62 protein-coding genes are annotated in these 54,396 nt (G+C 61.1%); 49 read left to right on the top strand and 13 right to left on the bottom strand.

Going from position 1 to position 54,396, the window contains the following annotated elements; genetic code table 11:
* Window positions 1-60: 60 nt before the first annotated feature.
* The 3 genes from ROS217_RS14400 to ROS217_RS14390 are packed head-to-tail and all read left to right on the top strand — an operon-like array spanning window position 61 to window position 2,035.
* Window positions 61-1,263, top strand: a complete 1,203-nt coding sequence (locus ROS217_RS14400) for a pyridoxal phosphate-dependent aminotransferase (RefSeq protein ID WP_009818507.1) — start codon at window positions 61-63, stop codon at window positions 1,261-1,263.
* Complete coding sequence (locus ROS217_RS14395) at window positions 1,260-1,628, top strand: bleomycin resistance protein (RefSeq protein ID WP_009818506.1); 369 nt, start codon at window positions 1,260-1,262, stop codon at window positions 1,626-1,628. Before ROS217_RS14400 ends, ROS217_RS14395 begins: the two co-directional genes overlap by 4 nt.
* 2 nt (window positions 1,629-1,630) lie before the next feature.
* Window positions 1,631-2,035 carry a hypothetical protein gene (locus tag ROS217_RS14390; protein ID WP_009818505.1) on the top strand — a complete coding sequence of 135 codons (405 nt, stop codon included), beginning with the start codon at window positions 1,631-1,633 and terminating at the stop codon, window positions 2,033-2,035.
* Between the two features lie 111 nt (window positions 2,036-2,146).
* Here ROS217_RS14390 and ROS217_RS14385 read toward each other — a convergent pair whose 3' ends face one another.
* The gene (locus ROS217_RS14385; protein WP_009818504.1) at window positions 2,147-3,100 is read right to left on the bottom strand and encodes a radical SAM protein; all 954 of its coding nucleotides are present in this window, start codon (window positions 3,098-3,100) and stop codon (window positions 2,147-2,149) included.
* 159 nt (window positions 3,101-3,259) lie between these two features.
* On the opposite strand from ROS217_RS14385, the gene zwf reads away from it, so the two are divergent.
* From zwf to ROS217_RS14340, 9 genes are all read left to right on the top strand, one after another.
* Window positions 3,260-4,714 carry a glucose-6-phosphate dehydrogenase gene (zwf, locus tag ROS217_RS14380; protein ID WP_009818503.1) on the top strand — a complete coding sequence of 485 codons (1,455 nt, stop codon included), beginning with the start codon at window positions 3,260-3,262 and terminating at the stop codon, window positions 4,712-4,714.
* Window positions 4,711-5,382, top strand: a complete 672-nt coding sequence (pgl, locus tag ROS217_RS14375) for a 6-phosphogluconolactonase (RefSeq protein ID WP_009818502.1) — start codon at window positions 4,711-4,713, stop codon at window positions 5,380-5,382. Before zwf ends, pgl begins: the two co-directional genes overlap by 4 nt.
* A gap of 11 nt (window positions 5,383-5,393) precedes the next feature.
* Window positions 5,394-6,974 (top strand): glucose-6-phosphate isomerase, encoded by a 1,581-nt coding sequence (gene pgi / locus ROS217_RS14370; protein WP_009818501.1) that lies wholly within the window; start codon window positions 5,394-5,396, stop codon window positions 6,972-6,974.
* Window positions 6,975-7,091: 117 nt separating this feature from the next.
* Window positions 7,092-8,099: a polyphosphate kinase 2 gene (gene ppk2 / locus ROS217_RS14365; protein ID WP_040650602.1), complete on the top strand. Its 1,008-nt coding sequence runs from the start codon at window positions 7,092-7,094 to the stop codon at window positions 8,097-8,099.
* A gap of 77 nt (window positions 8,100-8,176) precedes the next feature.
* Window positions 8,177-8,935 (top strand): TylF/MycF/NovP-related O-methyltransferase, encoded by a 759-nt coding sequence (locus ROS217_RS14360; protein ID WP_040651516.1) that lies wholly within the window; start codon window positions 8,177-8,179, stop codon window positions 8,933-8,935.
* Window positions 8,936-9,013: 78 nt separating this feature from the next.
* Window positions 9,014-9,658: a DUF1007 family protein gene (locus ROS217_RS14355; RefSeq protein WP_009818497.1), complete on the top strand. Its 645-nt coding sequence runs from the start codon at window positions 9,014-9,016 to the stop codon at window positions 9,656-9,658.
* A complete protein-coding gene (locus ROS217_RS14350) occupies window positions 9,640-10,548 on the top strand; it encodes a nickel/cobalt transporter (protein WP_009818496.1) in 909 nt (302 codons plus the stop codon). The genes ROS217_RS14355 and ROS217_RS14350 overlap by 19 nt, the downstream gene beginning before the upstream one ends.
* 42 nt (window positions 10,549-10,590) lie before the next feature.
* A complete protein-coding gene (locus ROS217_RS14345) occupies window positions 10,591-11,973 on the top strand; it encodes an MATE family efflux transporter (RefSeq protein ID WP_009818495.1) in 1,383 nt (460 codons plus the stop codon).
* Between the two features lie 54 nt (window positions 11,974-12,027).
* Window positions 12,028-13,194, top strand: a complete 1,167-nt coding sequence (locus tag ROS217_RS14340; protein ID WP_009818494.1) for an alpha-hydroxy acid oxidase — start codon at window positions 12,028-12,030, stop codon at window positions 13,192-13,194.
* 6 nt (window positions 13,195-13,200) lie between these two features.
* Here the strand turns inward: ROS217_RS14340 and ROS217_RS14335 are convergent, their stop codons facing one another.
* Window positions 13,201-14,229, bottom strand: coding sequence for a hypothetical protein (locus tag ROS217_RS14335; protein WP_040650601.1), 1,029 nt, complete (start codon window positions 14,227-14,229; stop codon window positions 13,201-13,203).
* Window positions 14,230-14,393: 164 nt separating this feature from the next.
* Between ROS217_RS14335 and ROS217_RS14330 the strand changes: the two genes are divergently transcribed.
* Window positions 14,394-15,020, top strand: a complete 627-nt coding sequence (locus tag ROS217_RS14330) for a 50S ribosomal protein L25/general stress protein Ctc (protein ID WP_009818492.1) — start codon at window positions 14,394-14,396, stop codon at window positions 15,018-15,020.
* Window positions 15,021-15,082: 62 nt separating this feature from the next.
* Here ROS217_RS14330 and ROS217_RS14325 read toward each other — a convergent pair whose 3' ends face one another.
* Complete coding sequence (locus tag ROS217_RS14325) at window positions 15,083-15,763, bottom strand: FkbM family methyltransferase (RefSeq protein WP_009818491.1); 681 nt, start codon at window positions 15,761-15,763, stop codon at window positions 15,083-15,085.
* A 74-nt stretch (window positions 15,764-15,837) separates the two neighbouring features.
* Here ROS217_RS14325 and pth point away from each other — a divergent pair, with 74 nt between their 5' ends.
* Window positions 15,838-16,524: an aminoacyl-tRNA hydrolase gene (pth, locus tag ROS217_RS14320; RefSeq protein ID WP_009818490.1), complete on the top strand. Its 687-nt coding sequence runs from the start codon at window positions 15,838-15,840 to the stop codon at window positions 16,522-16,524.
* Window positions 16,525-16,538: 14 nt separating this feature from the next.
* Here the strand turns inward: pth and ileS are convergent, their stop codons facing one another.
* Window positions 16,539-19,523: an isoleucine--tRNA ligase gene (gene ileS / locus ROS217_RS14315; RefSeq protein WP_009818489.1), complete on the bottom strand. Its 2,985-nt coding sequence runs from the start codon at window positions 19,521-19,523 to the stop codon at window positions 16,539-16,541.
* A 282-nt stretch (window positions 19,524-19,805) separates the two neighbouring features.
* On the opposite strand from ileS, the gene ROS217_RS14310 reads away from it, so the two are divergent.
* Together ROS217_RS14310 and ROS217_RS14305 are read left to right on the top strand one after the other, a co-directional pair.
* The gene (locus ROS217_RS14310; RefSeq protein WP_009818488.1) at window positions 19,806-20,216 is read left to right on the top strand and encodes a group III truncated hemoglobin; all 411 of its coding nucleotides are present in this window, start codon (window positions 19,806-19,808) and stop codon (window positions 20,214-20,216) included.
* 183 nt (window positions 20,217-20,399) lie between these two features.
* Window positions 20,400-20,666: a hypothetical protein gene (locus ROS217_RS14305; protein WP_009818487.1), complete on the top strand. Its 267-nt coding sequence runs from the start codon at window positions 20,400-20,402 to the stop codon at window positions 20,664-20,666.
* Between the two features lie 82 nt (window positions 20,667-20,748).
* Here ROS217_RS14305 and ROS217_RS14300 read toward each other — a convergent pair whose 3' ends face one another.
* On the bottom strand, window positions 20,749-21,372 hold the full coding sequence (locus ROS217_RS14300) for a helix-turn-helix domain-containing protein (protein ID WP_009818486.1): 624 nt from the start codon (window positions 21,370-21,372) through the stop codon (window positions 20,749-20,751).
* Window positions 21,373-21,439: 67 nt separating this feature from the next.
* On the opposite strand from ROS217_RS14300, the gene ROS217_RS14295 reads away from it, so the two are divergent.
* Both ROS217_RS14295 and ROS217_RS14290 read left to right on the top strand, forming a co-directional pair.
* On the top strand, window positions 21,440-22,966 hold the full coding sequence (locus tag ROS217_RS14295; protein ID WP_009818485.1) for a class I adenylate-forming enzyme family protein: 1,527 nt from the start codon (window positions 21,440-21,442) through the stop codon (window positions 22,964-22,966).
* Entirely contained in the window at window positions 22,953-23,588 is a 636-nt protein-coding gene (locus tag ROS217_RS14290; RefSeq protein ID WP_009818484.1) for a DsbA family oxidoreductase, read from the top strand. The genes ROS217_RS14295 and ROS217_RS14290 overlap by 14 nt, the downstream gene beginning before the upstream one ends.
* A 3-nt stretch (window positions 23,589-23,591) precedes the next feature.
* On the opposite strand, the gene ROS217_RS14285 is transcribed toward ROS217_RS14290, so the two are convergent.
* The 4 genes from ROS217_RS14285 to ROS217_RS14270 all read right to left on the bottom strand — a co-directional run bounded on the left by ROS217_RS14285 (window position 23,592) and on the right by ROS217_RS14270 (window position 26,278).
* Complete coding sequence (locus ROS217_RS14285) at window positions 23,592-24,467, bottom strand: DMT family transporter (RefSeq protein WP_009818483.1); 876 nt, start codon at window positions 24,465-24,467, stop codon at window positions 23,592-23,594.
* A gap of 65 nt (window positions 24,468-24,532) precedes the next feature.
* Window positions 24,533-25,417, bottom strand: coding sequence for a cation diffusion facilitator family transporter (locus tag ROS217_RS14280; RefSeq protein ID WP_040651514.1), 885 nt, complete (start codon window positions 25,415-25,417; stop codon window positions 24,533-24,535).
* A gap of 22 nt (window positions 25,418-25,439) precedes the next feature.
* Window positions 25,440-25,856 (bottom strand): Fur family transcriptional regulator, encoded by a 417-nt coding sequence (locus ROS217_RS14275; protein WP_009818481.1) that lies wholly within the window; start codon window positions 25,854-25,856, stop codon window positions 25,440-25,442.
* An 83-nt stretch (window positions 25,857-25,939) separates the two neighbouring features.
* On the bottom strand, window positions 25,940-26,278 hold the full coding sequence (locus tag ROS217_RS14270) for an SMR family transporter (protein WP_083781547.1): 339 nt from the start codon (window positions 26,276-26,278) through the stop codon (window positions 25,940-25,942).
* 358 nt (window positions 26,279-26,636) lie between these two features.
* Here ROS217_RS14270 and ROS217_RS14265 point away from each other — a divergent pair, with 358 nt between their 5' ends.
* From ROS217_RS14265 to ROS217_RS14240, 6 genes are all read left to right on the top strand, one after another.
* Window positions 26,637-27,329, top strand: coding sequence for a M48 family metallopeptidase (locus tag ROS217_RS14265; RefSeq protein ID WP_009818479.1), 693 nt, complete (start codon window positions 26,637-26,639; stop codon window positions 27,327-27,329).
* A gap of 232 nt (window positions 27,330-27,561) precedes the next feature.
* On the top strand, window positions 27,562-28,878 hold the full coding sequence (locus ROS217_RS14260) for a glutamine synthetase family protein (protein ID WP_009818478.1): 1,317 nt from the start codon (window positions 27,562-27,564) through the stop codon (window positions 28,876-28,878).
* Between the two features lie 47 nt (window positions 28,879-28,925).
* Window positions 28,926-29,621 (top strand): type 1 glutamine amidotransferase, encoded by a 696-nt coding sequence (locus ROS217_RS14255; RefSeq protein ID WP_009818477.1) that lies wholly within the window; start codon window positions 28,926-28,928, stop codon window positions 29,619-29,621.
* The gene (locus tag ROS217_RS14250; protein WP_009818476.1) at window positions 29,605-30,972 is read left to right on the top strand and encodes a glutamine synthetase family protein; all 1,368 of its coding nucleotides are present in this window, start codon (window positions 29,605-29,607) and stop codon (window positions 30,970-30,972) included. Before ROS217_RS14255 ends, ROS217_RS14250 begins: the two co-directional genes overlap by 17 nt.
* 47 nt (window positions 30,973-31,019) lie before the next feature.
* Entirely contained in the window at window positions 31,020-32,324 is a 1,305-nt protein-coding gene (locus ROS217_RS14245; RefSeq protein ID WP_009818475.1) for an NAD(P)/FAD-dependent oxidoreductase, read from the top strand.
* 125 nt (window positions 32,325-32,449) lie between these two features.
* A complete protein-coding gene (locus ROS217_RS14240; protein WP_009818474.1) occupies window positions 32,450-33,658 on the top strand; it encodes a DegT/DnrJ/EryC1/StrS family aminotransferase in 1,209 nt (402 codons plus the stop codon).
* Window positions 33,659-33,721: 63 nt separating this feature from the next.
* Here ROS217_RS14240 and ROS217_RS14235 read toward each other — a convergent pair whose 3' ends face one another.
* Both ROS217_RS14235 and ROS217_RS14230 read right to left on the bottom strand, forming a co-directional pair.
* On the bottom strand, window positions 33,722-34,297 hold the full coding sequence (locus tag ROS217_RS14235; protein ID WP_009818473.1) for a YceI family protein: 576 nt from the start codon (window positions 34,295-34,297) through the stop codon (window positions 33,722-33,724).
* Window positions 34,298-34,422: 125 nt separating this feature from the next.
* Window positions 34,423-34,938, bottom strand: coding sequence for a hypothetical protein (locus ROS217_RS14230; protein ID WP_009818472.1), 516 nt, complete (start codon window positions 34,936-34,938; stop codon window positions 34,423-34,425).
* A 240-nt stretch (window positions 34,939-35,178) separates the two neighbouring features.
* Between ROS217_RS14230 and rpsF the strand changes: the two genes are divergently transcribed.
* The 5 genes from rpsF to ROS217_RS14205 all read left to right on the top strand — a co-directional run bounded on the left by rpsF (window position 35,179) and on the right by ROS217_RS14205 (window position 38,553).
* A complete protein-coding gene (rpsF, locus tag ROS217_RS14225; protein ID WP_009818471.1) occupies window positions 35,179-35,631 on the top strand; it encodes a 30S ribosomal protein S6 in 453 nt (150 codons plus the stop codon).
* Between the two features lie 29 nt (window positions 35,632-35,660).
* Window positions 35,661-35,888, top strand: coding sequence for a 30S ribosomal protein S18 (rpsR, locus tag ROS217_RS14220; protein WP_008282293.1), 228 nt, complete (start codon window positions 35,661-35,663; stop codon window positions 35,886-35,888).
* 11 nt (window positions 35,889-35,899) lie between these two features.
* Window positions 35,900-36,511 carry a 50S ribosomal protein L9 gene (rplI, locus tag ROS217_RS14215; protein ID WP_009818470.1) on the top strand — a complete coding sequence of 204 codons (612 nt, stop codon included), beginning with the start codon at window positions 35,900-35,902 and terminating at the stop codon, window positions 36,509-36,511.
* A gap of 385 nt (window positions 36,512-36,896) precedes the next feature.
* Window positions 36,897-37,571, top strand: coding sequence for an autoinducer binding domain-containing protein (locus ROS217_RS14210; RefSeq protein ID WP_009818469.1), 675 nt, complete (start codon window positions 36,897-36,899; stop codon window positions 37,569-37,571).
* 187 nt (window positions 37,572-37,758) lie between these two features.
* Window positions 37,759-38,553, top strand: a complete 795-nt coding sequence (locus tag ROS217_RS14205) for an acyl-homoserine-lactone synthase (RefSeq protein ID WP_009818468.1) — start codon at window positions 37,759-37,761, stop codon at window positions 38,551-38,553.
* Between the two features lie 126 nt (window positions 38,554-38,679).
* Here the strand turns inward: ROS217_RS14205 and tig are convergent, their stop codons facing one another.
* Window positions 38,680-40,011 carry a trigger factor gene (tig, locus tag ROS217_RS14200; RefSeq protein ID WP_009818467.1) on the bottom strand — a complete coding sequence of 444 codons (1,332 nt, stop codon included), beginning with the start codon at window positions 40,009-40,011 and terminating at the stop codon, window positions 38,680-38,682.
* 408 nt (window positions 40,012-40,419) lie between these two features.
* Here tig and ROS217_RS14195 point away from each other — a divergent pair, with 408 nt between their 5' ends.
* The 20 genes from ROS217_RS14195 (at window position 40,420) to ROS217_RS14100 (ending at window position 53,935) form a co-directional block, all read left to right on the top strand.
* Entirely contained in the window at window positions 40,420-41,352 is a 933-nt protein-coding gene (locus tag ROS217_RS14195) for a hypothetical protein (protein ID WP_254656427.1), read from the top strand.
* On the top strand, window positions 41,352-41,843 hold the full coding sequence (locus tag ROS217_RS14190; RefSeq protein ID WP_009818465.1) for a hypothetical protein: 492 nt from the start codon (window positions 41,352-41,354) through the stop codon (window positions 41,841-41,843). The genes ROS217_RS14195 and ROS217_RS14190 overlap by 1 nt, the downstream gene beginning before the upstream one ends.
* 161 nt (window positions 41,844-42,004) lie before the next feature.
* Entirely contained in the window at window positions 42,005-42,229 is a 225-nt protein-coding gene (locus ROS217_RS14185) for a hypothetical protein (RefSeq protein WP_040651508.1), read from the top strand.
* Window positions 42,226-42,507, top strand: coding sequence for a hypothetical protein (locus ROS217_RS14180; RefSeq protein WP_157046607.1), 282 nt, complete (start codon window positions 42,226-42,228; stop codon window positions 42,505-42,507). The genes ROS217_RS14185 and ROS217_RS14180 overlap by 4 nt, the downstream gene beginning before the upstream one ends.
* A 184-nt stretch (window positions 42,508-42,691) precedes the next feature.
* Window positions 42,692-43,888 carry a phage portal protein gene (locus ROS217_RS14175; RefSeq protein WP_009818462.1) on the top strand — a complete coding sequence of 399 codons (1,197 nt, stop codon included), beginning with the start codon at window positions 42,692-42,694 and terminating at the stop codon, window positions 43,886-43,888.
* On the top strand, window positions 43,875-44,264 hold the full coding sequence (locus tag ROS217_RS14170; RefSeq protein ID WP_009818461.1) for a hypothetical protein: 390 nt from the start codon (window positions 43,875-43,877) through the stop codon (window positions 44,262-44,264). Before ROS217_RS14175 ends, ROS217_RS14170 begins: the two co-directional genes overlap by 14 nt.
* A complete protein-coding gene (locus tag ROS217_RS14165; RefSeq protein WP_009818460.1) occupies window positions 44,261-44,770 on the top strand; it encodes an HK97 family phage prohead protease in 510 nt (169 codons plus the stop codon). Before ROS217_RS14170 ends, ROS217_RS14165 begins: the two co-directional genes overlap by 4 nt.
* Window position 44,771: 1 nt before the next feature.
* Entirely contained in the window at window positions 44,772-45,941 is a 1,170-nt protein-coding gene (locus ROS217_RS14160; RefSeq protein WP_009818459.1) for a phage major capsid protein, read from the top strand.
* 11 nt (window positions 45,942-45,952) lie between these two features.
* Window positions 45,953-46,339: a hypothetical protein gene (locus ROS217_RS14155; RefSeq protein WP_040651506.1), complete on the top strand. Its 387-nt coding sequence runs from the start codon at window positions 45,953-45,955 to the stop codon at window positions 46,337-46,339.
* Window positions 46,340-46,358: 19 nt separating this feature from the next.
* Window positions 46,359-46,709 (top strand): HNH endonuclease, encoded by a 351-nt coding sequence (locus ROS217_RS23590; protein WP_009818457.1) that lies wholly within the window; start codon window positions 46,359-46,361, stop codon window positions 46,707-46,709.
* A gap of 5 nt (window positions 46,710-46,714) precedes the next feature.
* Window positions 46,715-47,197: a hypothetical protein gene (locus ROS217_RS14145; RefSeq protein ID WP_009818456.1), complete on the top strand. Its 483-nt coding sequence runs from the start codon at window positions 46,715-46,717 to the stop codon at window positions 47,195-47,197.
* 9 nt (window positions 47,198-47,206) lie between these two features.
* A complete protein-coding gene (locus ROS217_RS14140; protein WP_009818455.1) occupies window positions 47,207-47,524 on the top strand; it encodes a head-tail connector protein in 318 nt (105 codons plus the stop codon).
* Window positions 47,524-47,931: an HK97-gp10 family putative phage morphogenesis protein gene (locus ROS217_RS14135; protein ID WP_009818454.1), complete on the top strand. Its 408-nt coding sequence runs from the start codon at window positions 47,524-47,526 to the stop codon at window positions 47,929-47,931. Before ROS217_RS14140 ends, ROS217_RS14135 begins: the two co-directional genes overlap by 1 nt.
* Complete coding sequence (locus ROS217_RS14130; RefSeq protein WP_009818453.1) at window positions 47,928-48,344, top strand: DUF3168 domain-containing protein; 417 nt, start codon at window positions 47,928-47,930, stop codon at window positions 48,342-48,344. Before ROS217_RS14135 ends, ROS217_RS14130 begins: the two co-directional genes overlap by 4 nt.
* On the top strand, window positions 48,341-48,670 hold the full coding sequence (locus ROS217_RS14125) for a phage head closure protein (RefSeq protein WP_009818452.1): 330 nt from the start codon (window positions 48,341-48,343) through the stop codon (window positions 48,668-48,670). The genes ROS217_RS14130 and ROS217_RS14125 overlap by 4 nt, the downstream gene beginning before the upstream one ends.
* A complete protein-coding gene (locus ROS217_RS14120; RefSeq protein ID WP_009818451.1) occupies window positions 48,667-49,065 on the top strand; it encodes a phage terminase small subunit P27 family in 399 nt (132 codons plus the stop codon). The genes ROS217_RS14125 and ROS217_RS14120 overlap by 4 nt, the downstream gene beginning before the upstream one ends.
* Window positions 49,043-50,650, top strand: coding sequence for a terminase large subunit (locus ROS217_RS14115; RefSeq protein ID WP_083781584.1), 1,608 nt, complete (start codon window positions 49,043-49,045; stop codon window positions 50,648-50,650). Before ROS217_RS14120 ends, ROS217_RS14115 begins: the two co-directional genes overlap by 23 nt.
* A 9-nt stretch (window positions 50,651-50,659) precedes the next feature.
* Window positions 50,660-52,882 (top strand): hypothetical protein, encoded by a 2,223-nt coding sequence (locus ROS217_RS14110; RefSeq protein WP_009818449.1) that lies wholly within the window; start codon window positions 50,660-50,662, stop codon window positions 52,880-52,882.
* Window positions 52,827-53,588, top strand: a complete 762-nt coding sequence (locus ROS217_RS14105) for a hypothetical protein (RefSeq protein ID WP_157046606.1) — start codon at window positions 52,827-52,829, stop codon at window positions 53,586-53,588. The genes ROS217_RS14110 and ROS217_RS14105 overlap by 56 nt, the downstream gene beginning before the upstream one ends.
* Window positions 53,585-53,935: a phage tail assembly chaperone gene (locus tag ROS217_RS14100; RefSeq protein ID WP_009818447.1), complete on the top strand. Its 351-nt coding sequence runs from the start codon at window positions 53,585-53,587 to the stop codon at window positions 53,933-53,935. The genes ROS217_RS14105 and ROS217_RS14100 overlap by 4 nt, the downstream gene beginning before the upstream one ends.
* A 43-nt stretch (window positions 53,936-53,978) precedes the next feature.
* Here ROS217_RS14100 and ROS217_RS23585 read toward each other — a convergent pair whose 3' ends face one another.
* Window positions 53,979-54,245: a hypothetical protein gene (locus tag ROS217_RS23585; RefSeq protein WP_009818446.1), complete on the bottom strand. Its 267-nt coding sequence runs from the start codon at window positions 54,243-54,245 to the stop codon at window positions 53,979-53,981.
* Window positions 54,246-54,396: the final 151 nt, after the last annotated feature.

The following is a 54,396-nucleotide window of genomic DNA, read 5'->3' as shown; positions in this document are numbered from 1 at the left end:
TGATCAAGCTCTGAGCGCACCCTAAGACATTCCCGGAGTGAATTCAAACCGGAGCCGGCCATGTCCCGTCTGTCTGCGACATTGTCGCGCGTCAAACCCTCGCCTACCATCGCCGTGACCACCAAGGCGCAGGAACTCAAGGCCGCCGGGCGCGACGTGATCGGCCTCGGGGCCGGAGAGCCGGATTTCGCCACGCCCGCGCATATCCGCGCCGCAGGCATCCGCGCCATCGAAGAGGGCAAGACCAAATACACCGCCGTCGATGGTATCCCCGAGTTGAAGGCCGCAATCTGCGCCAAGTTCAAGCGGGACAACGGGTTGGACTATGTGCCTGCACAGGTCAGCGTCGCCTCGGGCGGCAAGCAGATCCTCTATAATGCCCTCATGGCCACGCTCAATCCCGGCGACGAGGTGCTGATCCCCGCGCCCTATTGGGTGAGCTATCCCGATATGGTGCTGCTTGCGGGGGGCGAGCCGGTGATTGCGCCTGCGGGGATCGAGACCGGGTTCAAACTGACGCCTGCGGCGCTGGAGGCCGCGATCACGCCGAAAACCCGCTGGTTCATCTTCAATTCGCCCAGCAATCCCACCGGGGCAGGCTATACATGGGACGAATTGAAGGGGCTGACCGACGTTTTGATGCGGCATCCCCATGTCTGGATCATGACCGACGACATGTATGAGCATCTGGCCTATGACGGGTTTGAATTCTGCACCCCCGCACAGGTGGAACCGGCGCTCTATGACCGCACCCTGACCTGCAATGGCGTCTCCAAGGCCTATTGCATGACCGGCTGGCGGATTGGCTATGCGGCGGGTCCGCAAGACCTCATCGCCGCGATGCGCAAGATCCAGTCGCAGAGCACGTCGAACCCCTGCACCATCAGCCAATGGGCGGCGGTCGAGGCGCTGAACGGCAGCCATGATTTCATCGCCGAGAACAACGCCGTCTTTGCCCGCCGTCGCGATCTGGTGGTGGCGATGCTCAATGAGATCGAGGGCATGGAATGCCCCACGCCCAATGGCGCGTTCTATGTCTACCCGTCGATTGCAGGGTTGATCGGCAAGACCAGCGCAGGCGGCGCGGTGATCGCGCATGACGAGGCTTTTGCCACGGCGCTTCTGGAGGAAACCGGCGTGGCGGTGGTCTTTGGCGCGGCCTTTGGCCTGTCGCCGAATTTCCGGATCAGCTATGCGACATCGGATGACGCGCTGAAAGAGGCATGCACGCGGATTCAGACGTTCTGTAAAGGGCTGACATGACCACAGGCAAGATAACCGCAAACCTGCCCAGCCGGGATTTCGATGCAACCGAGCGCTTTTACGCGATGCTCGGCTTTCAGACTGAATTCCGCAATGCAGGCTGGATGATCCTGAGCCGGGAGGGCATGACGGTCGAGTTTTTCCCGCATCCCGATCTGGACCCCGGCACCAGTTGCTTTTCCGCCTGCCTGCGTCTGCCCGAGATTGACAGCCTGCATGCCGAATGGCGCGGCGCCACGGATCTGCCCGACACGCGCAACGCCATCCCGCGATTGACCGATCCTTTCACCCTTGCGAACGCGCCCCGAATGTTTGCGCTGGTCGATCCCGACGGTTCGCTCTGGCGCGTTCTGGAAAGTGCCTGACCATGGCGGGTGATCTGCCGGAATATTACTTCAGGGTCCGTGAAAACGGTGCCTTCGTGTTCCGGGTCGATACCGAGAACCGACAGCGCCGGATCGAGATGGAACAGATCGCCACCGTTAATATCCGCAAATTCGAGATCAAGCCGCAGGGCGAACGCGCCCTGACCGACGCCGACACTGCCGCCATCACCGAATGGATGGAAGAGCGGCTGAAACTGGTCGAATACCGCGACATCGACGATATCCTGCGCGCGGTGGATTATCTCAACACCACAACGCATTGGGTCCAGTCCAAGGCCACCGATGGACAACTCGAACAGGTAACGGATGCGCTTCTCTTGGCGATGCACGACCTGCGCACGGTGCTGGTGCGCAAAAAGGCGGATCGGCTGCTCAAGGACGAGTGAGGCGGCGTGAGGGGCTAGAGGGGACGTTTGCCCCGATCTCCAATGCGCGGAATCAAGGCGCGGCACTCGCCGCCGCTTGGGGTCAAGGTCAGCAACAGGCCCCGCCGCCCCTCACCGCGAACAGCTTGCCCCGCCCAGCACGCAGAACTTGGCGCAATGGGGATGGTTCAGCGCCACGTCGCGCTCGGCCTCGGCCAGCGTTTCGCCCAACTCGAACTCGGGCGCATAAGGCAGCAGCGTGCAGGCCACCACCGCAGGCCGTGCCGCGCCTTTGCGTTTCACCACCATGCGCGACGAGGCGCACATGATGTCCTCGGGCCGCTTGCCCAGAATATCCCAACAGGCCGTGGTGATCTCGGGCACGTCGGCCGCCTCGTCCATCTCGGGGAAGAGCACGGTTGCGGCTGGATCATAGGCGTAAATCTCAAACCCATGCTCGGCATAAAACGCCGCATAGCCTGCGCGCGATTGCGCCTCGCTCTCACCCCAGACGGTGCGCCCGGCCACGGTCATGCGAACCCCATGATCCCGCAACCAGCACATGCCCTCCAGCGTCTTGGCAAAGGCCCCTGCCCCGCGCTCTTCGTCATGCAGCGCCTCGGACCAGTGATCGACGGAAATCCGCAGGGTCAGCTTGTCGCCCCATGTCGTGACCAGTTCAAGCAGGCCCGCGCGCATCGTCTTGCGCATCATCGGGCGCATGGCATTCGTGAGAATCAGAACCTCGTAACCGCCGTCAAGGGCCGCGCGTGCCATGCCGATCATTTCGGGGTTCAAGAACGGCTCACCGCCGGTAAAGGCGATCTCGCGCAGCGGCCAGGCCCGCGCGCGCGCCTGCTCGAGATAGTCGCGCACCTCTGATTCGCTGATATAGACCAGCGCATCGTTGCTGGGCGAGCTGAGGATATAGCAGTTGCGGCATTCGATATTGCAGAGCGTGCCGGTGTTGAACCACAGCGTCTCGGGATGGCTCAATGGCACAGAGGCGCGCGCTTCGCCCTTGGCGGTGCGCTCCGGGTTCTGAAACTTGCCCCGATTGGCAGGGACGACGACGTTATCTTTCATAGGGCGATCCACAGTCTGTTTGTCTTTTCTCACCTATCGCCCGAGGTCTGGCAAGGGAAGCATTCTGACGCCATTGTGAAGACGCTCCAACATGTTAGAGTTGCCGCGACACGCGGCGCGCCCGAAAACCGGGCTGACGACGAGCAAAGGAGATGGGCCATGGCCTCTCGGGTGATCCCGGTCGATCCGTTTGATCTGGTGATTTTTGGCGGCACCGGTGATCTAGCGCGGCGCAAGATATTGCCGGCGCTCTTTCGCCGCTTTGTCGCGGGTCAGATCGAGGGCGATGTGCGCCTGATCGGGGCTGCGCGCAGCGAGATGGACACCAAAGCGTATCGCGCCATGGTGCGAGAGGCGATTGTCGAGTTCGGCGGCGAGGAATCGGCCCGCAAAAAGGACCTGACGGCCTTTCTCGATATGCTGGATTATGTCACGCTCGATGCCCGTGGCACGGATGGCTGGGAGGCTCTGGCCGCGCTCATGCGGCCCGAGCGCATTCGGGCGTTCTATTTCTCGGTGGCGCCGTCGCTCTTTGGCGATCTGGCCAAGCGGCTGCACAAACATGGCATGGCCGATGAGCAGAGCCGGATCGTGGTGGAAAAGCCCTTTGGCCGCGATCTGGAAACGGCGCGTGACCTCAACCGGGTCTTGGCGCGGCATTTCACCGAAGGCCAGATCTACCGGATCGACCATTATCTCGGCAAGGAAACCGTGCAGAACCTGATGGCGATCCGCTTTGGCAACGTTTTGTTTGAACCGCTCTGGAACAGCCAATATGTCGATCACATCCAGATCACCGTGGCGGAATCCGTGGGTGTCGGCGGGCGTGGCGATTACTATGACAAATCCGGCGCGATGCGCGACATGGTGCAAAACCACATGATGCAGCTCTTGTGCCTCATCGCGATGGAGCCGCCCGCGAAATTCGAGCCGGACGCGGTGCGCGACGAAAAGCTCAAGGTCATCCGCGCGCTTGATCCGGTGGCGCGGGGCAATGTGGTGCGCGGCCAATATGAGGGCGATGGCACACAACCCGGATACCGCAATCAGGTGGGCAACCGCGACAGCACGACCGAAAGTTTCGTGGCATTGAAGGCGCATATCAGCAACTGGCGGTGGGCGGGCACGCCGTTCTATCTGCGCACCGGCAAGCGGCTCAAGGATCGCGCCAGCGAAATCGCGGTGGTGTTCAAGGATGCGCCGCATTCGATCTTTGGCGCGGATGCCGGGCGGCACCGCAATATCCTGACGATCCGCCTGCAACCGAATGAGGGAATCGAATTGGGCGTGACGATCAAGGAACCGGGACCGGGGGGCATGCGTTTGATCGACGTGCCGCTCGACATGACCTTTGCCGAGGCGTTGGGACCGGAAGAGGCGGATTTCCCCGATGCCTATGAGCGGCTGATCATGGATGTGATACGCGGCAATCAGACCCTCTTCATGCGCGGCGACGAGGTCGAGGCCGCCTGGGCCTGGACCGATCCGATCATCGCGGAATGGGAGGAAGACACAAGCGATCCCCTACCCTATGCAACGGGATCCTCAGGGCCAGACGACGCGTTGATGCTGATGCATCGGGACGGGCGACGCTGGCGGGAGATACGACCATGAGCTTTGTCGAATATGCCGATGACGAAATGCTGGCGATGGGGCTGGTGGGTGTGCTGGCCGGAGATCTGCGCAAGGCGTTGCGCAATCAGGACCGGGTTTTGTTCGTCGTGCCGGGAGGGACCACGCCGGGGCCGATTTTTGACGGGCTCTGCGCGGTCGATCTGGACTGGGACCGGGTCGATATCCTGTTGAGCGATGAACGCTGGCGGCCCGAGGTGCATGTCCGCTCCAACACACGGTTGATCCGCGAACACTTGCTCAAGGACCGGGCGGCGGCGGCGCGGTATCTGCCGCTCTATGCCAAGGCCGAAGAGCCGGAATCGGTGCTGGCGGAACTGGAGGCCAATATCGCGCCCGCCCTGCCGATTGATGTCTGCCTCTTGGGCATGGGCGCGGATATGCACACCGCCTCGCTCTTTCCCGGTGCCGACCGGCTGGAAGAGGCGCTGGAGCGCAACGCGCCCATTCTCGTGCCGATGCGCGCGCCGGGTCTGGACGAGCCGCGCGTCACCCTCTCGGCGCGGGTGCTGGATGGCGCGCTCAGCAAGCACGTCGTGATCACCGGCGCACAAAAACGCGCGGCGTTCGAGCGCGCACAACACATGCGCCCTCTTGAGGCACCGATTGCCGCCGTGCTAGCCGGTACAACAATCCATTGGAGCCCGTGAAAGGACAGAGAATGTGGTCTGAGGTCGAGCGCTTCGCGCAGGCAGCGCGGAAATGTGATATTGTCGGATTGTTTGACGAGCCAAACCGCGCCGGGGGGTTTTCGACCCGGTTCGACGGCATGCTGCTGGATTACTCCAAGACCGCCTTGACCGCCCCTGCCCGCAGCGCTCTGATCGGTCTTGCAGAGGCGTCCGGCGTTGCCGCACGCCGCGCCGCCATGTTCCAAGGCGCGCCGATCAACGAGACCGAGGGGCGGCCTGTGCTGCACAGCGCGCTGCGCAATCTGTCGGGCGGAGCGGTGATGGTCGAGGGCGCGGACATCATGCCGGAAATCACCGCCACGCGCACACGCATGGCAGAGTTTGCCACTCACATCCGGCAGGGGTCGGTCACCGATGTCGTCAACATCGGCATCGGCGGCTCGCATCTGGGCCCCGAGATGGCCGTGCGGGCGCTGCGCCCCTATCACGACGGGCCGCGCTGTCATTTCGTGTCGAACGTTGACGGGGCCGATATCGCCGACACGTTGACGGGGCTGAACCCGGCGACGACGCTTGTGATCGTCGCCTCCAAGACCTTTACCACCATCGAGACCATGACCAATGCCACCACCGCCCGCGACTGGATGGCCGCTGCCGGGGTCGAGCCCGGCCCACATTTCGCCGCTGTCTCATCTGCCACTGAGAAGACCGCAGACTGGGGCATTGATCCGGCCCGCGTCTTTGGCTTTGGCGATTACGTTGGCGGGCGCTATTCGGTCTGGGGGCCGATCGGTCTGTCACTGATGATCGCCATCGGGCCGGAGCGGTTCCACGAATTCCTCGCCGGGGCCGAGGCGATGGACCACCATTTTCAAGACGCCGCACCGCTGGAGAATATGCCAATGATGCTGGCGCTCATCGGTCTCTGGCACCATCAGGGGATGGGCTATGGCACCCGCGCGGTCCTGCCCTACGATCAGCGTCTGGCCCGCCTGCCCGCCTATCTGCAACAGTTGGAGATGGAGAGCAACGGCAAGCGCGTGAGCATGTCCGGTGCCCTGCTGGAGCGTCCGTCCGGCCCTGTGGTCTGGGGCGAACCGGGCACCAACGGCCAACATGCCTTTTACCAGCTGATCCATCAGGGCACCGCTGTGATCCCCTGCGAATTCCTCGTGGCAGCCACCGGGCATGAACCCGAGCTTGCGCATCATCACCGCCTGCTGGTGGCCAATTGCCTCGCGCAATCCAAGGCGCTCTTGCGCGGTCGCTCGCTGGATGAGGCGCGCGCGCTGATGCGCGATGCGGGCTACACCGGCGCAGAGCTCGAGCGGCAGGCCGCACACCGGGTCTTTCCCGGCAACCGCCCCTCGACCACGCTGATCTATGACCGGCTGACCCCGCGCCGTCTGGGCCAGATCATCGCGCTTTATGAGCATCGGGTGTTCGTTGAGGGTGTGATCCTCGGCCTCAATTCGTTTGACCAATGGGGGGTGGAACTGGGCAAGGTGCTGGCGGTCGATGTGGACGCTATGCTGACGGGCGACACCACCCTGACGCGTGACGGATCAACCGCTGCCCTCGTGGCCTTTGCCCGCGCAGCCGGAGTCTGAGGCGCGGACAACGGATCAAGCCCGCATGCTTCGCGACATTTGATTTAGCGCAAAGTGTGACACAAAAAAATCATATATCATTCTGGGAGTAATCAGTCATCCAACGCGGAGTGCCGTATGGCCGAGTCGCCCCTGTCCCAGACGTCCACCTCAGACTCCACGGCCATTCCCGCCTCCCAGCCTGACCAACCGGCCCTTGACACCATCCCGGCCCCGGTGCCGGAAAAGCCTGCCATCACGGCCTCCCAGACCAGTCCCAATTTCATAGGCCAAGCCTTTGAAAACGGCGATTATCCCTACGAGACCCGTATGGGACGCCGCAGCTATGAAGCGCAAAAGGCGCATCTTCAGGCCGAATTGCTCAAGGTGCAGCTTTGGGCGCAAGAAACCGGGCAGAAATTCGTGCTGATCTTCGAAGGGCGCGATGCAGCGGGCAAGGGCGGCACGATCAAACGCTTTACCGAGCATCTCAACCCCCGCAGCGCGCGGGTCGTGGCCCTTAACAAACCTACCGATCAGGAACGCGGCCTGTGGTATTTTCAACGCTATGTCCAACACCTGCCCACCTCGGGCGAAATGGTGCTCTATGACCGCTCATGGTACAACCGCGCCGGCGTCGAGCGGGTGATGGGCTTTTGCCAGCCGGATGACTACCTCGAATTCATGCGCGAGACGCCCGAATTGGAGCGTATGCTGGTGCGTTCGGGCATCCGGCTCTACAAATACTGGTTTTCCGTGACCCAAGGCGAACAGCGCGCCCGCTTTGCCAGTCGTGAAACCGATCCGCTCAAACTCTGGAAACTCAGCCCCATTGACAAGGCCAGCCTTGATAAATGGGAGGATTACACTGAGGCGAAAGAGGCGATGTTCTTTTACACCGACACCGCCGACGCGCCCTGGACCGTAATAAAGTCGAATGACAAGAAGCGCGCCCGCCTCAATTGCATGCGGCATTTTCTCGATTCGCTCGATTACCCCGGCAAGGATCACCACATCGCCCATGCGCCCGATCCGCTGATCGTGTCGACCGCACAGCATGTGCTGCACAAGAGCGATCATATTCTGGGCAAGTCCCTGCATCCCGAGGATCGCAAGACCGCTAGGGTGGTGCGATGCGCCTCGTGACGCGGCGCCCCGGTCTGGGCCAAGAACCCGCAGGCGTAGCCATCAGGTCCGCCTGCGGCGTCATTAAGGTGCAAACCGTGATCATTAAGGCTCTCGACTCTCTCGGCGGGCTTCTTCTGGGGCGTGAAAAATACCGGCGCAGCTACTACAAGCTGGCCAAGCGTCTGGCCGCGCGGCAGCGCTACGGGGTCTACAAACCGCATCTGATCTGGCTGACCGATCCCGAATTCATCGCCGCCCGCGACATGGCCGAGGCGCGCGGCATCGAGGGCATCCCCTATGACCGCTGCTTCACGCTGCTCACCTCCGCCCGCATGGTGCGCGGGATCGAGGGCAATTTCGCCGAATGCGGCGCGCGCTATGGCAAATCCTCGCTCTTTTTGCTGACCGGCGCAGGGATGCAGAGCACCAAGCGCCTGCACATCTTCGACTCCTTCCAAGGCCTGTCAGAGCCCAGCGACGCCGATGTGCAATCGGGCGGCAAGTCGGAATGGTCCAAGGGCGATCTGGCCGTGCCAGAGGATATCGTGCACCAGAACCTCAGCGCCTTTGGCGACCGCGTGGACCTGCACAAGGGCTGGATTCCCGACCGTTTCAACGATGTCGCGGATCAGCAATTCTCGCTCGTCCATGTCGATGTCGACCTCTATGAGCCAACTCTGGCCTCGGTCGAATTCTTCTATCCGCGGGTCAAACCGGGCGGCGTCATCCTCTGCGACGATTACGGCTCTGGCGACTGCCCCGGCGCGAAAAAGGCGATTGACGAGTTTTTCGCCGACAAGCCCGAAAACGTCATGTCCCTGACCAGTGGGCAATCCTTGGTGATCAAGGCCTGAGCGCGCTTTCGCGCGGGGCCGCTTGTCCGCAGCAAACGCGCCTTGCAGCAGGCGCGCCCTGCGCCTAAGTCTGGTAGCATGAAGCCGCTCATCCCCATGGCCCTTGCCGCATCGCTCTGCCTGCCCGTCGCCCCCTTGGGCGCGCATCCGCATGTCTTTGTCGATGTGGCCCTGCGGTTCACCGCCGATGATCAGGGGCGCCTGACCGAGGTCGAGGTGACATGGAGCTATGACGATTTCTTTTCCCTCCTGATCCTCACCGATATGGGGCTTGACCCCGACGGCGACGGCACCCTGACCGAGGCGGAATTGGCACAGCTCAAGGGCTTTGATCTGATCGAATGGCCCGACGGCTTTGAGGGTGATCTCTATATGTATCTGGGCGAGACCAAGATTGCGCTCGATCACCCCATCCCCACCGGCATCGCCCTCACCAATGGCCGCATCATTGCCACCCATACCCGCACCTTTGGCCCTGTCAAAGCCGAGGGTCTGCGCGTCGAGGCTTATGATCCGACCTACTATGTCGCCCATAGCCTTGCGGGGCCCATCACCCTGCCCAAGGGCTGCGTCTATACGATCACCAAGCCGGACCTTGACCAGAGCCAGGAACAATTCCGCCAGATGCTCGGCGAAATGACCGCCGAGGAACAATATACCGGCGTCGAAATCGGCAACCTCTTTTCCGAGAGCCTTTCGGTCACATGCGCCGCCCCGTCCTGAGCCTTGCAGCCCTCGCGCTCGCTGTCCTCGTGATCTGGCTCTGGGGCTTTGGCGGCGCGGCACAAGTCTCCGACTGGGCGCGCACCGGACAGGCCGAAACGCAACAGGCGATGGCCCGCCTCTTGCGCGCGCTGCGCGCCGGCGAACCGGGGGCGCTGGCCGGGTTGCTGGGCCTCTGCTTTGCCTACGGCTTCTTTCACGCGGCAGGGCCGGGCCATGGCAAGATCCTGATCGGTGGCTACGGCATGGCCGCGCGCGTCAGCGCACTCCGGCTGTCACTCTTGGCGCTCGCCTCCAGCTTTGCGCAGGCCGCAGCGGCGGTGCTGCTGGTCTATGCCGGTGTCTTTGTCTTTGACCTCACCCGCCAGCACATGACCGATCTGGCCGAGGACATCATGGCCCCCGCCAGTTTTGCCGCCATCGCGCTCGTCGGTCTCTGGCTGGCGTTTCGCGGCCTGCGCCGCTGGCGCAAAACCCGCGCCACCCACGATCATCATCATCATCATCACGACCATGACGCCCCCTGCCCCTCCTGCGGGCACAAACACGGGCCAACCCTGGCCGAGGCCGAGGCCGTCACCGGCTGGCGCGACGCCGCTGCCCTGATTGGGGCCGTGGCGATCCGCCCCTGCACCGGCGCGCTTTTCCTGCTGATCCTCACATGGCGCATGGGGCTGGATCTGGCGGGCATCATGGGCGCCTTTGCCATGGGCCTTGGCACCGCCAGCGTCACCCTTGCCGTGGCCCTCGCCTCTGTCACCCTGCGCGAAGGGGCCTTGGCGCGGCTGGCCACCACCGGCGGCGCGGCCCGCGCCCTGCCCCTCTTTGAAATCGCGGCAGGCGTGATCATTGCGGCACTCTCGACGCATCTGATGCTGGGCACGCTCTGACGAGGGTTGCGCAAACTTCGGCGCACGTCTAACGCCAGACCCATGCAACCTCGCCTCACATATCGCCAGCATGCCCGCGCCGTGCTGGGCCTTGGCCTGCCCCTCATCGGCAGCCATGTGGCGCAGTTTGCCATCACCTTCACCGATGCGCTCATGCTGGGCTGGTATTCGGTCGAGGCCCTGGCCGCCGAAGTGCTGGGCGGCACCATGTTCTTTGTCCTCTTCATCATGGGCTCCGGCTTTGCCTGGGCGGTGATGCCGATGGTGGCCTCTGCTCAAGCCTCGGGCGCGACTACCCAAGTGCGCCGCGTCACGCGCATGGGCCTCTGGGCCTCGATCCTGTTTGGGCTGGCAACGCTGCCCCTGATGCTGGGCTCCGGCGCGCTCTTCGACCGCATGGGCCAAGAGCCCGCCACCGCCGCCCTCGCCGCCGATTACCTCGAAATCGCCGGGCTCGGCATCCTGCCCGCGCTGATGGTGATGGTGCTCAAATCCTATCTCGCCGCCCTTGAACGCACGGCCGTGGTGCTCTGGGTGACGCTGGGTGCGGTGGTGCTCAATGCCGGCGTGAACTACCTGCTCATCTTCGGGCATTTCGGCTTTCCAGAACTCGGCGTGCAGGGCGCGGCCATAGCCTCGCTCGGGGTCAATACAGCCTCTTTCGTAGTGCTTGGCGCCTATGTCCACCACTCCGCCCCAGACCACGCGCTCTTTCAACGCTTCTGGCGTCCCGACCCCGAGGCGCTGGGCCGTGTCTTTCGCCTGGGCTGGCCCATCGGCCTTACCAATCTGGCCGAGGTCGGCCTCTTCGCCGCCGCGTCCATCATGATGGGCTGGCTGGGCACGCTGCCTCTGGCGGCGCATGGCATCGCCCTCCAGATCACCTCGGTGATTTTCATGATCCACCTCGGGCTGTCCAACGTCGCCACCGTGCGCGCGGGACAGGCGCATGGGCGCGGCGATGGCGCGGGGCTGCGCGACGGTGCGCGCGTGGTCCTCGGCCTCTCCGCCGCTGTGGCGCTGGCGACCATGGCGCTGCTCCTGCTCCTGCCGGACCCGCTGGTGGGCCTCTTTCTCGCGCCCGACGATCCCGACCGGGCACAGGTGATCGCCATCGGGCGGCAACTCCTTGCTGCCGCCGCCCTCTTTCAACTGGTCGATGCAGCCCAAGTGCAGGCGTTGGGCCTCTTGCGCGGGGTGCAGGATACCCGCGTGCCGATGGTCATTGCGGCCCTCAGCTATTGGGTGGTGGGCGTGCCGGTCAGCTACCTTCTCGGATTCACACTTGGATTTGGCGGGCCGGGTATCTGGCTCGGCCTCGCAGCCGGGCTCGCGCTGGCGGGCGTGTTCATGCTGGTTCGGTTCTGGGGCTGGTCGGTGCGCCGTATTCCGGCACCGGCCCCCGTCCTGCGGCAACAGGGGTGATTGCGCGGCCCCGCTTCCGTTGGTAAAGGAAACTAACCAATTTCGGAGGACGCCATGCCCGTGATCACCAATATCGCCGATCTCAAACAGATCTACCGCCGCCGCGTCCCCAAGATGTTCTACGACTACGCCGAATCCGGCAGCTGGACCGAACAGACCTTTCGCGAAAACACCACCGATTTTGACAAAATCTACCTGCGCCAGCGTGTTGCCATCGACATGACCGGGCGCAGCACCGCGAGCCAGATGATCGGGCAGGATGTAGCGATGCCCGTGGGCCTTGCCCCGGTGGGCCTGACGGGCATGCAACACGCGGATGGCGAGATCAAGGCGGCGCGCGCCGCCGAGAAATTCGGCGTGCCCTTCACCCTCTCGACCATGTCGATCTGCTCGATCGAGGATGTGGCCGAGAACACCACCAAGCCGTTCTGGATGCAGGTCTATACCCTCAAGGACGACGATTTCATGCAGCGGCTGTTTGACCGGGCGCGCGATGCCAAATGTTCGGCGGCGATGATCACCGTTGATCTGCAACTGCTGGGGCAACGCCACAAGGATTTGAAAAACGGCCTTTCTGCCCCGCCCAAGCTGACCCCCAAAAGCGTCGCCAACATGATGACCAAGGTGCAGTGGGGGCTTGGCATGCTGGGCACCAAACGGCGCTTTTTTGGCAATATCGTGGGTCATGCCAAGGGCGTCACCGATCCCTCCTCGCTCAGCACTTGGACCTCAGAGGCGTTCGATCAGGCGCTTGACTGGGACCGCATCCGCCAGTTCCGCAAGATGTGGGACGGCCCGCTGATCATCAAGGGCATCATGGACCCTCGCGATGCCCGTGAAGCGCTGAACGTCGGTGCCGATGCGATCATCGTCTCCAACCACGGCGGGCGACAGCTTGACGGCGCGCTCTCGGCCATCCGGGCCCTGCCCGCCATCATGGACGCAGTAGGCGACAAGATCGAGGTGCATCTCGACAGCGGCATCCGCTCGGGTCAGGATGTGCTCAAGGCGCTCTCGCTCGGGGCCAAGGGCACCTATATCGGGCGCGCCTTTGTCTATGGGCTGGGGTCGATGGGCGAGGCGGGTGTCACCCGCGCGCTCGAGGTGATCCACAAAGAACTCGATAGCAGCATGGGCCTCTGCGGGCGACGCGCCGTCAAGGATCTGGACCGCGACATTCTGATGGTGCCCGAGGATTTCACCGGCCGCTGGATGGTCTGAGGCGCCTCACCGCCCCAAGAGCCGCCGCAACAAGCCGCGCCGCGCCCGCACCTCTGGTGTGGGTGCTGGCCCCTTCGCGGCCTTCCACGCGGCCAGAATGGCGCGCGCCTCGTCCTCGAGCGGTATCTCGGACGCCGGATCGTGGGCCACCTCGACATCGAACGCCAGATGATGCCCCGCCCGCCGCTCCAGATCGCGATTGCTCCCCTTCCACCGCTCAACGAGTTGCTGACGGTCCGTGAAAGGCATCAAAAACCGCCGCTTTGGCACCTCGACCACTCCCGGCGCTTCGGCAAAGAACCGATCCAGCGCCACATCCATCTGCGCCAGAGAACACCCAGCCGCCTGCATCTCGCGCTTGAGCAGGCGCGCAGGTTCGATCAGACCCGTGGGCGGGCTGACATTCGACATCGGCACCGCCGCGTCATCGCCGTAGCACAGGCTGGAAGCACCGATCTGCTCCAGCACGAAATTGACCGGATACCGCCGATCACTGCCCGGCAGGATCACGGTGCTGAACACCCTGTCCCGGCCGACATATTTTCCCCAGTAGAGCGTGAAGAGCGCATAGTTCAGCACATCTTGCTCTGTGCGCTTTTCCAGCAACTCCGCGATGCTGCCGCTCCATTTCTGACCGCCCTTGACATGCTGTTTGAAATCGGATTCGAGCCAGTGATCCTGCCTGCGCAAGACCGCAAGCACAGTGACCTCAAATCCCCGCGCGCGCAGCGCCTCGACCAGCCTAATGGCCACCGCCGATTTATAGAGACCCGACAGGCTTTCGGCGCTCAGCACCACATCCCCGTCACCGCGCGTGAAGAACTCCAGTGCCTCCGCGACGGCCTGTGATCTTTCCCGATAGGCCGCAATGGCCAGATCTGCCGCATTGCCCTGCCCCTGCGCCGACTGGACCTCGGGCATGTCATAGGCGATGCCAAGATGCCGCAGACGGTCTTGCTGTTGCACCAAGGCGGCCTGTATGGTTGAGGTCGCGCATTTGGGCATGCCAACATGCAGGAAAACGCGGCGTGGCATTTCGGGCGGGCTCCTCTTGCGTCACGGGACCGACGGATAGGCCACGCGCCCCAGCCCGGCAACAAGATTCCGCTTTTCAAACCGGCAAAACCCGGCTATTGGCGCAGCTTCATGCGGGGTCTACAGCCTTGGAGGAGCCCCGCCCTAACCAATGGAGAAATCAAATGGCTGGAGAAATTCCTGATCTTCAGGCCCAGGAACGTGCGGGGACAGGCAAGGGCGCCGCTCGCGCAGCTCGTCGTGAGGGCATGGTTCCGGGTATCGTATTCGGTGGCGACAAAGAGCCGCTGCCGATCAACATTCCGTTCAACGCGCTGCTCAAGCGCCTGAAGAAGGGCCGTTTCAAATCGACCCTGTTCAATCTTCAGGTCGAGGGCCAAGACGATGTGCGCGTGATCTGCCGTGACGTTCAGCGCGATGTGGTCAAGGATCTTCCGACTCATGTCGACCTTATGCGTCTGCGTCGCACCACCCGGATCAACCTGTTCATTCACGTTGACTTCATCAACCACGAGAATTGCCCGGCCCTGCGCAAAGGCGGCGTTCTGACCGTCGTGCGCAACGAGGTCGAGCTGACCGTGACTGCGGGCGACATCCCCGATCACCTGACCGTGGACCTGTCCAAGATCTCCAAGATCGGCGACGTGGTTACGATTTCGATGATTGATCTGCCAGAAGGCAGTGAGCCGGTGATCAAGGACCGCGATTTCGTGATCTGCAACATCTCGGCCCCCTCGGCGCTGCGCTCGCAGGGCGAGGAAGAAGAAGAGGACGAGGGCGACGAGGAATAATCCTCATCTCTCACGCCCAACCCAAAGAGCGCGGCCCCCAATCGGGGGTCGCGTTTTTTCTATCACCGGTCCCGCACCCGGCGAAAGCACAGGATGCGCCCGCGCGACGGGCCGGGATCATAGGTTAGGCCCGAGACCGACATGCAATCAACGATCCGTTGGATGACTGTGTCAGGATAGCGCGTCGGATGCAGTTCCATCATCACGCTGCGCACATGGTCAGGCCAGGGGTGATCGAAAAGATGCTGCTCCGCCCCCTCGATATCCATGATCACCACATGCGGACGCGCCTGCGTCATCAGATCATTCAGCCCCAGATATGGCACCTCGACCATGCGGTCGAGCGCGGTGGTCTCGTCCGCGATCCGCGCCGCCCAGAAACTCTGGGCCGCGTCAAAGGCCAAGGGCTCGGACTCGCGCGCCATGCCACCCACCGCACCATGCAGGAGGGTCACCGCCCCAAATCCGTTGCGCTCCAGATTAGCCCGGATCACCGGCAACATGCCGGGATTGGCCTCGACGCTCGTCACATTCTGCGGCCCGGTGATACGGGCGCAAATCGAGGCGATGTATCCAATCCCCGCCCCCAGTTCCAGCACCCGTTGCCCCGGTCGCAGTCGCATGGCCGCCGCCCGCGCCTCATCGGCCTCATAGCCACCCGAGGCCAGCTTGGCCGCGATCCGGTCGTTCAGGATGCTGTCGGGCACCGACAGATTTAGCCCCTCCACCTCGTATTCGGCCATCCGGCACCCTGCCCCCGTTGATTCCGCGGCACCAAGGCCCTAGACCATCCTCAACCAAGATAGGGGCATCGGCAATGCAGCTCTTTGTGGGTCTCGGCAATCCGGGCGCAAAATATGAGAATAATCGACATAACATCGGCTTCATGGCATTGGACAGGATCGCCGATGAGCATGGCTTTGGCCCATGGCGGTCCAAGTTTCAGGGCATGGTCTCTGAGGGGGATTTGGGCGACGACAAGGTCATCTTGCTCAAACCCATGACCTTCATGAACCTCAGCGGGCAATCGGTGGGCGAGGCGCTGCGCTTCTACAAACTGACCCCCGCCGATGTCACGGTCTTTCACGACGAATTGGACCTCGCCCCCGGCAAGCTGCGCTGCAAGACGGGTGGCGGCCATGCGGGTCACAACGGGTTGCGCTCTCTCCATCAACACATCGGCGAGACTTATGGCCGCGTGCGCCTTGGCATCGGCCATCCCGGACACAAGGACCGCGTGGCGCACTATGTCTTGCAGGATTTCGCGAAATCCGAGACCGACTGGCTCGACGATCTGCTGCGCGGCGTCGCCAAAGGTGCGCCGTGGCTCGCCTTGGGCAAGCCCGACCGCTTTCAGAACGCCGTGGCACAGGCGATCACGCCCCCCGCGCCCAAACCCGCCCGCCCCGAGAGCATGCAGACCGAAAGGCCGCCCAAACCCGCAGAAGAGGCGCCGGACGAGACGCGCTCACCCCTTCAAAAACTGGTCGACCGGTTCCGCTGACGCGCCTTGACCCCTTAGCCCAGTGCCGCGTCACAGCGCGCGCAGGTGCCGGGATGCTTGTGACGCCCCACATCAGGCAGGATCTTCCAGCAGCGCTGGCATTTCTCGCCCTCTGCCCGCTCAAAGACCACGCCAACGGTATCAACCTCAGGCAAGCGGAACGCCTCATCGGGGCGCGGATCGCCGGTCAGCATCAGGTCAGAGGTGATACAGATATCCGCAAAATCCACTGATTTCAGCGCCCTGAGCATCTCTGCATCGCGGATGTGCACCACGGGTGCCGCCTCCAGACTTGCGCCGATCACCTTGTCGGTGCGCTGCACCTCCAACGCCGCCGTCACGACGCGCCGCGCCTGCCGCACCATGGCCCATTTCGCCGCCAGCGGTTCATTGAGCCAGTCAGCGGGCGTGTCTGGAATATCCGTGAGGTGAATCGAACTGTCCTCGCCGGGGAAGCGCGACAGCCACACCTCCTCCATGGTGAAGACCAACACCGGGGCCAGCCATGTGGTCAGCCGGTGAAACAGCAGATCGAGCACGGTGCGCGCCGCACGACGCCGCGCGGTGTCGCCATCGCAATAGAGCGCGTCCTTGCGGATGTCGAAATAGAACGCGCTCAGATCGAGCGTGCAAAAGTTGAAAATCTGCTGGAAAACCCCTTGGAAATCATAGGTTTCATAGCCTTTCTTCACCTTGTGATCCAGCTCGGCCAGACGGTGCAGCACCCAACGCTCCAACTCGGGCATATCGGCGGGATCAACCCGGTCCGCCTCGCTGAACGGGGCCAGCGCCCCCAGCATGAACCGCAGCGTGTTGCGCAGACGGCGATAGCCATCGGCCACGCCCTTGAGGATTTCCGGCCCGATCCGCAGGTCGGCGGTGTAATCGGCCTGCGCCACCCAGAGCCGCAGGATATCCGCGCCATATTGCTTGACCACTTCCTCGGGGGCCACGGTGTTGCCCAAGGATTTGGACATCTTGTTGCCCTTCTCATCAAGGGTAAAGCCATGCGTCAGCACCCCCCGATAGGGCGCGCGCCCGCGCGTGCCGCAGGACTGCAACATCGACGAATGGAACCAGCCGCGATGCTGATCCGTGCCCTCTAGATAGAGATCGGCCAGACCATCCTCGGACCCATCCGCGCGGTCGCGCAGCACAAAGGCATGGGTCGAGCCAGAATCGAACCACACATCGAGAATGTCATCGACCTTGCGCCAGTCGTCCGGGTTGACGATACCGCTCAGGAACCGCGCCTTGGCCCCGTCCTTGTACCACGCATCCGCGCCCTCTTCCTCAAAGGCCGCGAGGATGCGTGCGTTGACTTCTTCGTTCCGCAAAAGGTATTCAGAATCCGTCGGTTGCGCGCCATTCTTCACAAAACAGGTGAGCGGCACGCCCCAAGCGCGTTGACGGCTCAGCACCCAATCGGGCCGCGCCTCGATCATCGAATAGAGCCGGTTGCGTCCGGTCTTGGGCGTCCACGTCACCAACTCGTCGATGGAGCGCAACGCGCGTTCGCGAATGGTGGTGCCATAATCGTCCTGCCCGTCACCCACGGCGCGGTCAATCGCGGCGAACCATTGCGGGGTGTTGCGATAGATGACGGGGGCTTTGGAGCGCCAGCTGTGCGGATAGGAATGCTTGATCTTGCCGCGCGCGAGCAACCCGCCCACCTCGGCCAGTTTATCAATCACCGCCTTGTTGGCATTGCCCTCTTTGCCCTTGCGATCAAGGATGAAGGTGCCGCCAAAGAACGGCAGGTCAGGCCGGAAAGAACCGTCTTCCAGCACGTTATAGGTGATCACCTGCTCCAACATGCCCAGATCACGGTAGAGTTCAAACTCCTCCATCCCGTGCGAGGGCGCGCAATGGACAAACCCGGTGCCCTCCTCGTCAGTGACGAAATCCGCAGCGCGGAAATCGCGCAGGTCGTCCCATTCGCCGTTGCCACCTTCGGCCCCGGCGAGAGGATGCGCGAGACCGGTGATAACTTGGGGATCTACGTCACGCACACGGCGATACATGCTGTCATCCAAACGTGCACGAGACATCACCTCAGCAGCAAGTTTGTCGGCCAGAATGAACTTCTCCCCGACATTGGCCCAGCACTCTTGGGGGGTGCCGGTAACCTGATAAAGACCGTATGAGATTTCGTCACCGTAAACGACGGCCTTGTTCGACGGGATGGTCCAAGGCGTGGTCGTCCAGATTACAACCTTTGCACCACTCATGTCGGAAGCTAGCTGCTTCAGTTCCCGCTCAACTTCGGCTTCGTCGCCTTGGCTTACAACCATTTTCGACCCAAGTGCCTCGATGCCGACAACCCGAAACTTCACCCAAACCGTAAAGCTTTCCTTGTCGTGATACTCCACCTCCGCCTCGGCCAGCGCGGTTTTCTCAACCGGCGACCACATCACCGGCTTGGAGCCCTGATACAGCACGCCGGTCATCAAGAACTTCTGAAACTCCTCCGCGATGATCCGCTCGGCGCGAAAATCCATGGTCAGATACGGGCGATCCCAACAGCCGGTGATCCCCAACCGCTTGAACTCCTCGCGCTGGATGTCGATCCAGCCTTCGGCGAACTTGCGGCATTCCTGACGGAAATCGACCACATCCACCTTGTCTTTATCCAGCCCCTTGGCCCGGTATTGCTCCTCGATCTTCCATTCGATCGGCAGGCCGTGACAATCCCAGCCGGGGATATAGCGCGCATCGCGGCCCATCATCTGCTGGCTGCGCACCACCATATCCTTGAGGATTTTATTCAGCGCGTGACCGATATGCAGATGGCCGTTGGCGTAGGGCGGGCCGTCATGCAGGGTAAAGGGCGCACGCCCCGCCGCATTCTCCCGCAGCTTCTCATACACTCCGATCCGCGCCCAGCGCGCCAGCCACTCAGGCTCGCGCGCGGGCAGTCCCGCACGCATCGGGAAATCGGTTTCCGGCAGGTTCAAAGTATCTTTGTAATCAGGCGTCTGGGTCGTGTCGGCGCACATGGTTTGCGTCCTTGTCACTGGTCTGGGAATTGGGGGGTGCAGCGGCGCGATTGCTCATACGCCTTGTCCCGGCAGCTCGATTGTCTCAGAGCGCCGGGCATGTAATTCGAATAATGATCGCTCTGCGTCTCATCATGGCCCGCCTTATAGGCGCGCACCCGGCAGGCGTCCAGAGGGCGCGGCGTGCGCGTGTCTGAAAAGAGAGCGCCCAGAAATCTTTTCAAGATTTCTCGCCCACCATGAGGGATTGCCTCTCACCACATCCCGCGCCACATAAGACACATGAGCACCGCCTTGCCCCCGCGTTTCAACATCACCCGCCCCGAGATCGAGCGGGTCGTCACCGAATTCTACGCGGCGGTGCGCGCGCATCCCGGCCTTGGGCCGATCTTTGCGGTGCATGTCACCGACTGGCCCGCACACGAGGCCAAGGTCGCGGATTTCTGGGCCAATTCCATCCTGCATGAACGCGTCTATGACGGCAGCCCGATGGCGGCACATGTCAACGCCCGCAATGTGCAGCCGGGTATGTTCTCGACCTGGCTGGCGCTCTTTGATGCGGTGCTCTTGCGCGAACTTTCCCCCGATCAGGCCGCCGCATGGTCGGCGCTGGCGCATCGCATCGGACGGTCCTTGCGCGCCGGCGTCGTGGACCGAAGCACCCATGCCGGCGGCATCCCCAAACTGCGCTGACCTCGGCAAAGCCTTGCCGAAACTCCCCGTTCGCGACGGATGCCATAGACCGACGGCGGGAACCCGCCCTGCGACTCACGCGATACTGGCAGAAAGACGCCCGAAACGGCGTCCATCCGTTTAGCGCTCAGGCAGAGGCATCACTTTGAGGTAAACTTGAAGACAGCGCGAAAGGAGACCGCTATGTACACCCCCAATGACGACATTCAACGCCAAGCCAATCGAGATCGCAACCGATACGGCCCTTCCGGCTATGATGCTGGGGCCTCGACGCGCGGCGGGCTGATTGGCCTTCTGGTCATCGTTGTCCTGATGGGCGGCTTGATCGCCTTCAGCATGCTGTCCCCCTCCCCAACAAGCAACAGCACGAACCCAGATGCCGAAACTGCCCCAGCAAGCGTGATCGACGGCTCTGCTGCGGAGCAAACCCCTGCCGCCCCGGCCGAGTAACGGCCAAACTCACACTCGCGGCGCAGAAGGCCCGGTCCCGCGATTGCGTGGCCGGGCCACTTTCCCTTACGAGCAGTTGGGGTCACCCGAGCGATGTCACCCACAGGATCGTCGCATCCTCGGGACTGACCGAGATCACGTTATGCCCCATGGTGGCATCGTAATAGGCGCTGTCGCCGCGACGCATCTCGATCGGCTCGTAAAACTCGGTATAGAGCCGCACCACCCCGGTCAGCACATAGAGAAATTCTTCGCCGTCATGGCGCACCCAACCGCCGAATTCCTCCATCGCGCGGGCACGGATGCGCGCTCGGTAGGGCATCATGCGTTTTTGGCTCAGCGTATCGGCCAAGAGATCATGTTCGTAGGTTGCCGTGGCCTTGGGCGTCCCTTCACCCACCCGCGTCACGGCCATGCGCCCGTTGATCCGGTCGCGCGACGGCGGCGTAAAGAGCTGTGGAACAGAGATTTCCAACCCCTGCGCCAGTTTCTTCAGGGCGTCATAGGTCGGCGACATCTGACCATTCTCGATCTTTGACAGGGTCGAGCGCGCCAGCCCCGCCTGCTTTGCCGCCTGTTCCAACGTCCAGCCCCGCGCCTTGCGCAGCCCACGCACCCGCACGCCCAGATCGAGCGGCTCGGGGCCAGTTTCAGCGCCGGTTTCGCGCGTGACGCGCAGCAGGGGGGACAAGGCTTGATCAGTCATTGCACAAAGCTATAGGCCAAGCGCAGAGCCACTTGCAACCGCCGCGCAGGCCCCCTAAGCGAGAGACATGAGCGCCATATTCGATCAGGGGCCAAGCGCCCCCTGCCCCAGCCCCTTCAACCTCGCGGCCCATGTTCTGGGCCGGGCCGAGGCGCATCCGGACAAGATCGCACTGGCGGTTCTCGGTCTCGGCACCGCCGAACGCTGGAGCTATGGACGCCTGTTGGCCGCCGTGCGCGGCACCGGCACCGGCCTCTTGCGCACCGGCCTCAAACCCGGCGACCGGGTGCTGATGCGGCTGGGCAATACGGTCGAATTTCCGATTGCCTATCTGGGCGCTATCGCCGTGGGCCTTGTGCCCATTCCCACCTCTAGCCAACTGACAGCGCCCGAGGTGGCGGGCATCGTCAAGACCACGCAACCCGCACTGATCCTGCGCGCGGCGGGCGTGGCCTGCCCCGAGACAGACATTCCCTCTCTCGACGAACCCGCTCTTGAGGCGATGCGCGATCTGCCGCCCGCTGACTGGGAGATGGGCGATCCAGACCGCCCCGCCTATATCATCTATACCTCCGGCACCTCAGGCATTCCGCGCGCTGTGGTGCATGCCCACCGCGCCATCTGGGCACGGCGGATGATGTTTGACGGCTGGTATGGGCTGCGCGGCGACGACAGGCTCTGCCATGCCGGTGCGTTTAACTGGACCTTCACCCTTGGCACCGGCCTGATGGACCCCTGGACTGTGGGGGCAACCGCGCTCATCCCCGCGCCGGGTATAGCGCCCGAGCACTTGCCCGCGCTGCTCGAACGCCATGACGCGACCATCTTTGCCGCAGCACCGGGCGTGTATCGCAAACTCGTCCGGCCCGGTCAGCCCCTTGCCCTGCCACACTTGCGGCACGGGCTGGCAGCGGGCGAAAAACTCTCGGACACGATCCGCCAGCACTGGCGGGATGCCACCGGGACGCCGATGTATGAGGCCTACGGCATGTCCGAATGCTCGACCTTCATCTCCGGCAGCCCCGCTCACCCCGCAGCCCCCGGCACGCTGGGCCGTCCCCAGACCGGCCGCCGCGTCGCGATCATCGGCAACGGCAGCCCCGCGCCCCATGGCACCGAGGGCACCATCGCCGTCCACCGCTCCGATCCCGGTCTCATGCTGGGCTATCTTGGCGCGCCCGAAGCCACGGCAGAGAAATTCACTGGCGACTGGTTCCTGACCGGCGATCAGGGGATGATGGATGCCGAGGGCCAGATCACCTATCTGGGCCGCGCCGACGACATGATGAACGCAGGCGGCTACCGCGTCTCTCCGATGGAGGTCGAGGCGGCGCTGAGCGCCCATCCCGGCATCACCACGGTGGCTGTCACCGATATTGAGGTGAAAGAGGATGCACGCGTGATCATGGCCTTCTATACTGGTCCCGCGCAGCTTGATCCTGTCGCACTCGATGCCTTTGCCGCTGAACGGCTTGCGGGTTACAAATGCCCGCGCGGCTTTTACCACGTCGAGGCCCTTCCCACCGGGGCCAATGGCAAAATCCTGCGCCGCGCGCTGCGGCCGATTTATGAGGGCCTTCATGGTCAAGCTTGATATCATCTCCGACCCGATCTGCCCTTGGTGCTACATCGGCAAGACGCTGCTGGATCAGGCCTTGGCCCTGCGCCCCGATCACCCATTCGAGATCGAATGGCACCCATTCCAGCTCAACCCCGACATGCCCGCCGAAGGCATGGACCGCCGCGCCTATCTGGAGACAAAATTTGGTGGCAAAGAGGGCGCCATCCGCGCCTATGCCCCGGTGCTGGAGCGCGCCGAGGCCGCCGGTCTCACCATTGATTTTGCCGCCATCCAACGGACGCCCAACACGCTTGACGCACATCGCCTGCTGCATTGGGCCGGGATCGAGGGCTGTCAGGACCGCATGGCCATGGCGCTTTTCCAGGCCTATTTCAACGAGGGTCGCGATATTGGTGATGCAGAGGTTCTGGCCGATCTCGCCGACAGCCTCAGCCTTGATGGGGCGATGATCCAGCGCCTCTTGGGAACAGAAGCCGACCGCGAGGACATCCGCGCCCGCGACGCACAGTTCCGCCAGATGGGGATTTCAGGCGTGCCCACGTTCATCGTCGGGGGTCAACATGCCGTGCCCGGCTGTCAGCCCGCCGAGATGTGGGTCAAGGTGATCGACGACCTGACCGCCGCCGCGAGCTGAAACTCAGACCAAGGCCATCCGCCGCGCCAACCGCCGCTCGCGCCAAAAGGTATAGATGCCCGAGGCGATGATGATCCCCGCCCCCGCCAGCGTCCAGACATCGGGCCGCTCGTCAAACAGCGTGACCCCGATGATCAGCGCGAACACCAGCCTGGAGTAGCGAAACGGTGTGATCACCGCCACATCGCCCAACCGCATCGCCGCGACAATGGCGTAGTAGGCCGACACGCCACACAAGAGCGCCAGCACCAGATCACGCCAGTTCACCGCCGTGGGCCACGCGGGCGTGCCGTGAAACGCCAAGAGGATCACGCCCGTCGGCACCAACGTGGCAAAGGCATAGGTCGACAGCTGCATCGACGAGATCGTGCGCGGCACCCGGCGCGTCGCCAGATCCCGCGCCGCCAATCCAAAGACCGCCAGCACCGCAAAGAGCGACGCCGGTTCAAACCCCGCCATCCCCGGCCGGATCACCATCAGCACGCCGCAAAACCCCACGAGGATCGCCGCCCAACGCCGCCAGCCCACCGCCTCACCCAAGAAGAGCGCGGCCCCCAAAGTGACCGCAAGCGGCGTCGCCTGCAAAATGGCCGAGGCCGAGGAAAGAGGCGTCAGCGCAATCGCCATGACAAACCCCAGCGTGCCGAGCAATTCGCCGAAATTGCGCAGGATCACCGGCCGTGACACCAGATCCCGCGACCAGAGCCGCCCGCCCTGCGCCCGCGTGATCGAGCCAAAAATCAACGCGCCCCCGATCCCGATCAGCAGAATGATCTGCCCCACCGGCAAGGTATCGGCCAAACGCTTGATGAACATATCCTCCAGCGCGAAGCCGCCCATCGAGAGGACCATCAGAATACTGCCGCGCAGGTTTTCCATCTCAGACTTTCTTATCCGTGAGCGCCCGTGATAGCCCGGATCATCCGCCTAAAAAAGCGGCAGAGCTATGACAGCACAACATGACCGCTATGCTTGGCCTTGTGTTCGGGCTCGACATGGATCGTCACCCGCGCGCCCGGCAGCGCAGCCATCAGCGCCGCCTCGATCCGGTCGCAGAGCGCATGTGCAACTTCAACCGAGATCGCGCCCGGCACCACCAGATGAAAATCTATGAACGTCACCGGCCCGGCATGGCGCGTGCGCAGATCATGGGCCTCCAACGCGGCGTCATCGCTTGCCGCCTCGGCGATCACCCGGCGGATCGTGGCCAGTTCCTCTTCGGACACGGCCTCGTCCATCAACCCGCTGAGCGACGCCTTGATCACCACCGATCCCGACCACAGGATATTGAACGCCACCAGCACCGCCATCGCCGGATCAAGCCAGAGCCACCCGGTCGCCAGCGCCAGCGCCACGCCAAAGAGCACGCCCACCGACGACACCACATCGGTCATCAGATGCTTGCCATCTGCAACCAAGGCAGGCGAGCGATAGCGACGTCCATTGCGGATCAGGATCACCGCCCAGACCGCATTGATCAGGCTCGCCCCGGTGTTGATCGCCATCCCGAGCAAGGGCTGTGCAATGGCCTGCGGTGCCAGAAACCCCGCATAGGCCTCGCGCAGGATAAAGAGGGCCGCAATCACGATCAGCACGCCCTCCAGCACCGCCGAAAAGAACTCCGCCTTGTCATGGCCATAGGGGTGATTGTCATCCGCTGGCCGCCGCGCGACCCGAAGCGCCACGATCACCGCCAGCGCGGCTGCCACATTCACAAGGCTTTCCAGCGCATCCGACATCAGCGCAAGCGATCCCGTCAGACCCCAAGCCAAAGCCTTGAGCGCCAGAACACCGAGACCCACGATGACGCTGCCGATGGCCAGCCGCATCACCCGCGCCTTGGCCCCCGCATCACTCACTGGATTTGATCGGCACGCCATAAAGTTCGAGCCGATGCCCGATCAGGCGATACCCCAGCTTTTCCGCGATCTTCTCTTGCAACACCTCGATCTCGGGATCGACAAATTCGATCACCGCGCCCGAATTCATGTCGATCAGATGATCGTGATGGTCACGCTCGGCATCTTCATAGCGTGCGCGCCCATCGCCAAACTCCAGTTTGTCGAGAATCCCCGCCTCTTCAAACAGTTTGACCGTACGATAGACCGTCGCAATCGAGATCCGCGGATCGCGCCCCGAGGCGCGCGCGTAGAGTTCTTCGACATCCGGATGATCGTCCGACCCTTCCAGAACCGACGCAATGGTGCGGCGCTGATCGGTCATGCGCAGCCCCTTGGCCTCGCAACGCTCGGTGATGGTCTCAGTCATGGGCGGCCTCGTCTTGTCTTGCGGCGGTGCCTTACCCGCAAGGGGCGGTTCTGACCAGCCCCTTTGCCGCCCTGTCTGCACGTTCAATGCGGTGCTGTTCGCGAGAATAGCTGAATGACTACGATCCCCGCAAGGATCATCCCCGTCCCGATGATCGCGGGCAAGTCCAGTTTCTGCCCAAAGATCACATAACCGATACAGGCGATGAACACGATACCTAGCCCTGACCAGATCGCATAGACCACGCCCACCGGCATCACCTTGAGCGTCTGCGCCAACAGATAGAAACTGATCGCATAGGCGATGACTACCAGAACCGAGGGCCAGAACCGGGTGAACTGCTGGCTGGCCTGCAATGCCGTGGTGCCGGCTGTTTCGGCGAGAATGGCAAGGAAGAGGATGAGATAGACCTGTGGGATCATGGCGCGCGCTCCGGTCTTGGGCAATTGGCCCAGACTTATGCGAGGGGGCAAGCGGCGTCCACCGGGAAAGGGGCGGCTTTCGCCTGTCCCCTGCACCAAAGACCACGCGCGGAACAAGGCGCGGTACGCGCCGCCGCGCGGATCGCTGGGCCGTCCCGCGGCCTAGCGATTCTGAGAGCGAGCGCCTCTCGTTTAGGTCACACGGTCTTTGCTGGCATAAAGTGGCAGCCACAGACCTTGCATCGCTAGTCCCCGGCCCAACGATCCGCGCGGCTCATCGCTTGATGGTGAAGTCTGCGAACACCCAATCCCTCATACGTCGCTTGCCAGCCGCCCCACCCCGCCCCATATTCCTCTCATGTTGAAATTCACCCCGATCCTGCTTGCCCTGCTCTATGCGCTCGCCATGTACCGCTTCTCGGTCTGGCGCACGACGCGCGAGCTTGACGCGCAATCGACCGAATTGGCTGATCCAAGGCTCAAGGCCATGACCGACCGCCTCGCCCGCGCCCTCGACCTGCCCCGCGTTCGCGTTCACATCTACGAGATTGACCCGGTAAACGGCCTTGCCGCCCCCGATGGGCGCATTTTCATCACGCGCGGCTTTTATCGCAAGTTTCAAACCGATGAGGTCACCGCCGAGGAAATGGCCTCGGTCATCGCGCATGAGTTGGGTCATGTCGCCTTGGGTCATTCCCGCCGCCGGATGATCGACTTTTCCGGGCAGAACGCCCTGCGCACGGCACTTGCGATGATCTTGTCGCGCTTCATACCCGGTCTCGGCGTCTGGATCGCCAATGGCATCACCACCCTTCTCGCCGCCCGTCTCTCCCGCGGCGACGAATACGAGGCCGACGCCTATGCCGCCGCCCTGCTGACCAAGGCGGGCATCGGCACCGGCCCGCAAAAATCGCTCTTCGAAAAACTCGAGGCGCTGACCACCGGCGCAGGCGGCAAGATGCCCGCGTGGCTGCTCAGCCACCCCAAGACCGCCGAGCGCATCGCCGCCATCGAAAAGCTCGAAAGTCGCTGGCACCAGAGCCTCCCCTGATCCCCCGTCATCCTCGGGCCTGACCCGAGGACCTCTCACCCCCACACCAACCTTCATCCTCGGGCCTGACCCGAGGACTTCTCAGAATAGCTCCCAAGAGCTTACAAAATCACCTGACAAACCTTACAGAGCTTACCATTCATCATTCAGCGAATTTTTTGATCAAATTATCTTGGCAAGCCCCCCAAGGCCGGGCTAGGCTGTTACAAATCACGATCAGGACTTTCTTCAAATGGACCTTACACAGTTCCAGACCTTCCGCGTGGCTGCCTGCGACCTGAATGGCCGGATGCGCGGCAAGCGGCTTCCTGCCGCCCATGCCGACAAACTCCGCAGCGGGAGCGTGCGCATGCCGCTGTCTTCGCTGAACCTGGATATTTTCGGCGCAGATATCGAAAACTCGCCGCTGGTGTTCGACTCCGGGGATGTCGATGGCGTGCTCTATCCCACCGACCGTGGCCCTGTTCCCCTGCCATGGCTCGAGGTGCCACAGGGGCTTGTGCCCATGGTCATGCACCATGAGGATGGCACCCCCTTCGCCGGCGACCCGCGTCACGCCTTGGTGAGCGTGCTCGACCGCTACGCCGCCTGTGGCTGGCATGTCGACGCCGCGACCGAGCTGGAATTCACATTGGTTGACGGAAAAGGCAACGAACTCAAGACGGTACGTGATCCGCGCAATGGCCGCCGGATGAAGGCTCCGGGCATTCTATCGCTCGGTCAGATGGATGCCTTCGACGGTTTTCTGAGCGCGCTTTACGTTGCTGGCTTGGAAATGGGTCTGCCCGTCGAAACCGCTGTCAGCGAGGCTGGCGTCGGTCAGTTCGAATTGACCCTGCACCATCAGAACGCTCTGCGCGCCGCCGATGACACATGGCTTTTCAAAACATTGATCAAAGGATTGGCGCGGCAGCACGGCTATGTTGCCACGTTCATGGCCAAGCCCTTTGAGGATGACACCGGCAACGGCATGCATATGCATTTTTCGGTGATGGACGAGAAAGGCACCAATGTTTTCAACGATGGAACCGCGGCGGGCACGGATATTCTGCGTGCCGCTGTGGCTGGCTGTCTTGCAGCAATGCCGCCCTCAACACTGATTTTCGCCCCCCATGCCAACAGTTATGCAAGGCTGGTGCCCGGCGCTCATGCCCCGACCGGCGCGGGCTGGGGCTATGAGAACCGCACCACAGCGGTGCGCATCCCCGGCGGCCCCCCCTCGGCGCGCCGGATCGAACACCGCGTCGCGGGCGGCGATATCAACCCGTACCTCAGCTTTGCCGCCATCCTCGGCGCCGCCATCACCGGAATCGAAGAGAGCATGACCCCGCCGCCGCCCATCAACGGCAATGCCTACGAGGTCCAGATGCCGCAGCTTGCCCCGGACTGGGGCGCGGCCATCGACATTTTCGAAAGCGATCCGATGATTGCCAAGATTTTTCATGCGGACCTGATCCGCAATCTGGTAATGACCAAACGTCAGGAGCTGGCGTATATGGCACCGATCCCCAAAGAAGACCACTGGAAGACCTATCTCGAAACGGTGTAGCCTGAAGCAGCAACCCCGCCCCAATTTGATCAAATCAAGAGAGCGCCATGAAAATCGGCATCCTGAAAACCGGCCACGCCCCCGACATCGTTCTGAACGAGCTGGGAGATTACGAGGTGATGTTCGCGCAGTTGCTGGACGGGCACGGCTTTGAGTTCGACCATTACAACGTGGTGGATGAAGAATTTCCTACCGGACCGGACGCTGCCGACGGATGGCTCATCACCGGCTCGAAACACGGGGCCTATGAGGACCACCCGTGGATACCCCCGCTGGAACAGTTGATCCGTGACATTGCCGCCGCCGGGCGACCGCTTGTCGGCGTCTGCTTTGGCCATCAGATCATCGCGCAGGCCATGGGGGGCAAGGTGGAGAAATTCAAAGGTGGCTGGCAAGTAGGGGTCACCGACTACGACATCGAAGGTCAGCGCGTGCCGCTCAACGCGTGGCATCAGGATCAGGTGACCCAACTGCCGGAGGGAGCCGATGTCGTCGGCACAAGCGATTTTTGTGAGAATGCCGCTCTGCTTTACGGCGACAATATCTATACAATCCAACCCCATCCAGAGTTCACCGCGACCATGGTGGACCGTCTCATCCATCACCGCGCCCCCGGCGTGGTGCCTGACAATCTGCTGAAAGAGGCGGTGGCAAAACTCGACCAGCCCACCGCCAATGCCACAATCGCCGCCCGCATGGCGGAGTTTTTCAAACGAGGTGCCAGCCATGGCCGATCTGAGTGACCTGACCAATTCCCTGCCTGCCTCTGCGCAGGCCTATCTTGAGAACCGCCGCCTTGACGAGGTCGAGTGCATCATTTCCGACCTGCCCGGCATCGCACGCGGCAAGGCGGTTCCGGCTACGAAATTCGCTCGGCAAAAGTATTTTCACCTGCCGGATTCGATCTTTTTCCAGACCATCACCGGCGACTGGGGCGAGGCTGCAGGCGAAGGTGGGTTCATCGAACGCGACATGATCCTGCGCCCCGACATGTCCACCGCAACCGCGGCACCTTGGACCGCCGATTGGACGCTGCAAGTGATCCACGACGCCTTTGACCGCGAAGGCGCGCCCATCCCTTTTTCCCCGCGCAACGTTTTGCGTCGGGTGGTGGACATGTATCACGCCCATGGCATGAAGCCTGTCGTTGCCCCGGAAATGGAATTCTTCCTCGTGGCGCGCAATCTCGACCCGGCGCATGAGATCAAGCCGATGATGGGCCGCTCTGGTCGACCGGCGGCCGCACGTCAGGCCTATTCGATGACAGCCGTGGATGAATTCGGTCCGGTGATCGACGATATCTACGACTTCGCCGAAGCACAGGGGTTCGAGATCGACGGGATCACTCAGGAAGGCGGGGCCGGGCAGCTTGAAATCAACCTGCGCCACGGCGATCCGATCAAGCTGGCCGATGAGGTGTTTTACTTCAAGCGGCTCATTCGCGAGGCAGCGCTGCGCCACGACTGCTTTGCCACCTTCATGGCCAAGCCGATTGCCGACGAGCCGGGCAGCGCCATGCATATTCACCACTCGATCCTAGACATGGAGACAGGCCGCAACATCTTTTCCGGGCCACAGGGCGGCGAGACCGATGCTTTCTTTCACTTCATCGGCGGCTTGCAGAAACACCTGCCTTCGGCCATCGCGGTGCTGGCACCCTATGTCAATTCCTACCGCCGCTATGTCAAGGATCACGCCGCCCCGATAAACCTCGCTTGGGGCCGCGACAACCGCACCACCGGCATTCGCGTGCCGCTCTCTGGCCCCGAGGCGCGGCGGGTCGAGAACCGCATGGCGGGCATGGATTGCAACCCCTATCTCGGCATTGCGGCGAGCCTCGCCTGTGGTCTCTTGGGTATCCTCAACGAGGAGTGGCCCGACAAGCAGTTCAAGGGCGACGCCTATTCAGGCGAGCCGGACATTCCAAACGTCATGGGCGACGCGCTTGATATGTTTGAAGAGGCCAAGGCCCTGCACGAGATCCTCGGACCGGAATTCGCCCGCGTCTATGCCATCGTGAAACGCACCGAGTACGAGGAATTCCTCCAGGTGATCAGCCCATGGGAGCGTGAGCATCTCCTCCTCAACGTCTGAGCCACGCGTCACGGGCGTGCCGACGAGTATTTGCACCAAGAAAAACCATGAACCTGCTTTATTCCAACGACAGGCGCGGCACCTATCCACCAAGCTGGTACGCGGCCACCACAGCGCCGCTGCCGGAATTCGCACCCCTGCGCGGGCGCACGCGGGCCGAGGTCTGTGTGGTGGGCGCAGGCTATACCGGGCTTTCGGCGGCGCTCCACCTGGCAGAAGCAGGATTGGATGTGGTGCTGCTCGAGGCGCAGCGTGTGGGCTTTGGTGCATCGGGGCGCAATGGCGGGCAATTGGGCAGCGGACAGCGGATGGAGCAAACCGCGCTCGAACGTCTGGTGGGCGCGGATGATGCCGTGCATCTTTGGCACTTGGCCGAAGAGGCCAAGGACCTGGTCAAATCGCTGGTCGCGCGACATGGCATCGACTGCCACCTGAAACCCGGCGTGGCGCATGCCTGTTTCTCGGCCCGCGAAATGACGGCAGAGCATGACTATGCCGATCATTTGGCCACGCGCTACGGGTACGATCAGATCGAAAAGCTGGATGCAGAGGCGTTGACCGCGCTCTGCCCCTCGCCGGCCTATCATGGTGGCTCGCTGGATAGAGGGGCGGCGCATCTGCACCCCCTGTCCTTTGCGCTTGGCCTTGCGCGCGCGGCGGCGGCGGCGGGCGTGCGTATCCACGAAGGATCGGCAGTACACAATATCACACGCGGCGCAACGGTTCGTGTGGCCACGGATGCCGGCGCAGTTGAGGCGGATCACCTCATCCTCGCCTGCAACGGCTATCTCGGCGGGCTCGAACGCAAGGTCGCCGCGCGCGTCATGCCGATCAATAATTTCATCGTGGCCACGGAGCCCTTGGGGGATAACGCAGCCCGCGTTTTGACGCAGGATGTCGCGGTCGCAGATACGAAATTCGTGGTGAACTATTTTCGCCTCAGCCATGACAAGCGCCTGCTCTTTGGCGGCGGCGAGAGCTATGGCTACCGCTTTCCTAAGGATATCCGCGCCACGGTGCGCAAGCCGATGCTCGGGATATTCCCGCATTTGCACGATGTTAGGCTTGATTATGCCTGGGGTGGCACGCTGGCGATCACAATGCGGCGCATGCCTTATCTGGTGCGGCTTGCGCCCAATATCCTGTCGGCCTCTGGCTATTCGGGGCATGGGGTGGGTACGGCCACCCACGCCGGACGATTGATGGCAGAGGCGGTGCGCGGTCAGGCGGCGGGCTTTGAGTGCATGGCGCGGGTGCCAGCCCCAGCCTTTCCCGGCGGCACCGCTCTGCGTAATCCGCTTCTGGTATTGGCGATGACTTGGTTTTCGCTGCGTGACCGGCTGGGCCTCTGACCTTCAGACGATGCGCGGGATTTCACCCACTGCCGTAAAACAACCCGGTTTTCTTTGACAAATTGTCACAATTCAGGCCTATGTGTTCTGAAAAGCCGAAACATAACTTCAGGAAATCCGAAAACATGGCACTTGCACCCAATGTCTATGATGCGGAACCCATCCCCGAGGCCGCCCGTGCCGAAATCGACCGGATGCTGCAATCAGGCGATCTGTTTCGTTATACCGCGCCGGACAACGCCCCTGTGACGCTGCTCGAGCGTGAGTTCGCGGACTTACTCGGCTCGAAATACGCGCTTGCCGTTTCCTCGTGCTCTGCTGCGCTTTTTCTGTCGCTCAAGGCGCTTGGCCTGCCGCGCGATGCAAGGGTGCTGATCCCCGGCTTTACCTTTGCCGCCGTGCCCTCGTCGGTCCTGCATGCCGATTGTGTGCCCGTCCTCTGTGAGGTGGGCGAGAATTACCGGATTGATCTGGCGGATTTCGAGAAGTGGCTGGACACGGTGCAAGCGGTCATCATCAGCCATATGCGCGGCCATACATCGGATATGGATGCCATCATGGCGCTCTGCATGCCGCGCGGCATTCCGGTGATCGAGGATGCCGCGCATTCTCTTGGCACCACTTGGGCCGGGCGAAATATCGGCACCATTGGGCAAATCGGCTGTTTCAGCTTTCAGTCTTACAAGCTGGTCAATGCCGGTGAAGGCGGTATCATGGTCAGCGACGACGCCGATCTGATTGCCCGCGCGGTGATCATGTCCGGTGCCTATGAACACAACTGGGCCAAACATCTGACAGCCCCCGATGCCGCCCTTGAGGCGGCGTTTGCCCGCGCGCAGAACCAACTGCCGCTATACAATCTGCGGCTCAACAACCTGTCGGCGGCGATCATCCGCCCGCAACTGCCCGAAGTGGCGCGGCGGGTGCGCGACGGACGCGCCAACCATGATTATGTCGCGGCGCGGCTCGATGCCTCGCCGTGGATGAGCGTTCCGGCCAAGCTGCCCCCCGAAGAGCGTGCCCCGGATTCGATCCAGTTCAATCTGGTGGGGATGACCGAAAACGAGACCCGCGCCTTTGCCCAAGCGGCGGCAGGGCGCGGCGTCAAGGTGCAGGTGTTTGGCCTGAGTACCGACAATGCGCGCGCCTTTTGGAATTGGCAATTCCTGCCGGGTGAGGCACCTGTCCTGCCGAAAACGCGGGCGATGCTGATGCGTGCCTGCGACACCCGCCTGCCCGCGCGCCTGACCCGGTCCGATCTTGACCTGATCACCGATGCGCTGGTGTTGGCCGCCGAGGATGTGATGGGCCACAATCGCGCCTACGGCACCTGATCCAAGAGTCAACAAGGGCCGCCTGCCACCGGAAGACGGCCCTCATTCGTTTCTGCTTGCGGCTTATTCGGCCTTGCCCGCCTCAACCGAAATCCGAACCTCAACCTCGTCGCTGACGAAGGGCGTGAACTTGTCCACCCCGAAATCCGAGCGCAACAGGGTTGTGGTGGCGTCGAACCCGAGCCACGGCTTGTTGTTCATCGGGTGCAACTCGGCCTTTTGATTGAGGTTTGTATCCAGCACCACGGACTTCGTGACACCGTTCATGGTCAGATCACCGGTGATCTTGGCGGTGGTGTCGCCCGTGACCTCGATGCCGGTCGAGGTAAAGGTGACCATGTCCCCCTCGCTCGCGCCAAAGAAATCCTCGGACATGAAATGCTCTTCGCGCTTTTCCCAACCAGTCAGCATGGACATCACAGGCATCGACACGCTGACCGAAGAGGCGGCGGGATCTTCGGCGTCAAACATGATCTCGCCTTCAAACCCAGAGAACATGCCGTGGGTGGTGGAAAAACCAAGGTGGTTATAGGAGAACAAAACTTGGCTGTGGCTGGGGTCCAGCTCGTATTTCTCGGGCGCGGCAACGGCACCTGTTGCAGTGACGGCAAGTGCCGCAGCGAGCAGGATATTCTTCATTGGAAACCTCCAGAGGGTGAAATGTGACTTACCTGTTCACATTTGGCGCTCTGGGTTCAAATCACAATCCCGTAGTTTCAAACAGCGTCTGTGGATTGGCGAACACCTGCCGGCGACACCTTTGGTCAGGCGGCAAATCCCAAGGCACGGCGCAGCGCACGTGCGGTTGCCCGATCCTCGATTTTCATTGCGACAATCTGTCGACCCGTGGCATCGCGGGCCGTCAAAACCCGATCACGCATCGAGAGTTCGCTCAGAGTGTCCAGATCATGCACCGCGACCCGCGCCGCACGTCCGCCCGCAAGCGGGGCAATCACATGCAGCCGCCGGTTCATGACATCAACCTGAATATCTGGCTCTGTTTGTTCGGGATGCCCCCGGCTGAGGCACATCAGACCTGCAAAGAGGAGGGTCACTGAAAACAGCAGCTTGATCATCATCATCGCCGCGTCCTGTGCGCCCATCGACACAAGCCAGAGTCCCAGGGAAGAGCAGACCAAGGCGCTGCCGCAGAGCACCTGTGTTGCCCGGCCAAGATCAAAGGCCGACGCCTCTACCTGTTGGGCAGACGCCGTCTCGAGGTAGTCGAGCGGCGCATGGGTGAACTCACGCTCAAAATCCGGCAAGGCAACCATCGTCATACTCCCTATTTCCTCGAACACCTCAAACCTGCCTGAAACTTGCCTGCCAAAAACGCCCAGATTGCGGCAGACCAAAGGCAATCTGCGGGCCGGATCAATGCGGCTTGCGCCGCTCTCTGGGGCGATGTATACGCACCCAATCTTTCGCAATCGTTATGAACCGCGCAGTCTCTCGTGGATGGGACGCGAAAGATCCAAAGCCCGTCCTATGAAATGCGCCTTGATAGAAATGGAGTGAACATGCCGCTTTATGAGCATGTGATGATCGCGCGTCAGGACCTGTCCAGCGCGCAGGCTGAAGGCCTTATCGAACATTTTGGGGCCGTGCTGACCGACAATGGCGGCACACTCGTCGAGCACGAGTATTGGGGCGTCAAGACGATGGCCTACAAGATCAACAAGAACCGTAAAGGCCATTATGCCTTTCTCAAGACCGATGCACCCTCGAGTGCGGTCCAGGAGATGGAACGCCTGATGCGTCTGCATGACGATGTTATGCGTGTCCTCACCATCAAGGTGGATGCCCATGAAGAGGGTCCGTCCGTCCAGATGCAAAAGCGCGATGAGCGCAGTGATCGTGGCGACCGCGGAGATCGTGGTGACCGGGGCGACCGCGGAGATCGTGGTGACCGCGGCGACCGGGGTGATCGTGGGGATCGGGCTGACCGCGGCGAACGCCGCGAGCGTCGCTGATCCGTCACCTGAGCAAAGGAATATAAATCATGGCTACCAAACCGTTTTTCCGCCGTCGCAAGGTTTGTCCGTTCTCGGGCGATAGCGCGCCCAAGATCGACTACAAGGACACGCGCCTGCTGCAACGCTACATTTCCGAACGCGGCAAGATCGTCCCGTCGCGCATCACCGCCGTTTCGGCCAAGAAGCAGCGTGAGCTGGCCCGTGCAATCAAGCGCGCCCGCTTTCTCGCCCTTCTGCCCTATGCCGTGAAATAAGGAGACCTCAGATGCAAGTGATCCTTCTTGAACGCGTAGCCAAGCTTGGCCAGATGGGCGACGTCGTCGACGTCAAGCCCGGCTTTGCCCGCAACTACCTGCTGCCGCAGGGCAAGGCGCTGTCGGCGTCGGAAAAGAACATTTCCGATTTCGCAAGCCGCAAGGCCCAGCTTGAGGCGCAAAACCTCGAGACCCGCAAAGAAGCCGAAGCAATGGCGGACAAGCTGAATGGTCAGCAGTTCATCGTCATCCGCCAGGCCTCTGACAGCGGTGCGCTCTACGGCTCGGTCAGCACCCGCGATGCGGCTGAGGCCGCAACCGAGAACGGCTTTACCGTCGAACGCAAGCAGGTTGCCCTGACCCGTCCGATCAAAGACCTCGGTCTGCATGACGTGCTTGTCACGCTGCACCCCGAAGTCGTGGCGACGATCCAGTTGAACGTCGCCCGCTCGGTCGAGGAAGCGGCCCTGCAAGCCTCCGGCAAGAGCATCCAGGATGCCGCCGCCGAGGCCGATCAGGCTGCCGACTTCGAGATTGCCGAGTTGTTCGATGACATCGGGGGCGCGGCTGGCGACGAAGACGATTATTCGAATCGTCGCAACGACGACGACAATAACGCCTGAAATCAGCGTTTGTTTCCAAAGCAATGCCGCACAGCCTGCTGTGCGGCATACGCTATTGACAAGACTGTCGACAAAACGCGCCACTCAATGATAGTCTCGCGTCTAGTGTTATTTTTTCTTTAGTCCGTGTGGTTCAAACGCCGTAAACGCCCCGCCGGGTCGTCTCTGCAATGTGCGGGATAGTCGGCATTACTGCCACGATAGCACTTGGGCCTGCCTTGACATGGAAAACACACATTTCATTTCGACGACGAACATCCGGTTGGCTCGGGCAAATGTCGCTTGTCTGACTCGTCGCCAATCTACGGTTCGCTCAGGGGACACGGCATTTCTATCCATTGAACTTGCGACACGCCCTTCGAAGATGATCGAAGAGGCGCGCTAGATGGCCCAGACGAATCCTTTCCGACAGTTTCTCGACGATTTGCGTGACCGATTTGAACTCGATCATGTCGCCTACGCAGGTATGAATCCGATCAGTGGTGCGTCTCACGGCCATATGACCTATGGCGAGGATTGGACGGCCCATTACCTTCAGAACAAGTATTATGAGATTGATCCGACCTTGCTCAAGGCGCGGCACAGCATAGCGCCCGTGGATTGGCACCGACTGGAACGCGGGGCAGAGTTCCAGACGATCTTTCGGGACGCGCGCGATTTCGGAATTAGCGACCGAGGCCTGACGATTCCAATACATGGTCCCTACGGCGATGTCGGCGGCCTGAGCATCAACCGCGATTGTTCCGACCGCGAATGGCATCTCCTTATTTCCGAGATCATCGGGGATCTACAATCGGCCGCAGTGCATATGCATGACATGGTGATCCAAGCCGATCCCCTGACCCGCATGCTCAACTCTCCGTCCCTGTCGACCCGCGAGATCGAGATCCTGCAATGGACGGCTGCAGGGAAATCCCAACAGGACATCGGCGACATCCTGTCGATCTCTCACCGCACGGTCGAAGTGCACCTGCGCTCTGCCCGACAAAAACTGAATGCGCTGACGACTCCGCAGGCCATTGGCCGCGCCATCAACCTTGGGTTGATTTATCCGCGCTGACTTCGTGCAGGTTATGGTCGAACTCCAGAAATTTTTAACTTTTCCAAGACGATAATCACGCTTTGGTGTGTGAACGTGCACGGCAGTACGGGATTTCCCCAATGGTATAGCGCGTGGATTTTACTAACCTTGGAATTGCGAAAGCCACCACTCACACGGAACACGCATCTTTTGGGGAGAAACAAAGATGATCTTGGTAATTGACGCTATAAACAAAGACCGATTCGGTCATGTGCTGGATGAGATGTTCAAACTGCGCGCACGGGTATTTGGGGACCGTCTGGGCTGGCAGGTCGACGTCAAAGACGGACGTGAACGCGACCTCTTCGACGATCTCAATCCGGCCTATGCCGTTGGCCTTGACGACGAGGGGAACGTAGTTTCTTGCGTGCGCGCCCTTCAGACAACCGGGCCACATATGCTCTCGGATGTGTTTTCCGATATTCTCAATGGCGAGCCACCGCTGCGAAGTGCGACCCTGTGGGAATCCACCCGGTTTTGCGTCGACACCCGCCGTTTGGGGCGCGGGCGTGACCGCAACTCGGTGTCCTACGCCACCTGCGAACTGATGATTGCCTCGCTCGAGGCAGCCAAGCGTGCCGGTGTCAGTGACATCGTGACGGTGATCGACCCCGTCATGGACCGTGTCCTGAAACGTTCGGGCAATGCACCTTATGACTATGTTGGCAAGATTGCCGATATGGGTAAAGTGCCCGCCCTCGCCGCCCTGCTGGATTGCACCGATGAACGCATCAACCGCATCCGCGAGTTTGGCGGAGTTGAAGGGGATGTTTTTATCACCGATGACGCAGCGCTTGCCCTGCCGGCAGTCGCTGCGCATGTGAAACCGAAATCACCGCTCGAAGACTATTGCGACGAGCAGATTTCAGCAGCCACCACCGACAAGGAGCGGCTCGCCGCTCTGCGCCTCAAGGCAGCCCTTGAGGATAAGATTCGTTCGCGCATGGACATGCGAGCCTGACCCCCAGGGGCACGCTTTCCTGACCGGCGATTGGCACTATCGCCGCATCACTTGCGCTCGAACGAAAAGGGCCGCCCCACTTCTCCCCGGGGCGGCCCTTCATTATTCAGGACATGGTATCAACGATCACTCGTCGTTCATGGCCTCGATGGCCTTTTCCAATTCTTCTTTGGACAGTTCCTTGTCGGTCACATCGGCAAGTTCAACCACATAGTCGATGACTTTGTCCTCAAAGATCGGCGCGCGCAGCTGCTGCCGCATCTGCGGGTTCTTCTGCACGAATTCAAAGAATTCCCGCTCATGGCCCGGATACTGACGCGCTTGGTTCATCACCGCTTGGGTCATCTCGGCATCTGAAACCTGCACTTCGGCCTTTTGCCCAAGATCCGCCAACAACAAACCCAGACGCACGCGGCGCTCGGCCAGCTTGTTGTGCTCGTCGGTCACGTCGATCTCGGGGTGATCGTGGCCGTGAACATCAGGATTCTCCTCGTGCCAGAGCTGATGCGCGATCTGCTTGGCCTCGGTTTCGACCATGCTCGGCGGAAGCTCGAAGCTGACCTTCTCATCCAGCTGATCCAGCACATGACGCTTGAGGATCGCGCGGGCTGCCCCGGAATACTCCATTTCCAGCCGCTCACCGATTTGCGTCTTGAGCGCGGCCAGATCTTCCGCGCCGTACTTCTGCGCCAATTCGTCATTGATTTCAGCAGCGACAGGCTCTCGCACAGCCTTGATCGTGCAATCGAACACTGCTTCCTTGCCCGCCAGATGCGCAGCCTGATAGGCTTCGGGGAACGTGACCGTGACAGCCTTTTCTTCCTCGACCTTGACGCCAACGAGCTGTTCTTCAAAGCCGGGAATAAAGCTGCCCGAGCCCAAGACCAGCGGGTAATCCTCGGCACTTCCGCCGTCGAACGGCTCGCCATCGACCTTGCCCACAAAGTCGATCACGACCTGATCGCCGTCCTTGGCTTTGGTGCCTTTCTTGCGATCCTTGAAATCCTGCGCAGTCTCGGCGAGGTTCTTGAGCGCCTCATCGACTGCGGCATCATCAGCCTTGGCGACCAGACGCTCCAGCTTGAGCGACTTGAGATCAACCTCGGGAATCGCGGGCAGAGCCTCGTAGCTCAGCTCGATCTCGACATCGTCGCCCTCTTTCCATTCCTGATTGGCCATCTTGACGTCAGGCTCGAACGCGGGACGCTCACCCTTGGCCTCGAAATGGGCCTTCATCGCGTCATCGACGCTCTCTTGCATGGCTTCGCCCAGCACGCGCTGACCAAACTGCTTCTTGAGCAGCGGCAGCGGCACCTTGCCCTTGCGAAAGCCTTTCAACTCGATATCGGGCTGAGCTTCCTTGAGCTTGGCATTCACCTTCTCGTCCAGATCCTTGGCCGACAAGGTCATCTTGTAGCCGCGCTTAAGCCCTTCATTCAGGGTCTCGGTGACCTGCATGTTCGTCCTCTCATATGCATCGGGCCGCGGAGGCGTCCGCGGCGGTCAAAATCACGCGTGTTCTATTGAGGCACCCACAAACCTGCAAGTGAAATCCGGCATGGTCCGACCTGCCGTGTGTCTGGTGCGGGTGAAGGGACTCGAACCCCCACGACTAAGTCGCCAGAACCTAAATTCAGCGAATATTTTGGCGCTTCAAACCTGTAGTGAAATTATTTCGCAGGACAAACCAAAAACGAACGGTGAATCCGCGAAACCGGAATTTGAGGGCCCAAAAGAAAACGCCGCTGCGGCTGGTCCCCGCAACGGCGCTCAAATCACATATGAAAGCGGTCAACTTCACATGAACGATACCGTACCACTGACAGCACGTCACCCCCATAATCGCACTGCATTGTGGGGTGCGACATGAGCAAAATTACGGCTTGCCGTAAAGTTGGTAGACCGCGCGGGTATATCGAGAATTATCGCCCGACTGCCAAAACCCGCGTACTGCTTGATCAGGTTCAGGCGGTAATGACGGAATACGCGAGCTACTGGCCTTTGACCTGTCGCCAGATCTTCTATCGGATGGTCGGCGCGCACAACTACAACAAGACCGAAGCGGCCTATTCCCGTCTGTGTCACCACATTGCCAATGCGCGGCGCGGCAGGTTGATCCCATTTGACGCTATCCGCGATGATGGCGTTACGACCTATGGCCTTGATCACTTTGACGACCGCGACGACTTCCTGCGCCATGTGCGGAAATTGGGCAAAAGCTACACTCGCAACCGTCTCACGTCTCAGGGTGTTCACATGGAGGTTTGGTGTGAAGCCGCGGGCATGTTGCCCCAGCTTCATAGGGTTGCCGAGTGGTATTCTGTCCCCGTCTATTCATCCGGCGGCTTTGACAGCCTGACAGCCAAGAAGCGGCTGGCGGATCGTATCTGCCTAAAAGAGAAAGAGACCATCATCTTGCACCTCGGGGACTATGACCCGAGCGGGGTCTCGATCTTCGACAGTGTTGCAGAAGATGTGACCGCCTTTGTGATGGCAGACAGGCCGCACGGTCTGGTAAATGTAGAATTTGAGCGTGTGGCCCTGACCCGTGAACAGGTGATAGAGCACGACCTTCCTACAGCCCCAGCCAAGGCCACCGACAGCCGGTCAAAGGGCTGGGAGGGCGGCACGTGCCAGCTTGAAGCACTGCCTCCCAACGTGATCGCAGACATCCTCAAGGATGCTATCGATCGGCGCATCGACTGGACGCAATTCGTCAACGATCTGGATGCACAGAAGCAAGACCGCATCATGATCAGCGGCCTGTTGCCGCCCCCTGAAAGCATGGGGGCTTCGTGATGGGGCGCGATAAGCGAAACGAGAGCAAGAAAGAGGCCGTCACAGTCCTCAGGTTGGACGTGATGCGCACGCCAGCGTGGCGGGCTCTCTCCATGCCTGCGCAAGCCCTATACCCGTGGATAAAGCTTGAGTGGCGCGGGGCGAAATTTAACAACAACGGCAAGCTGCGCCTGTCAGTACGCCAAGCTGCGGAATGCATGGGCTGCAACATCAAGACGGCCATGCGGGCCTTTCAGGAGCTACAGGCCAAGGGGTTCATCATTCAGACCGAGGGCGCATGCCTGGGCACTGGGGGCATGGGTAAGGCCCCGGCCTATGAGTTGACCGAGATCTTGCCAGTGGGCGGCCAAGGCCCCGGAAAGCAGTGGTTCATGAACTGGTCTGAGGGGCACGATTTCCCAGTCAAACTATCCCCCGCTCGTGCAAAGCCAAAATCAAAACCCTGTTCCGCTAAAGGGAACACTGTTGTTCCGTTTAAGGGAACAAACTGATGAGGCCGTGTTCCACTAAAGGGAACGGCCTGTTCCGCGAAAGGGAACGGAACGCCCTGTTTAGGGCCTCACCCTGTTCCGCGAAAGGGAACATCCTAGCAAGCCATGGGGTGGTGGTCGGGGCTGAGGCGGATAGTGATCAAGTGAACGAAAGAGGCATCATGAGCAGCAAACACCCGCAACTTGACCCTTGGCGCTTCGACGCCATCACGAACGGACCCGAGAAGCTATGGGGTCTAACAAACATAGCGGCAGCGATCGGCCTCAGCGTGGACAAGACGCGACGACTGGCAAAGCTCGAACACGTCCCAATCTACCGCCCCGATGGCAGGAGCTACTTCGCACTGAAATCTGAACTGAACACATGGCTGAGGACAAACAGATGACCGCAATTGAAAAGACAGACACCAAGATCATTGACATGGTGATCTGCACGCCGCCTCAAAAGCTCAATGCTGAAGCAAAGCTCCTCGCCACATTCGGCGTAATAGTCTGGCCGATAGTGGCAACCAATCTTAAGCTGGTGAAGCACGAGGGAGAGATCAAGCTTTGGACATCAACAGCGAGCATGCGGTTTCTCAGTGATTCAAAGTCGAGCATCATCGAGGCAGCGATGAGGACAGCACGGCAAGCTCTCGATGATATGGAGGATCTGGGAGAGTGATCACATTCCGGGGGGGGGGGGGTGGCTCCAGACTTTTGGGGCACCTTGGGGACCGGCGCGGGGAAGCTTTTACGAGATTTGCACGAAACTGGCTTTTCGCTTTTGCCGGAAAACCCACGGAAACCTATGAGAGCCCGCACTTTGCAAGCTATGCGCCAAGAATTTTACCTGCGATTCTCGCGGCATGAAGCTCTTCAAGCGCAAACCCAAGATCGAAACCAAAGGCCTCGCCGAACCCGGCGATGATCTCTACGCGCTCTTCGGCCTGACCCCCGGCAGCACCAGCGGCGCGGTTGTGACCCCCGATGCAGCCCTGAGGGTACCGGCAGTGGGCTCAGCGATCCGCGTCATCTCAGACGCCGTTGCCACCCTTGACATCCACGTCAAGCGCATCGAGGCGGACCGGACTGAGGTTGACGCCCCGGACCACCCGATATTGCCGTTCATGCGCGACCAGGCCAACGACTGGACCGATGGTTTTTCGATGATCCGCGACCTGGTCATCGATGCGCTGTCCGACGACAAAGGTGGCATGGCGTTCGTGAACCGTCTGGGTGACGGGCGTGTGGCCGAGATTATCCGCTATCGACGCGGCGTAATTGACGTGCAGTTCGACCAGACCACGGGCGAGCCGAGATACAAGATCAATTCCCGCACGGTTGCGGCTTCCGACGTGATCCACCTGCGCAGCCCGTTCGGGCGCGCTCCGCTGTCGCTGGCGCGCGAGGCAATCGCGACCGCCATGGCTCTCGACAAGCATGCTGCCAAGCTGTTTGGCAACGGCGCCCGCCCCTCGGGGGCGCTGATGTTCCCCAAGGGCATGGGTGAGGAATCCGTGAAGAAGGCGCGTGCCGCCTGGCGGGTCACACATGAGGGCAACGACTCCGGAGGTGCAACCGCGATCCTGTATGACGGGGCGGAGTTCACGCCCTTCACGTTCAACTCGACCGACGCGCAGTTTCTCGAAAACCGCAAGTTCCAGATCCTCGAAATCGCCCGCGCGTTCCGGGTGCCGCCGTCGATGTTGTTCGATCACGACCGCGCCACATGGAGCAACACGGAACAGATGGGCCGCGAGTTCCTCAGCTACACGTTGGAGCCGTGGTTGCGCGCCACTGAGGGCGCTTTGCGCCGTGCGCTGTTCTCGCCTGAGGACCGCCTGCGCTACGCCATCCGGTTTGATCGCGACGACCTGACCCGCGCGGATCTCGCCACCCGCGCCACAGTGATCAACTCGCTGATCTCTTCGCAGACGATCAACCCGAACGAGGGGCGCTCCTGGCTGGGCCTGACGCCCCGCGCAGGCGGCGAACAGTTCATGAACCCGAATATCTCAACCAACAAGACCGACCCGAAAGGGGATGACGATGGACCTAAATGACATCCGCAACCTCTCGGCCGATCAAGAGAGTGGCACTTGGTGCGACCTCGTGGATCCGGTCACCGGTGCTGTCACCGGGATCCGGGTGAAGATCGCGGGTCCCGACAGCGAGACACAGAACCGTGCCCGCCTGACCCTGGCAGACGATTTGGCCGAAGTGGCGGACCATGAAGGGCGGGTCTCAGCCGAGATGCGGGAGCGCGTCCGTATCGACAGTCTCGCGCGCTGCATTCTGGACTGGGAATGCACCGAAGATGGAAAGGCGGTCCCGTTCACTCGTGCAAATGTGGTCCGTCTCCTTAGGGCAGCGCACTGGGTTCAGGCGCAGGTGGATGTCTTCGCTTCGGACCGCTCCATTCACCGGGGGCGCACATGATGGATTTGTTCTATCTCGAAACCAAGTTTGAAGCTTCTGACGATGGCAGCATCGAAGGGATGGCTTGGCCCTACTCACAAGGCGACCGCGTGGGTGACTGGATACAGAAAGGCGCTTTCACCGGCACCTCTCTGCCATTGCCCATGCTCTTTGCTCACGACCAGAAAGAGCCGGTTGGCGCCTGGGAGATCGCAGACGACCGAGAAGACGGGCTGCACCTCAAGGGTCGGCTTCTGGTCGATGACTTACCCCGCGCCCGCGAAGTTCGCGCCCTTGTACAAGCTGGTGCGGTGCGCGGCATCTCTATCGGCTTTCGCACCAAGAAGGCATCGGCCCGCCCGCGCGGTGGCCGCACGATCACCGAACTGGAACTGCTCGAGGCCAGCCTCGTAACGGTGCCGATGCATCCTGGCGCGAGGGTCACCTCTGCCAAAAGTGCCATCCGCGCCCTGACGCTGGCGGCATCCCTTCAACGCGCTACGGCGCAGCTCGCGAAAAGGAATTGATATGCGACACCTGAAGAAAACCGATCTGCGTGACAGCACATCGATCACTCTCAAGGACGGCGGCAACGACGATCCGAACGATATCGTCACGAAGGCGATCAGTGATTTTACCAAGACCGTGAACGACCGGCTCGATGACATCGAGAAAAAGGCCGACACATCGAAGATCGCGGAGCGCCTGGACAAGATCGAAGCCAAGTCAAACCGCGCCAAAGGCGAGGGCGACGACGATCAGGACGAACAGACCGCGATCGAGAAGAAGGCCTTCGGCAATTACCTGCGCCACGGCGGCGGCATCGCCGAGGATGACCGCAAGGCGCTCACCGTCTCGAATGATGAGCAGGGCGGCTATCTCGCACCCGGCGAGATGAGCGCCGAGTTCATCCGCGATCTGGTGGAATACTCTCCGATCCGGACCGTTGCCAGCGTGCGCAGCATCGCATCGCCTTCGGTCAAGTATCCGAAGCGCACGGCGGGCACAAACGCGCAGTGGGAAGGTGAAGCCGAGGAAAGCGAAGAATCCACGGTCACCTTCGGTCAGGTCGAAGTGACGGCGCGCAAGCTGATGACGCATGTGGACATCAGCAACGAGCTGCTGTCCGACAGCGGCGGCACCGCCGAGGCCGAGGTGCGTCTCGCCTTGGCTGAGGACTTCGGAAAAAAAGAGGGCGCCGCCTTTGTCAACGGCACGGGTGCGGGGCAGCCCGAGGGCCTGATGACGCATCCGGACATCGACGAATTTGTGAACGGCTCGACCACTGCGGTGTCCGCCGACAACATGATCAAGCTGATGTATTCACTGCCGGCCATGTACCGCAACGCGGGCACCTGGATGATGAACGGCACGACGCTGGGGGTGATCCGGACGCTCAAGGATGGTGATGGCCGGTTTCTCTGGCAGGCAAGCTTCCAGGCGGGACAGCCCGAAACCATCCTCGGGCGCCCGGTGATCGAGGCCGTTGATATGCCAGACATCGCATCCGGTGCCTTCCCGATCCTCTACGGCGATTTCTCTGCCTATCGGATCGTGGATCGTCTGGCGATGTCGATGCTGGTCAACCCGTACCTGCTGGCGACCAAGGGCCTGACACGCATCCATGCCACCCGCCGCGTCGGGGGCAGAGTCATCCAGGCCGCCCGCTTCCGAAAACTCAAAATGTCGACCAGCTGAGGAGAATGACCATGCGTGACATTACACCAAATATCGGGCTCACCCAGGCTGTCGCGCCTGCGGTCCTGTCCGCCACTGCCACCAGCGCGGCGATCGATCTGCTGGGCTTCAACAGCGCGGCGCTGGTCGTCAATACGGGCGCCGTCGCTGGCGACGGCGACTTCACGGCCAAGCTTCAGGAAAGCGATACCACGATCTCGGGCGACTTCGCCGATGTCGCGGTGGAGCATCTGGTGGGCGCGCTTCCCGCGACCCTCGATGCCGACAGCGTGGTGAAGCAGGGGTACATCGGGAACAAGCGGTATATCCGGACGGTGCTCACCAAGAATGGCGGCACGTCCATCGCCGCCGGTGCGGTGATCGTGAAAGGCCACCCCTCCGACGCGCCGGTCGCCTGATCATGGGCCGGGTTGCAACATGCCAAGAAAGCCGCCTCGGATCTGCGGTTGCGGGCAGCTCGTTGCAGCTGGCACGCGCTGCGCTTGTCAGAAGCGCCATGACGCCGAGCGAAAGGCCCGGTTCGACAAGGGCCGCCCAAGCGCGGCGGCCCGTGGCCTTGATGCGGACTGGCGGCGGCTTCGGAAGGATCACCTGCGAAAGCATCCCTTCTGCAGCCGCTGCGGCGAGTTGGCCCTTGAAGTCGATCACATCATCCCGAGGTCAGTTGCTCCAGCGCGCCGCCTCGACCCGACCAACCTGCAGAGTCTCTGCAAACCCTGTCACTCTGGCGCGAAGCAACGAGAAGAGCGCCGCAATCATACGAGGTAAATGAAATGCCAATCTTTGCAACCGGAGGCGCCAAATTGTACATTGGCGGCGTCCTTAGCGATAAATCTTCGGACTTTGTTCTCATTGATTTCGCCGGCGAAACCTGGACGGAAATCACGAGCCTGGAATCCCTTGGAACCCTTGGTGACCAAGCCAACGAGGTTACGTTCGATTCGCTCGGCGAGAACCGCACAAAGCGCCTGAAAGGCACCCGCAACGCCGCCCCAATGGAGGTTGTCGCGGGGATCGACTATGCCGATGAAGGACAGCAAGCCGTGATCGCCGCTGAGAAGACACCCCACGACTACGCCTTCAAGGTCGAGTTCAATGATGCGCCAGAAGGCGGCACGCCGTCCGAGCGGTACTTTATCGCCAAGGTCGGAAGCGCCTCAGAGGCCTATGACACTGCCAACTCGGTGATGAAGCTGAACGCTTCGCTTTGGGTTAACAGCAACACTGTCCGCGTTGATGCGGCTGAAGCTCCTTGAGGCTGATCAATGGCGGTCGCCGACATATTAGACCTCAAGGGTCATCTCGCATTCACTGACGATATTGGTATGGTGGATGACGCCATGCTGCAGCAAAAACTCAATGCGGCGCAGAACCATGTTGAGCGGCTACTTGGCTTCCAGATTGAGGAGTGCTTCGGAGGGGATGATCAGGAGCCAATTCCCCCATGCCTGATCGAGGCTGTGCTCCAACTCGCAGCCTGGTGGTACGAACAGCGTGAAACGGCTCTGGTGGGCGCGACAGCAACCGAGGTGCCGTTTGGTGTTCGCGAGATCGTGACGGAATACCGGGAGTTCTCTTTCTGATGTCCGAAGCATCCCTCAAGAAGTTTCAGCGGCGCATGCGGGCAATCCCGAAAGCAGCACGCAATGCCGCACAATCCGCGTTGATACAAGGGGGGTATGAGATTGCCGAAGCTATTGAAAGTTTGGCCCCCGAAGACAGTGGTGATCTCGTAGGATCCATCGCAGTAACTCAATCAGGCCGCGCCACGCCGCCTTACTCACAGCCCGGCGGCGCTAAAATTGTACCGGAAAACCAAGTGGCAATCACGGTTGGTAACTCGGATGTAAGGTATCCGCATCTGCAGGAGTATGGAACCAACCACCACCCTGCGCAGCCATTCTTCTGGCCCGGCTTTCGCTTAGCCAAGCCGAAGGCGGAACGGCGCATTAAGCGCGTTATAGCCAAGGCAATCCGGGGGGCGAGATGAGCGTAGACCTTGCTGTTCAGATCGCAATCCGCGCCCGCCTCGTGGCCACATCGACGGTCACTAACCTCGTTGCGGCGGCCTCGATACTTGACCGCAACAAGAGCCCTGCGCCAAGCCCGTCCATTGTCCTGGGCGATGCGCATGTTGTGGATGAAGGCAACAGCCTCTCGCGTTCCCGCTCACGCGTCTACCATACAATCCATGTCTGGAAGGTCGAGCCGTCCCGCGAGGGCGTAAAGGCGATCTCTGCCGCAATCCGGACTGCGATCCAATCCGGGCGCCTTGACCTCGGGCCGAGTTTTCACTGTGTGGACTGGCGCGTCTCCTCGATGCGCGCGCTCAGTGATCCGGATGGCGAAACCTCGCACGGGATCGTCACGGTCGACGTGCTGGCCGATGAGGTTGCGCCATGAGGTCGGGCAAACTCGTGCATGTGATCGAGGTGCAGCGCGCTACCTCGACGGTGAATGCTGCCGGAACGCCGGTTGATACATGGACACCGATTGCCACCCTGCGCGCGGAGGTTGTTGAGCGGGCCACACAGGACTTTCTGGAAAACGCGGGCGAGATCAGCACTGCCCGAACTGTATTCCGTACCCGCTTCTTTAATGGGCTTATAACAACTGACCGCATTGCCTTTGATGGACACACGTTCGAGGTCGAAGAGGTGACACGCATCGGACGCAGAACCGGGTTGGAAATCCGTTGCCGCCAAATCGCGGAGGAGACTCGGGCATGAGGGGAACCAAGCCGCACCTGAGCACTGAGCCGGACGCGCTGTCCGATCTGCCGGCACCCGATTGGCTGTCCGACGCGTCCGCTGCCGAGTGGGCGCGCGTCATGCCGATCCTGATCGAGCGGCGGATCCTGACCAATGCAGACCTTGCGAGCCTTGAGAATTTTTGCATCTCCATCGGCACCGTGCGGGAAATGGAGGCACACCTGCAAGAGCATGGCCACATCTTAAAAGACCTTGACGGCAAGATGAGGCGCAACCCTGCCGTGGGCATCCAGTCCGACGCGATGACGCGCTCGCGCCTTCTGGCGGCCGAGCTGGGGCTGACGCCGGTGTCCAGATCCCGCCCGGCCATCCGAGATGACGAGGATGATGATGATCTTTCCCAGCTGGATTGATGATGGTTCCGAGATTGCAGATCCGCTTGGGTATGGTGAGCGCGCAGTCACCTGGCTGCGCCGCCTGAAGCATCCGAAGAACCCGGCCCTTGGTCACCCCTTTCAGCTTGATCCCTGGCAGGAGCGGATCGTGCGCAAGATATACGGCCCCCGCCATGAGGATGGGTCGCGGGTGGTCCGCCGTGTGGTACTGTTGCTGCCTCGCGGCAATCGCAAAACAAGCCTCGCCGCTGCGATCACGCTCCTGCATCTGATCGGCCCGGAGCGCTTGCCGGGCGGGCTGACCGTCTCGGCAGCCTCGGCCCGCGAGCAGGCCATGGAACTCTTTAATGAGGCGGCCACTATCATCCAGCATGACCGGCGCCTGTCCAAGCACCTCAGCGTGCGGGAATATGTGAGCCGGATAGCCTTCAATCAGATTGGCGCGCGCTATGTTGCCGTCGCCTCGGACGGAAAGGTCCAGCACGGCAAGACCCCAAATGTGGTCATCGCCGATGAGCTGCACGCATGGGAAGGGCGCGCGGGCCTGCGCCAATGGGAAGCGCTCGACAGCGCGCTGGTGAAGGTGCCCGGCACGCTGATGATCATCGCAACGACTTCGGGGCGGGGGCAGGAGAATCTCGCATGGAACCAAGTCGAGTACGCGATCAAGGTGCAGAAGGGTGACATCGATGATCCGGCCACCCTGCCGGTGATCTTCATGGTTGAGCCAACGGATGACTGGCGCGACGAAGATGTTTGGTACGCCACGAATCCCGGGCTTCGACACGGGTATCCCGACATCATGGGCTTCCGGGATAAGGCACAGAAGGCCGAGCATTCCCCATTTGAACGCGACAGCTTTCTGCAGTTCAACCTCAACCGGTGGCTGGACCAGTCCACATCGCCTTTTGTCGAGATGCACACCTACGACGAAGGGGCGCACGAGGTGGATCTGGATGAGATGGAAATGGTACAAGCGCCCTGCTGGCTCGGCGTGGATCTGTCCAAGAACGAAGACCTCACGGTCGTTGTGGCGGCATGGCAGAACGGCGAGGAAGGCTACCAGGTGCATCCGTGGTTCTTCTGCCCCGAGGACAACCTGCGTGACCGGGGTGACCGGCATGGCGTGGACTATGTGAGCTGGGCAGAAGAAGGATTCATCATCCCGACGCCTGGCAACGTAGTCGACTTCCGCATGATCGAGGATCACATCCGCAACCTATTCGCCCGCTTCAACGTAAAGGAAGCTGCGTTTGATCCGCACATGGGGCGCGTGATGATGGCGAGCCTCGCGGAGGACGGGCTTCCCGTGGTCGAGTTTCGGCAGGGATGGGTAACCATGGCTCCTGCGGTCAAGGAGCTGGAGCGCGCCATCATCGCCCGTCGATTCAGGCATGGGGGTCACCCTGTGCTCCGCTGGAATTTTGAGAACGTCCAGTTGCACGTCGATGCCGCGGGAAACCGTAGCTTCCACAAGGGCAAGAGCGGCAACAAGATTGATGGTGCCGTTGCCACCGCAATGGCAGTGGCGCGGTGCGCCGCAGGGGAGACAGAATTTATTACATCGGCGGATTGGTTCACCGATGATCTTTGGACAGCATAGGAGATCAAAATGGATGACGAACGGCTGATTGTTGCACTGGAGGCTCGTATCCGGGACTTCGAAAAGAACATGATTAAAGCTGAACGACTCGGCACGAAATCCTACAACAGCCTGCATCGCGGATCAAAGGTTGCAACCACAGCTATGGAACGCGACATGATCGGATCGACACGCCGGATCAATCAAGCGCTGGCCTCGACGAGCACGAGGATCGGACTGGTTGGCAAGGCATTTGCAGCGACCGCAATTGCGGCAGGTATGGCAGCTATCACGCGGGGATCCACACAGGCCATGCGTAGTTTGGCGGATTTGGATCGTCAGGCAAGCCGGGCGGGTCTCAGTGTAACTGCTTTTCAAGAGCTGAAATTCGTCGGGGAGCAAAACCGGATCGAAGTCGATGCAATGATCGACGGCTTGAAGGAGTTGCAGTTGCGTGCTGATGAGTTTGTAATCACTGGAAAGGGTCCTGCCGCCGACGCGTTTCGGCGCCTGGGCTATTCGGCTAGCGAATTGGAGCGACGGCTCGAAGATCCTCAGGAACTGTTCATAGAGCTGATCGGAAGGATGGAAGATCTTGATCAGGCTGCGCAAATCCGCGTTGCAGATGAGGTTTTCGGCGGAACCGCTGGTGAGCGCTTCGTAGAACTTCTGGACGAGGGCGAGTACGGCATCAGGCAACTTAAGGCGAGAGCTAATGAATTGGGCGTCGTGATCGACGAGGGGGCAGTGGAGCGCGCCGCCGAGCTTGATCGCAAGTTTACCGAAATACAGCAACGAGTTGCCACCTTGTCTAAAACGGTCGTGGTGAATTTGGCCGGCGCGATCGAGGACGCCCTTACAGTTGATGTAGATGAGATATTCGGCTCATCGGAGCGGGCTATCGCCATGATGGGGGAAGCGAATTACCGTGCAATGAAGGACGCTGCGACCGTAACCGAAGAGCAAAAAGACAATGTCGAAGACCTGATCGACACCTATGACGAACTGTTCAGGGCGATCAACACGGCGACCGGCCCGGACGGCATCCGCCTGATGGACGTGGCCGACATCGACGCGGCGCATGAACTAGCCGGGATCCTCCAGCAGATCGACACAGAGATGCGAGCCTTCCAGCGCGGCAAAAGCAGTGCGGGTGAATTCGAAGGCGCAGTGGCTGATCTGGTCGAAGAGGCAGAGAACCTCTTGGGAGGATTGAGCGACGTCGATGCGCAACGTTTCGGCAATGTGGTTTCCGCCATTGGAGGCATCGCAGAGGCCCTAAGAACCGCGGCAAGGGGTGCGGCTGATTTGCGCGCAAACCTGCCGGAGGGTAATACTGAAACTTCAATGCAATACGGGCCTCAGGGCGGCCGTCCGAACAATCGACCCCGCAATCCCAACGCCCCGACGACCTCCTTGCGCCCTCAATTGCCGAGTGTGGACGCTAGCTTCGGCTCGCCGGATACAAGCGCTTCAGGTGGTGGGCGCCGAGACATCGATGATTACCAGCGTGACTTAGATCAGACGCGCGAAGCCATAGCGCGGCTTGAGCAGGAAGCGCTTGCACTAACCTCAGTTGCCGAAGCTGGTTTCCGGTATGGAAGCGCGGTCGACTATGCGAGAAAGAAAGCCGAGCTTCTCTACGAGGCGCAGCGCGCCGGTGTTGAACTCACGCCCGAGATGATCGGGCAGATCGAGCAGCTTGCAACAGAATATGTGGCAGCCGCTGATGGCGTCGATGCGGTTAGGGCTCGTGTAGAGGCGGCTCAAGATGTGCAAGAAGAATTTCGGGATAGTATTGCGAGCACTTTCCGTGGCTTCATCACCGGTGCGGCGGATGCCGAAGAGGCGGTTGGCCAGCTGATCAACAGGCTCTCGGATATGGCACTGGAGGCGGCACTCAGTGGCTTGTTCGATGACTTTGGGAGTGGCAGCGGTGGCGGCTGGCTCGAAAAGATCGGAGGCTGGCTCGGGTTTTCCAATGGCGGATACACCGGCCCGGGCGCTAAGTATGAGCCAGCAGGCGTCGTCCATAAAGGCGAGTATGTTGTGCGGGCCGATCAGGTTCGCAAGCCCGGCATGCTGAGCACTCTCGAAGCAATCAACCGAGGACTTCCGGGCTTTGCAAATGGCGGTTTGGTAAGTGCAGCGCCACAAAGTGAAACCGGTGCAGAGGTCATAATGGAAAGGAACGAGAATGAGCGTCTTATCAGTGATTGTACGCCCAGCAGACTATGTGCTTCTGGGAGCTGATGGTGTCTGCACCGATCCGAGCACCGGCGCTGTAGTCAGCTACATCGAAAAGATAAGGGTTTACCCTTCGCTCAGCTGCGCCATCGGAGTAACAGGGATCGGGAAGATCGAGAACATAATGGACTGGTTCATGCCAAAATCGGTCCATGACTTCGATCATCTGGTCGAATTCCTTCCCGAACTGGTGTGGCATGCTCAAGATTACATGATCAAAAACGAGCTTCTCTCCTGCGACGACATACGCAGCAATGTTGTCGCGGCGGGATGGTCCAAGCGAGATCAGAAGTTCGCAGCATATCGTGTGGTAACATACCCCAAGGAAAGCCTGGACCGTTCGACAGGAAAAACCGTCACATTGGAGCCCTGGGTCGCGCACGAGATCACCGAAAGCGGCACATGGACAAGCTGCGCGCCAGACGCTAATGCCTTACAGATCTGTGGGCTCAATGAAGCACATGACGAAGATGATGCGGCCGTGATGTCTAGGATGATCTGCGCTGGCCGCCAGTCCAGTGGGAAAATTACGCAGGACGGCATGAGTTTCCAGTTCAATGCGGGCAGATTTGTTCAACTTGCGCTGGTCAAGCAGTCGCACTGCCAAACCTGGATAGCTCACCATTGGCCGGAAGATGTGATCGGTCAGCCCGTCGATCCAGCACGCGGCTCAGTCCTTCCGCCACACCTATCGCTGGGACATACCGAGTGAAGCTCGAGGTCGCACTCCTCCAGTCGCTCGAGGATTGCTTGAAGGGCGATCCTTATAATGTTCCTCTCGGCGCTGATATCCTGTGGAGCGCGTTTGCCAATTTGTCGTGTTCTCGCTCCGTTGGGGCGCATGGCCCGAACCCGATAAGTTTCCCCGAGATCGAGTCTTGGGCGCGCATGATGCGCGTACCTCTGGCTCCGCATCATGTCAAAATCATCATCCAGATGGACAGTCTCTGGATGAAGCACGCCTATCGCGACCGATCAGCGCCCGAGGGGGCAAAGACGCTGCCTCTAAGGTCCGAGCACAAGCTCACACCTGCCATGTTCGATCTAGCGATTGGGTGATCCGTAGCTAAATCCATGGGGGGCCTCTACTTTTGAAATCGGGCTATTGAATTCCATCGTTCGCTGCGCCCCATTCTTCTGAGGTGGCTTTAAGAGCAACCCTTGCGAGGTTGGTGATCATGGTTTGAATTTCATCTAGAGAGTCTTGAATCTGGCCTTGTGACAGTGGCTCCGCTCCGGCCTGAATATCCTCAGGCGTAAGTGGTTCAAGATCGTGCTTCAACGCAAATGCTATGGCGGAAACTTCGGCCAACTGCTCCAAAATTACTTTAAGTGCTTTTCCGTTTAATGGACGTTCGTCAGTCGACACTTTTCTTTTCCTTCAATCTCACACCGGCACCACCACCATTCTCGGGGATAAACTCAACCCCGGCGGATTCGAGGGCGGCGCGGATGGTCTGGACGGTGGCTGGTTTCAATTCTTCGCCACGCTCAAGACGTGACACAGTGGCCTGAGCAAC

This window comes from Roseovarius sp. 217, assembly GCF_000152845.1.
GTDB lineage: Bacteria > Pseudomonadota > Alphaproteobacteria > Rhodobacterales > Rhodobacteraceae > Roseovarius.
This window is presented reverse-complemented; position numbering and strand designations above follow the sequence as displayed.

What these genes read in the sequence shown, in the direction of transcription:
- ROS217_RS14400 (WP_009818507.1), top strand. Translation starts at nt 61, where the DNA reads ATGTCCCGTCTGTCTGCGACATTGTCGCGCGTCAAACCCTCGCCTACC.
- ROS217_RS14395 (WP_009818506.1), top strand. Translation starts at nt 1,260, where the DNA reads ATGACCACAGGCAAGATAACCGCAAACCTGCCCAGCCGGGATTTCGAT.
- ROS217_RS14390 (WP_009818505.1), top strand. Translation starts at nt 1,631, where the DNA reads ATGGCGGGTGATCTGCCGGAATATTACTTCAGGGTCCGTGAAAACGGT.
- ROS217_RS14385 (WP_009818504.1), bottom strand. Translation starts at nt 3,100, where the DNA reads ATGAAAGATAACGTCGTCGTCCCTGCCAATCGGGGCAAGTTTCAGAAC.
- zwf (WP_009818503.1), top strand. Translation starts at nt 3,260, where the DNA reads ATGGCCTCTCGGGTGATCCCGGTCGATCCGTTTGATCTGGTGATTTTT.
- pgl (WP_009818502.1), top strand. Translation starts at nt 4,711, where the DNA reads ATGAGCTTTGTCGAATATGCCGATGACGAAATGCTGGCGATGGGGCTG.
- pgi (WP_009818501.1), top strand. Translation starts at nt 5,394, where the DNA reads ATGTGGTCTGAGGTCGAGCGCTTCGCGCAGGCAGCGCGGAAATGTGAT.
- ppk2 (WP_040650602.1), top strand. Translation starts at nt 7,092, where the DNA reads ATGGCCGAGTCGCCCCTGTCCCAGACGTCCACCTCAGACTCCACGGCC.
- ROS217_RS14355 (WP_009818497.1), top strand. Translation starts at nt 9,014, where the DNA reads ATGAAGCCGCTCATCCCCATGGCCCTTGCCGCATCGCTCTGCCTGCCC.
- ROS217_RS14350 (WP_009818496.1), top strand. Translation starts at nt 9,640, where the DNA reads ATGCGCCGCCCCGTCCTGAGCCTTGCAGCCCTCGCGCTCGCTGTCCTC.
- ROS217_RS14345 (WP_009818495.1), top strand. Translation starts at nt 10,591, where the DNA reads ATGCAACCTCGCCTCACATATCGCCAGCATGCCCGCGCCGTGCTGGGC.
- ROS217_RS14340 (WP_009818494.1), top strand. Translation starts at nt 12,028, where the DNA reads ATGCCCGTGATCACCAATATCGCCGATCTCAAACAGATCTACCGCCGC.
- ROS217_RS14335 (WP_040650601.1), bottom strand. Translation starts at nt 14,229, where the DNA reads ATGCCACGCCGCGTTTTCCTGCATGTTGGCATGCCCAAATGCGCGACC.
- ROS217_RS14330 (WP_009818492.1), top strand. Translation starts at nt 14,394, where the DNA reads ATGGCTGGAGAAATTCCTGATCTTCAGGCCCAGGAACGTGCGGGGACA.
- ROS217_RS14325 (WP_009818491.1), bottom strand. Translation starts at nt 15,763, where the DNA reads ATGGCCGAATACGAGGTGGAGGGGCTAAATCTGTCGGTGCCCGACAGC.
- pth (WP_009818490.1), top strand. Translation starts at nt 15,838, where the DNA reads ATGCAGCTCTTTGTGGGTCTCGGCAATCCGGGCGCAAAATATGAGAAT.
- ileS (WP_009818489.1), bottom strand. Translation starts at nt 19,523, where the DNA reads ATGTGCGCCGACACGACCCAGACGCCTGATTACAAAGATACTTTGAAC.
- ROS217_RS14310 (WP_009818488.1), top strand. Translation starts at nt 19,806, where the DNA reads ATGAGCACCGCCTTGCCCCCGCGTTTCAACATCACCCGCCCCGAGATC.
- ROS217_RS14305 (WP_009818487.1), top strand. Translation starts at nt 20,400, where the DNA reads ATGTACACCCCCAATGACGACATTCAACGCCAAGCCAATCGAGATCGC.
- ROS217_RS14300 (WP_009818486.1), bottom strand. Translation starts at nt 21,372, where the DNA reads ATGACTGATCAAGCCTTGTCCCCCCTGCTGCGCGTCACGCGCGAAACC.
- ROS217_RS14295 (WP_009818485.1), top strand. Translation starts at nt 21,440, where the DNA reads ATGAGCGCCATATTCGATCAGGGGCCAAGCGCCCCCTGCCCCAGCCCC.
- ROS217_RS14290 (WP_009818484.1), top strand. Translation starts at nt 22,953, where the DNA reads ATGGTCAAGCTTGATATCATCTCCGACCCGATCTGCCCTTGGTGCTAC.
- ROS217_RS14285 (WP_009818483.1), bottom strand. Translation starts at nt 24,467, where the DNA reads ATGGAAAACCTGCGCGGCAGTATTCTGATGGTCCTCTCGATGGGCGGC.
- ROS217_RS14280 (WP_040651514.1), bottom strand. Translation starts at nt 25,417, where the DNA reads ATGCGGCTGGCCATCGGCAGCGTCATCGTGGGTCTCGGTGTTCTGGCG.
- ROS217_RS14275 (WP_009818481.1), bottom strand. Translation starts at nt 25,856, where the DNA reads ATGACTGAGACCATCACCGAGCGTTGCGAGGCCAAGGGGCTGCGCATG.
- ROS217_RS14270 (WP_083781547.1), bottom strand. Translation starts at nt 26,278, where the DNA reads ATGATCCCACAGGTCTATCTCATCCTCTTCCTTGCCATTCTCGCCGAA.
- ROS217_RS14265 (WP_009818479.1), top strand. Translation starts at nt 26,637, where the DNA reads ATGTTGAAATTCACCCCGATCCTGCTTGCCCTGCTCTATGCGCTCGCC.
- ROS217_RS14260 (WP_009818478.1), top strand. Translation starts at nt 27,562, where the DNA reads ATGGACCTTACACAGTTCCAGACCTTCCGCGTGGCTGCCTGCGACCTG.
- ROS217_RS14255 (WP_009818477.1), top strand. Translation starts at nt 28,926, where the DNA reads ATGAAAATCGGCATCCTGAAAACCGGCCACGCCCCCGACATCGTTCTG.
- ROS217_RS14250 (WP_009818476.1), top strand. Translation starts at nt 29,605, where the DNA reads ATGGCCGATCTGAGTGACCTGACCAATTCCCTGCCTGCCTCTGCGCAG.
- ROS217_RS14245 (WP_009818475.1), top strand. Translation starts at nt 31,020, where the DNA reads ATGAACCTGCTTTATTCCAACGACAGGCGCGGCACCTATCCACCAAGC.
- ROS217_RS14240 (WP_009818474.1), top strand. Translation starts at nt 32,450, where the DNA reads ATGGCACTTGCACCCAATGTCTATGATGCGGAACCCATCCCCGAGGCC.
- ROS217_RS14235 (WP_009818473.1), bottom strand. Translation starts at nt 34,297, where the DNA reads ATGAAGAATATCCTGCTCGCTGCGGCACTTGCCGTCACTGCAACAGGT.
- ROS217_RS14230 (WP_009818472.1), bottom strand. Translation starts at nt 34,938, where the DNA reads ATGACGATGGTTGCCTTGCCGGATTTTGAGCGTGAGTTCACCCATGCG.
- rpsF (WP_009818471.1), top strand. Translation starts at nt 35,179, where the DNA reads ATGCCGCTTTATGAGCATGTGATGATCGCGCGTCAGGACCTGTCCAGC.
- rpsR (WP_008282293.1), top strand. Translation starts at nt 35,661, where the DNA reads ATGGCTACCAAACCGTTTTTCCGCCGTCGCAAGGTTTGTCCGTTCTCG.
- rplI (WP_009818470.1), top strand. Translation starts at nt 35,900, where the DNA reads ATGCAAGTGATCCTTCTTGAACGCGTAGCCAAGCTTGGCCAGATGGGC.
- ROS217_RS14210 (WP_009818469.1), top strand. Translation starts at nt 36,897, where the DNA reads ATGGCCCAGACGAATCCTTTCCGACAGTTTCTCGACGATTTGCGTGAC.
- ROS217_RS14205 (WP_009818468.1), top strand. Translation starts at nt 37,759, where the DNA reads ATGATCTTGGTAATTGACGCTATAAACAAAGACCGATTCGGTCATGTG.
- tig (WP_009818467.1), bottom strand. Translation starts at nt 40,011, where the DNA reads ATGCAGGTCACCGAGACCCTGAATGAAGGGCTTAAGCGCGGCTACAAG.
- ROS217_RS14195 (WP_254656427.1), top strand. Translation starts at nt 40,420, where the DNA reads ATGAGCAAAATTACGGCTTGCCGTAAAGTTGGTAGACCGCGCGGGTAT.
- ROS217_RS14190 (WP_009818465.1), top strand. Translation starts at nt 41,352, where the DNA reads ATGGGGCGCGATAAGCGAAACGAGAGCAAGAAAGAGGCCGTCACAGTC.
- ROS217_RS14185 (WP_040651508.1), top strand. Translation starts at nt 42,005, where the DNA reads ATGAGCAGCAAACACCCGCAACTTGACCCTTGGCGCTTCGACGCCATC.
- ROS217_RS14180 (WP_157046607.1), top strand. Translation starts at nt 42,226, where the DNA reads ATGACCGCAATTGAAAAGACAGACACCAAGATCATTGACATGGTGATC.
- ROS217_RS14175 (WP_009818462.1), top strand. Translation starts at nt 42,692, where the DNA reads ATGAAGCTCTTCAAGCGCAAACCCAAGATCGAAACCAAAGGCCTCGCC.
- ROS217_RS14170 (WP_009818461.1), top strand. Translation starts at nt 43,875, where the DNA reads ATGGACCTAAATGACATCCGCAACCTCTCGGCCGATCAAGAGAGTGGC.
- ROS217_RS14165 (WP_009818460.1), top strand. Translation starts at nt 44,261, where the DNA reads ATGATGGATTTGTTCTATCTCGAAACCAAGTTTGAAGCTTCTGACGAT.
- ROS217_RS14160 (WP_009818459.1), top strand. Translation starts at nt 44,772, where the DNA reads ATGCGACACCTGAAGAAAACCGATCTGCGTGACAGCACATCGATCACT.
- ROS217_RS14155 (WP_040651506.1), top strand. Translation starts at nt 45,953, where the DNA reads ATGCGTGACATTACACCAAATATCGGGCTCACCCAGGCTGTCGCGCCT.
- ROS217_RS23590 (WP_009818457.1), top strand. Translation starts at nt 46,359, where the DNA reads ATGCCAAGAAAGCCGCCTCGGATCTGCGGTTGCGGGCAGCTCGTTGCA.
- ROS217_RS14145 (WP_009818456.1), top strand. Translation starts at nt 46,715, where the DNA reads ATGCCAATCTTTGCAACCGGAGGCGCCAAATTGTACATTGGCGGCGTC.
- ROS217_RS14140 (WP_009818455.1), top strand. Translation starts at nt 47,207, where the DNA reads ATGGCGGTCGCCGACATATTAGACCTCAAGGGTCATCTCGCATTCACT.
- ROS217_RS14135 (WP_009818454.1), top strand. Translation starts at nt 47,524, where the DNA reads ATGTCCGAAGCATCCCTCAAGAAGTTTCAGCGGCGCATGCGGGCAATC.
- ROS217_RS14130 (WP_009818453.1), top strand. Translation starts at nt 47,928, where the DNA reads ATGAGCGTAGACCTTGCTGTTCAGATCGCAATCCGCGCCCGCCTCGTG.
- ROS217_RS14125 (WP_009818452.1), top strand. Translation starts at nt 48,341, where the DNA reads ATGAGGTCGGGCAAACTCGTGCATGTGATCGAGGTGCAGCGCGCTACC.
- ROS217_RS14120 (WP_009818451.1), top strand. Translation starts at nt 48,667, where the DNA reads ATGAGGGGAACCAAGCCGCACCTGAGCACTGAGCCGGACGCGCTGTCC.
- ROS217_RS14115 (WP_083781584.1), top strand. Translation starts at nt 49,043, where the DNA reads ATGATCTTTCCCAGCTGGATTGATGATGGTTCCGAGATTGCAGATCCG.
- ROS217_RS14110 (WP_009818449.1), top strand. Translation starts at nt 50,660, where the DNA reads ATGGATGACGAACGGCTGATTGTTGCACTGGAGGCTCGTATCCGGGAC.
- ROS217_RS14105 (WP_157046606.1), top strand. Translation starts at nt 52,827, where the DNA reads ATGAGCGTCTTATCAGTGATTGTACGCCCAGCAGACTATGTGCTTCTG.